The sequence below is a fragment of the Lysobacter sp. N42 genome (genome assembly GCF_004344885.1).
The window spans coordinates 802,161-859,831 of record NZ_SKFB01000001.1; the positions used below are offsets into that span (position 1 = coordinate 802,161).

The 57,671-nt window shown below is 45.4% G+C and carries 51 protein-coding genes (1 of these 51 only partly in view); 20 read left to right on the forward strand and 31 right to left on the reverse strand.

The features are described 5' to 3' along the window. The first annotated feature begins 68 nt into the window (after positions 1-68). On the forward strand, positions 69-2,192 hold the full coding sequence (locus EYQ95_RS03975) for a methyl-accepting chemotaxis protein (protein ID WP_165924689.1): 2,124 nt from the start codon (positions 69-71) through the stop codon (positions 2,190-2,192). On the opposite strand, the gene EYQ95_RS03980 is transcribed toward EYQ95_RS03975, so the two are convergent. The 7 genes from EYQ95_RS03980 to EYQ95_RS04005 all read right to left on the reverse strand — a co-directional run bounded on the left by EYQ95_RS03980 (position 2,179) and on the right by EYQ95_RS04005 (position 12,910). Further along, positions 2,179-3,852, reverse strand: coding sequence for an acyl-CoA dehydrogenase family protein (locus EYQ95_RS03980; protein WP_111913999.1), 1,674 nt, complete (start codon positions 3,850-3,852; stop codon positions 2,179-2,181). The two genes, EYQ95_RS03975 and EYQ95_RS03980, sit on opposite strands and share 14 nt — an antisense overlap. A gap of 49 nt (positions 3,853-3,901) precedes the next feature. After that, a complete protein-coding gene (locus tag EYQ95_RS03985) occupies positions 3,902-5,257 on the reverse strand; it encodes an MBL fold metallo-hydrolase RNA specificity domain-containing protein (RefSeq protein ID WP_111913998.1) in 1,356 nt (451 codons plus the stop codon). A gap of 15 nt (positions 5,258-5,272) precedes the next feature. Then, positions 5,273-6,214, reverse strand: a complete 942-nt coding sequence (locus EYQ95_RS03990; protein WP_111913997.1) for a DUF3667 domain-containing protein — start codon at positions 6,212-6,214, stop codon at positions 5,273-5,275. A 13-nt stretch (positions 6,215-6,227) separates the two neighbouring features. Next, on the reverse strand, positions 6,228-6,365 hold the full coding sequence (locus EYQ95_RS26335) for a hypothetical protein (RefSeq protein ID WP_165831911.1): 138 nt from the start codon (positions 6,363-6,365) through the stop codon (positions 6,228-6,230). 47 nt (positions 6,366-6,412) lie between these two features. Further along, the gene (locus tag EYQ95_RS03995) at positions 6,413-8,191 is read right to left on the reverse strand and encodes a bifunctional diguanylate cyclase/phosphodiesterase (RefSeq protein ID WP_111913996.1); all 1,779 of its coding nucleotides are present in this window, start codon (positions 8,189-8,191) and stop codon (positions 6,413-6,415) included. A gap of 117 nt (positions 8,192-8,308) precedes the next feature. After that, complete coding sequence (locus EYQ95_RS04000; protein ID WP_111913995.1) at positions 8,309-11,224, reverse strand: ligand-binding sensor domain-containing diguanylate cyclase; 2,916 nt, start codon at positions 11,222-11,224, stop codon at positions 8,309-8,311. A 111-nt stretch (positions 11,225-11,335) separates the two neighbouring features. Beyond that, positions 11,336-12,910, reverse strand: coding sequence for a PAS domain-containing methyl-accepting chemotaxis protein (locus EYQ95_RS04005; protein WP_111913994.1), 1,575 nt, complete (start codon positions 12,908-12,910; stop codon positions 11,336-11,338). Between the two features lie 188 nt (positions 12,911-13,098). Here EYQ95_RS04005 and EYQ95_RS04010 point away from each other — a divergent pair, with 188 nt between their 5' ends. Further along, positions 13,099-13,923, forward strand: coding sequence for a TlpA disulfide reductase family protein (locus EYQ95_RS04010; protein WP_111913993.1), 825 nt, complete (start codon positions 13,099-13,101; stop codon positions 13,921-13,923). Here EYQ95_RS04010 and EYQ95_RS04015 read toward each other — a convergent pair. From EYQ95_RS04015 to EYQ95_RS04030, 4 genes are all read right to left on the reverse strand, one after another. Beyond that, positions 13,904-15,073: a VWA domain-containing protein gene (locus tag EYQ95_RS04015; RefSeq protein ID WP_111913992.1), complete on the reverse strand. Its 1,170-nt coding sequence runs from the start codon at positions 15,071-15,073 to the stop codon at positions 13,904-13,906. The two genes, EYQ95_RS04010 and EYQ95_RS04015, sit on opposite strands and share 20 nt — an antisense overlap. Next, the gene (locus EYQ95_RS04020) at positions 15,074-15,958 is read right to left on the reverse strand and encodes a MoxR family ATPase (protein WP_111913991.1); all 885 of its coding nucleotides are present in this window, start codon (positions 15,956-15,958) and stop codon (positions 15,074-15,076) included. 102 nt (positions 15,959-16,060) lie between these two features. Then, complete coding sequence (locus EYQ95_RS04025) at positions 16,061-16,258, reverse strand: DUF3185 family protein (protein WP_111913990.1); 198 nt, start codon at positions 16,256-16,258, stop codon at positions 16,061-16,063. A gap of 72 nt (positions 16,259-16,330) precedes the next feature. Further along, positions 16,331-18,229, reverse strand: coding sequence for a PAS domain-containing protein (locus EYQ95_RS04030; RefSeq protein ID WP_111913989.1), 1,899 nt, complete (start codon positions 18,227-18,229; stop codon positions 16,331-16,333). A 108-nt stretch (positions 18,230-18,337) separates the two neighbouring features. On the opposite strand from EYQ95_RS04030, the gene EYQ95_RS04035 reads away from it, so the two are divergent. After that, positions 18,338-18,727 (forward strand): sel1 repeat family protein, encoded by a 390-nt coding sequence (locus EYQ95_RS04035; RefSeq protein ID WP_111913988.1) that lies wholly within the window; start codon positions 18,338-18,340, stop codon positions 18,725-18,727. On the opposite strand, the gene EYQ95_RS04040 is transcribed toward EYQ95_RS04035, so the two are convergent. Together EYQ95_RS04040 and EYQ95_RS04045 are read right to left on the reverse strand one after the other, a co-directional pair. After that, on the reverse strand, positions 18,703-19,767 hold the full coding sequence (locus EYQ95_RS04040) for an alpha/beta hydrolase (RefSeq protein ID WP_111913987.1): 1,065 nt from the start codon (positions 19,765-19,767) through the stop codon (positions 18,703-18,705). The two genes, EYQ95_RS04035 and EYQ95_RS04040, sit on opposite strands and share 25 nt — an antisense overlap. A gap of 30 nt (positions 19,768-19,797) precedes the next feature. Next, positions 19,798-20,124: a DUF3392 family protein gene (locus EYQ95_RS04045; protein ID WP_111913986.1), complete on the reverse strand. Its 327-nt coding sequence runs from the start codon at positions 20,122-20,124 to the stop codon at positions 19,798-19,800. Between the two features lie 128 nt (positions 20,125-20,252). On the opposite strand from EYQ95_RS04045, the gene xthA reads away from it, so the two are divergent. Then, on the forward strand, positions 20,253-21,062 hold the full coding sequence (gene xthA / locus EYQ95_RS04050; protein WP_111913985.1) for an exodeoxyribonuclease III: 810 nt from the start codon (positions 20,253-20,255) through the stop codon (positions 21,060-21,062). 50 nt (positions 21,063-21,112) lie between these two features. Here the strand turns inward: xthA and yfbV are convergent, their stop codons facing one another. Then, positions 21,113-21,538 (reverse strand): terminus macrodomain insulation protein YfbV, encoded by a 426-nt coding sequence (gene yfbV, locus EYQ95_RS04055; RefSeq protein ID WP_111913984.1) that lies wholly within the window; start codon positions 21,536-21,538, stop codon positions 21,113-21,115. Positions 21,539-21,778: 240 nt separating this feature from the next. Between yfbV and EYQ95_RS04060 the strand changes: the two genes are divergently transcribed. The 5 genes from EYQ95_RS04060 to EYQ95_RS27145 are packed head-to-tail and all read left to right on the forward strand — an operon-like array spanning position 21,779 to position 24,647. Next, positions 21,779-22,318: a hypothetical protein gene (locus EYQ95_RS04060; protein ID WP_111913983.1), complete on the forward strand. Its 540-nt coding sequence runs from the start codon at positions 21,779-21,781 to the stop codon at positions 22,316-22,318. Then, positions 22,305-22,673, forward strand: coding sequence for an ArsC family reductase (locus EYQ95_RS04065; RefSeq protein ID WP_207916212.1), 369 nt, complete (start codon positions 22,305-22,307; stop codon positions 22,671-22,673). The genes EYQ95_RS04060 and EYQ95_RS04065 overlap by 14 nt, the downstream gene beginning before the upstream one ends. Continuing rightward, positions 22,670-23,812, forward strand: a complete 1,143-nt coding sequence (gene dapE / locus EYQ95_RS04070) for a succinyl-diaminopimelate desuccinylase (RefSeq protein WP_111913982.1) — start codon at positions 22,670-22,672, stop codon at positions 23,810-23,812. Before EYQ95_RS04065 ends, dapE begins: the two co-directional genes overlap by 4 nt. Then, positions 23,813-24,457: a M15 family metallopeptidase gene (locus tag EYQ95_RS04075; protein WP_111913981.1), complete on the forward strand. Its 645-nt coding sequence runs from the start codon at positions 23,813-23,815 to the stop codon at positions 24,455-24,457. A 7-nt stretch (positions 24,458-24,464) separates the two neighbouring features. Beyond that, the gene (locus EYQ95_RS27145) at positions 24,465-24,647 is read left to right on the forward strand and encodes a DUF2897 family protein (protein ID WP_111913980.1); all 183 of its coding nucleotides are present in this window, start codon (positions 24,465-24,467) and stop codon (positions 24,645-24,647) included. Here the strand turns inward: EYQ95_RS27145 and purC are convergent. The 3 genes from purC to dapA are packed head-to-tail and all read right to left on the reverse strand — an operon-like array spanning position 24,644 to position 27,368. Continuing rightward, complete coding sequence (gene purC / locus EYQ95_RS04085) at positions 24,644-25,363, reverse strand: phosphoribosylaminoimidazolesuccinocarboxamide synthase (protein ID WP_111913979.1); 720 nt, start codon at positions 25,361-25,363, stop codon at positions 24,644-24,646. The two genes, EYQ95_RS27145 and purC, sit on opposite strands and share 4 nt — an antisense overlap. A gap of 21 nt (positions 25,364-25,384) precedes the next feature. After that, the gene (bamC, locus tag EYQ95_RS04090; protein ID WP_111913978.1) at positions 25,385-26,479 is read right to left on the reverse strand and encodes an outer membrane protein assembly factor BamC; all 1,095 of its coding nucleotides are present in this window, start codon (positions 26,477-26,479) and stop codon (positions 25,385-25,387) included. A gap of 13 nt (positions 26,480-26,492) precedes the next feature. Then, a complete protein-coding gene (gene dapA / locus EYQ95_RS04095) occupies positions 26,493-27,368 on the reverse strand; it encodes a 4-hydroxy-tetrahydrodipicolinate synthase (protein ID WP_111913977.1) in 876 nt (291 codons plus the stop codon). A 143-nt stretch (positions 27,369-27,511) separates the two neighbouring features. Between dapA and bcp the strand changes: the two genes are divergently transcribed. Beyond that, complete coding sequence (bcp, locus tag EYQ95_RS04100) at positions 27,512-27,973, forward strand: thioredoxin-dependent thiol peroxidase (protein WP_111913976.1); 462 nt, start codon at positions 27,512-27,514, stop codon at positions 27,971-27,973. A 27-nt stretch (positions 27,974-28,000) separates the two neighbouring features. On the opposite strand, the gene EYQ95_RS04105 is transcribed toward bcp, so the two are convergent. Then, positions 28,001-29,080, reverse strand: a complete 1,080-nt coding sequence (locus EYQ95_RS04105) for an AI-2E family transporter (protein WP_111913975.1) — start codon at positions 29,078-29,080, stop codon at positions 28,001-28,003. A 159-nt stretch (positions 29,081-29,239) separates the two neighbouring features. On the opposite strand from EYQ95_RS04105, the gene EYQ95_RS04110 reads away from it, so the two are divergent. Genes EYQ95_RS04110 through EYQ95_RS04120 form a run of 3 tightly spaced genes read left to right on the forward strand, consistent with a single transcriptional unit; the run spans position 29,240 to position 31,558 of the window. Then, positions 29,240-30,784 carry a M48 family metalloprotease gene (locus tag EYQ95_RS04110; RefSeq protein WP_243618890.1) on the forward strand — a complete coding sequence of 515 codons (1,545 nt, stop codon included), beginning with the start codon at positions 29,240-29,242 and terminating at the stop codon, positions 30,782-30,784. 12 nt (positions 30,785-30,796) lie between these two features. Next, positions 30,797-31,147, forward strand: a complete 351-nt coding sequence (gene arsC, locus EYQ95_RS04115; RefSeq protein WP_111913974.1) for an arsenate reductase (glutaredoxin) — start codon at positions 30,797-30,799, stop codon at positions 31,145-31,147. Between the two features lie 6 nt (positions 31,148-31,153). Next, positions 31,154-31,558 carry a DUF2069 domain-containing protein gene (locus EYQ95_RS04120; protein WP_207801068.1) on the forward strand — a complete coding sequence of 135 codons (405 nt, stop codon included), beginning with the start codon at positions 31,154-31,156 and terminating at the stop codon, positions 31,556-31,558. Positions 31,559-31,564: 6 nt separating this feature from the next. On the opposite strand, the gene hda is transcribed toward EYQ95_RS04120, so the two are convergent. Next, entirely contained in the window at positions 31,565-32,290 is a 726-nt protein-coding gene (hda, locus tag EYQ95_RS04125; RefSeq protein ID WP_111913973.1) for a DnaA regulatory inactivator Hda, read from the reverse strand. Then, positions 32,278-33,384 (reverse strand): DUF2066 domain-containing protein, encoded by a 1,107-nt coding sequence (locus tag EYQ95_RS04130; RefSeq protein WP_111913972.1) that lies wholly within the window; start codon positions 33,382-33,384, stop codon positions 32,278-32,280. The genes hda and EYQ95_RS04130 overlap by 13 nt, the downstream gene beginning before the upstream one ends. Before the next feature lie 108 nt (positions 33,385-33,492). Between EYQ95_RS04130 and EYQ95_RS04135 the strand changes: the two genes are divergently transcribed. Beyond that, positions 33,493-34,809: an MFS transporter gene (locus tag EYQ95_RS04135; protein WP_111913971.1), complete on the forward strand. Its 1,317-nt coding sequence runs from the start codon at positions 33,493-33,495 to the stop codon at positions 34,807-34,809. A gap of 4 nt (positions 34,810-34,813) precedes the next feature. Here EYQ95_RS04135 and pgm read toward each other — a convergent pair whose 3' ends face one another. Further along, positions 34,814-36,457, reverse strand: coding sequence for a phosphoglucomutase (alpha-D-glucose-1,6-bisphosphate-dependent) (gene pgm, locus EYQ95_RS04140; protein WP_111913970.1), 1,644 nt, complete (start codon positions 36,455-36,457; stop codon positions 34,814-34,816). Then, entirely contained in the window at positions 36,454-37,002 is a 549-nt protein-coding gene (gene seqA / locus EYQ95_RS04145; protein WP_111913969.1) for a replication initiation negative regulator SeqA, read from the reverse strand. The genes pgm and seqA overlap by 4 nt, the downstream gene beginning before the upstream one ends. Before the next feature lie 85 nt (positions 37,003-37,087). On the opposite strand from seqA, the gene EYQ95_RS04150 reads away from it, so the two are divergent. The 5 genes from EYQ95_RS04150 to EYQ95_RS04170 all read left to right on the forward strand — a co-directional run bounded on the left by EYQ95_RS04150 (position 37,088) and on the right by EYQ95_RS04170 (position 40,278). After that, positions 37,088-37,879, forward strand: a complete 792-nt coding sequence (locus EYQ95_RS04150) for an alpha/beta fold hydrolase (protein ID WP_111913968.1) — start codon at positions 37,088-37,090, stop codon at positions 37,877-37,879. A gap of 76 nt (positions 37,880-37,955) precedes the next feature. Then, entirely contained in the window at positions 37,956-38,174 is a 219-nt protein-coding gene (locus tag EYQ95_RS04155; protein WP_111913967.1) for a DUF2788 domain-containing protein, read from the forward strand. 14 nt (positions 38,175-38,188) lie between these two features. Further along, positions 38,189-38,713: a flavodoxin FldA gene (fldA, locus tag EYQ95_RS04160; RefSeq protein ID WP_111913966.1), complete on the forward strand. Its 525-nt coding sequence runs from the start codon at positions 38,189-38,191 to the stop codon at positions 38,711-38,713. A gap of 68 nt (positions 38,714-38,781) precedes the next feature. Continuing rightward, positions 38,782-39,243, forward strand: a complete 462-nt coding sequence (gene fur / locus EYQ95_RS04165) for a ferric iron uptake transcriptional regulator (RefSeq protein ID WP_111913965.1) — start codon at positions 38,782-38,784, stop codon at positions 39,241-39,243. 3 nt (positions 39,244-39,246) lie between these two features. After that, positions 39,247-40,278, forward strand: a complete 1,032-nt coding sequence (locus EYQ95_RS04170; RefSeq protein WP_111913964.1) for a trans-acting enoyl reductase family protein — start codon at positions 39,247-39,249, stop codon at positions 40,276-40,278. Positions 40,279-40,340: 62 nt separating this feature from the next. Here the strand turns inward: EYQ95_RS04170 and EYQ95_RS04175 are convergent, their stop codons facing one another. The 7 genes from EYQ95_RS04175 to EYQ95_RS04205 form a co-directional block, all read right to left on the reverse strand. Continuing rightward, positions 40,341-40,931 carry an outer membrane beta-barrel protein gene (locus tag EYQ95_RS04175; RefSeq protein WP_111913963.1) on the reverse strand — a complete coding sequence of 197 codons (591 nt, stop codon included), beginning with the start codon at positions 40,929-40,931 and terminating at the stop codon, positions 40,341-40,343. Next, positions 40,928-50,131 (reverse strand): tandem-95 repeat protein, encoded by a 9,204-nt coding sequence (locus EYQ95_RS04180; protein WP_111913962.1) that lies wholly within the window; start codon positions 50,129-50,131, stop codon positions 40,928-40,930. Before EYQ95_RS04180 ends, EYQ95_RS04175 begins: the two co-directional genes overlap by 4 nt. Before the next feature lie 276 nt (positions 50,132-50,407). After that, positions 50,408-52,078, reverse strand: a complete 1,671-nt coding sequence (glnS, locus tag EYQ95_RS04185) for a glutamine--tRNA ligase (RefSeq protein WP_111913961.1) — start codon at positions 52,076-52,078, stop codon at positions 50,408-50,410. Positions 52,079-52,148: 70 nt separating this feature from the next. Then, on the reverse strand, positions 52,149-53,078 hold the full coding sequence (locus EYQ95_RS04190; RefSeq protein WP_111913960.1) for a biotin-dependent carboxyltransferase family protein: 930 nt from the start codon (positions 53,076-53,078) through the stop codon (positions 52,149-52,151). After that, complete coding sequence (gene pxpB, locus EYQ95_RS04195; protein WP_165831909.1) at positions 53,075-53,776, reverse strand: 5-oxoprolinase subunit PxpB; 702 nt, start codon at positions 53,774-53,776, stop codon at positions 53,075-53,077. Before pxpB ends, EYQ95_RS04190 begins: the two co-directional genes overlap by 4 nt. A gap of 8 nt (positions 53,777-53,784) precedes the next feature. After that, positions 53,785-54,549, reverse strand: a complete 765-nt coding sequence (locus EYQ95_RS04200; protein WP_111913958.1) for a 5-oxoprolinase subunit PxpA — start codon at positions 54,547-54,549, stop codon at positions 53,785-53,787. Positions 54,550-54,553: 4 nt separating this feature from the next. Then, positions 54,554-54,943, reverse strand: coding sequence for a hypothetical protein (locus EYQ95_RS04205; protein WP_111913957.1), 390 nt, complete (start codon positions 54,941-54,943; stop codon positions 54,554-54,556). A gap of 98 nt (positions 54,944-55,041) precedes the next feature. Between EYQ95_RS04205 and EYQ95_RS04210 the strand changes: the two genes are divergently transcribed. Beyond that, positions 55,042-55,977, forward strand: a complete 936-nt coding sequence (locus EYQ95_RS04210) for a pirin family protein (RefSeq protein ID WP_111913956.1) — start codon at positions 55,042-55,044, stop codon at positions 55,975-55,977. Here the strand turns inward: EYQ95_RS04210 and lysS are convergent, their stop codons facing one another. Next, positions 55,978-57,489 (reverse strand): lysine--tRNA ligase, encoded by a 1,512-nt coding sequence (lysS, locus tag EYQ95_RS04215; RefSeq protein ID WP_111913955.1) that lies wholly within the window; start codon positions 57,487-57,489, stop codon positions 55,978-55,980. Between the two features lie 48 nt (positions 57,490-57,537). After that, positions 57,538-57,671 (reverse strand): peptide chain release factor 2 gene (gene prfB / locus EYQ95_RS04220; protein ID WP_111913954.1); it runs 965 nt beyond the window's last position. Within the gene, positions 57,538-57,671 belong to an annotated coding region that runs on past the window's edge; the region does not span the whole gene.

Sequence of the window (57,671 nt, forward strand, 5' to 3'; positions counted from 1 at the left end):
TTTTTCAGCCGTAGCGTTTACAAATAGTATTTTGCGAGTCCTTTATGTGGCTTGATTCAGGAGTTGATATGCAAACAAACACTCTCCGTTTTAAACTCACCCTCGGGGCAGCTTTAATACTCCTATTCAGCATGGGTTCGCTTACTTTATACAGCTGGTGGGCTATGTCTAAAAGTGGACAAGCAGCCGTAGAACAAGTTACTCCCCCTCTTGAAGAGATGGTTTCCTCCTCACTCTCGGACACTGCAGCTAATTTCGCGTTAGACACTGCGACGCTTATTAATCATGGATTCGCTGTAACTGCTACTTTGGCATCGATAGCCAAGGAAAGCGCAGTAGGAAATAGTTCTGGTCGAGATCCCTTTGAACGTGAAGAGCTTCAGTTCATCGCGCGAGATATTCTTTACGCAAATCCGCAACTCAGTTCGATTTATACTCAATATGAAAGGAACGGTTACGACGGCAATGATCAAAATTTCGGTCTGCAATTCGAGCATAGCTCAGATGAGGGTACACTAGATATATACTGGGTTGCCGACGGCGACCGCGAAGCCTATTTTGTGCAAACTGAAGACAATAGCGAAAAGTATTTAACAGGATTAACAGAGCAAGGCTTTCGTGAGGCAGAGTGGTACCTTTGTAGCTTAGAAAGTAAGCAACCATGTCTAATTGAGCCCTACCTATATGAAATTACACCAGGCGAAGAAGTTTTATTAACCTCAATCGTAACCCCCGTTGTCATTAACAATCAGTTTCGAGGAATTGCCGGTGCCGATATCAACTTACCTGTTTTACAACAGCGTTTGGTAAACCAATCACAAGACTTTTATCGGGGTCGTGGTGACTTGTATTTAGTCTCTGAAAATGGATTCTTACTGGCTTCAAATCAACACCCAGACTCATTGGGTCAATCGTTAGACAGCGTAAACGGGGATTATAGCCGCATGCTCAACGCGGACGTTGGTTTACAGAGAATTAATGGCAATTTCGTAGTAAGTCAGTCTATCAATATTGAGGCGTCTGGAACTTCTTGGTGGATAGTGGTTGCCATACCTGAATCTGTTGCTCTCGCACCTTTAGCAGAGTTAGCGGAAACCTTGGAAAGCGAAAGTAACGCAACAGCAGCAACGTTATTAGCCATTGCTGTAGTACTAATGGCTGCCTTTGTTGCTTTAGTGTTTTTCTGGGTTCGAGCGTCTACTAATCCATTGGTTCGCCTCGCAGAAATAATGACTGAACTGTCGGGATCAGAGGGAGACCTTACACGCCAGCTCGATCATTCTACTCATCAAGAATTAAACGATGTAGCTAGTGGTTTTAACGCCTTCACTAGCAAATTGAAAGAGATGGTCAATACACTTAAAGACGTCTCTGGCAAATTACGACATGAAAGCCAACAAATGATTGCCGCTTCCCATGACGCCTCCCGAGCCACAGAAAATCAAAGTCACCAAGTACAACAAGTTGCTACCGCAATGACAGAAATGAGCTCGACAGCAGATCAAGTTGCGTCACTGGCGAGCGACACGGCAGCAGGTGCGGAGCAAAGTACAGGCTCATTGAAGGAAGCAAATGATCTTGTAAATCACACCGTGAGTGAATTTAGAGGAGTAGCCGAGGACTTTGAACGCGCACATCAAGAATTTGCTGAAGTAGCCCAACGCACTGACCAAATTACCTCTATTACACAAACCATAGACGCGATTTCAGAACAAACGAACCTATTGGCATTGAATGCTGCAATAGAAGCTGCGAGAGCTGGAGAACAAGGTCGCGGCTTTGCCGTTGTAGCTGATGAAGTGCGGTCCTTAGCACAACGTACCCGCACATCAACTGAAGAAATCAATACATTAATTGAGTCTTTGCAGGGACAAGTAGGTTCCACGCTAAAACTCATTACCGCTAGTGGAGAACGTGTTGCCGTTACCCTGAGTGAAGCAGAAAAGGCTTCGGACAGGCTCAATTCAGCCACCGTACAGGTTCAAGGAATCAACGATAACGCCTTCCAAGTGGCGTCTGCGGCAGAGCAGCAAAATCAAGTCAGTGAAGAGATCACCAAAAATATCAGTGCCATTAACGATGCGACTCAAGAGCTAGACAAGCTTGCTCAGCATATTATGACAATCAGCACCGCATTAGACACGGCAACTGATCGCATGGACGTTCAACTCAATGCTCTCAAGAGTGAGTAAAGGAACGTTCTAAAATAGCTTGGAACTGAACATCAGAAGGCAGGCAGCCATAATTATGACCTGCCCTTTGACCCAATCTTGAAGCGCAATATCCATAAGATATCTCCGCACTGGAGTACCGCAGCAGCAGGCTAGCTTGTAACGCCACGGCCATATCATCAGCTAATCTTCTAGCTTGTAATTGCACTTCCACCGGATTCGCACTCATAAGCTGCTTTAATTGGGCATGTAGCGCCTTTAGGTGAGCGTCGAATAGATGATTTTCACCTCGCGCTAGCGCCACTTCCTCTAAGAAGATCTGAACCGCATCTGGAGATTTTTGCATCACCCTCAGAATGTCCAAGCACTGTACATTGCCACTCCCCTCCCAAATCGCATTAATTGGGGCTTCTCGGTACAACCGCGAGGTAATATGAGTGTCCATAACGCCCATACCGCCGATAACTTCCATAGCTTCATAGGCATGGTTAGGGGTACGTTTACATATCCAATACTTGCCCACTGGTGTTGCGACCCTTGCTAAAAGCTTCTCGCGCTCATTGTCAGCTTGGTCAAAAGCACGGGACATTCTCATAGTCAGTTGCAACGCAGCTTCACTTTCAATGGCTAAATCGGCGAGCAGGTTTTGCATCAATGGCTGTTGCGAGAGTTTATCCCCGAAGGCACTTCTATACCGGCAATGGTGAACTGCTTGCACCACAGCTTGGCGCATACCTGCCGAAGAACCTATCATGCAGTCGTAACGGGTTGTCGCCACCATCTCAATAATTGTGCGAACTCCTCGGCCCTCTTCACCGACCATCCAACCTAACGCACCACGCAATTCTGCTTCGGATGATGCGTTAGCGACGTTGCCAGACTTAGCCTTCAGTTGCTGTATCTGTAACGGGTTCTTTTCACCCTCAGGAGTCCAACGTGGCACTAAGAAACATGAAACACCAGATTCAGTTTGCGCGAGCACGAGGAACAAGTCACACATTGGCGCTGAAACAAACCATTTATGACCCACCAACTCATAAGCCTGACCCGGGCCACTTTGGCCTAGGGGATAAGCTCGTGTTGTATTAGCACGAACATCTGAACCACCTTGCTTCTCGGTCATAGCCATACCAACCGTTAAGCCTTTTTTCTGATTATCCGGCTTGTTGCTTGGATCGTACTCGCTCGCCATTATTTTCTTACCGAAACGGTCGAGCAGTTCCGGTTGGTGGCGTAATGCCGGAATTGCGGCAAATGTCATGGTAATGGGGCAACCATGTGCGGCTTCCACTTGCGTGTGCAAGTAATACTTGGCAGCACGCGCTACATGAGCACCCTGTTTAGGTTCGCGCCAGGGGCTGGCATGCAGCCCTTCAGATATCGCGATTTCCATAAGCTCATGATACGCAGGATGAAAATCAATATGATCGATACGATGGCCATAGCGATCGTGGGTTCTCAATTCCGGCTTGTAATGATTAGCATCAAAACCCAATGCAATGCGCTCGGCACTCGCAGACTCTAAGCCGAAACGAGCAATGTCGTCGAATGCCCAATTGGCGTCACCAAGGTTAATACTCTCTTGTAGCGCCGTATCGGCAAGAAATGAATTGTAATGTTCTAAATAAGGAGGCTGATTAACCACTTCATGCGTCGACGCATGGGAATACTGCTTTTTCATACTAAATGTCTTTAATTTGGAAAATGTTTATCCGAGTAATAACGAATCGTTACAAATGCAAAATACTCATATATCCCGGAATATCCACGTCATATTGAGTTTCTTGGCTTAAAAAGTCGCGAAATGTTTCTAACGTATCCGCCTCCCCATGAACTAACTGAATTTTACAGCTCTTCGGAAACTGCGACTGTTTTAAAAAGCGCAATAACTCTTGATAATCTGCATGCCCAGACAATCCGCCAAGCTCTCTAACTTCCGCCTTCATGGGTACCCATTCGCCATGAACTTTAATACTGTCCATGCCCTGTAGCATTTTTGCGCCTCGAGTACCGCCAGCTTGGTGCCCAGAAAACAATACGGTACACCGGTGGTCCGCTAACCAATGTTTGAAGTGATGGAGAATTCGCCCTCCGGTCGCCATACCACTGCCAGCAATAATAATATGCGGTCCTTGTTGCTCCGCAATGCTCTGAGACTCTTTCACTGAGTGCGTGTATTGCACAAACTGACTCGCCCGTGAACAATCAGAAGATGACAGCTTGTGGTGTTGATGGAATTGGTGATAAATACCCGAAACATCAATAGCCATTGGACTGTCTAGATACACCGGAACCCGGGGTATGCGGCCCTCTTCCATCAGTGACACTAACATATGCTGCAATACTTGTGCCCTGCCTACTGCAAAGCTAGGGATAAGCAGCACACCACCACGTTGCATTGTGCTTTTTACAACTTCCTCAAGTACTTCAAAAGGGTCATTCTTATCATGCAAACGGTCACCGTACGTCGACTCTAATAACAAAGTGTCTAATTCAGGAAGTGGTTCTGGGGGGTACATCATAATGTCATCAAATCGACCCACGTCGCCAGAGAAACCAATTTTCTTTCCACCATGCTCTGCCACAATGCTCGCAGCACCTAAAATATGTCCTACCGGCGATAAGGTGAAATGGATATCCCCTACTTGAAATTGCTCTTTAAAATCGACGGGCTCAAGGAGTTTAAGCGCCTGCTTTGCTGTCGCGGCGTCATAGAGCGGTTCCGGATTCTCGTGCTTACTTAAGCGATGCTTTTTATAAAACTTGGCGTCTTCTTCTTGGATTTTCCCTGAGTCGGGCCACAGCACTCCGCACAACGCGGCTGTTGCAGGGTGCGTAAATACACGTCCACGAAAGCCATGTTTGTAGAGTACAGGTATAAACCCTGAATGGTCTAAGTGTGCGTGGGTAAGCACAATCGCATCAACGTTTTCGATACCTAAAGGTAAAGGTTGCCAATTACGTTTTCTTAGCCACTTATATCCTTGAAACATGCCACAATCAACGAGTACCCGCGTAGATTCTGTTTCAAGTAAATATTTAGAACCTGTTACCGTTTCCGCACCGCCTAGAAATACAATTCGCATAACTAAACCTTATGTTTAATCAAACAGCACACTTCTTAATATAGCAACAAGCACCAAGGTCGACATAATGCACCACCACACTAGGCTGCTGATAAAAAATTTGGTTATTGTTTTCACCCAACCCTGTCGATAAAACGTTTTTTGCGCCATCAGCACATAAATAGGTATCCAAAGCCATACAAGGCCAATCATCCAACTCAGCGGATATAGCCATACACCTTCACCCCAACTGGCTTCCATACTGCTTTGCATCATCGAAAACACAATGATTAAGCTGATTAAAAGCAACACTATGGCGTGTGTATGCAGCGCAAGAACTAAGTGCTCCATAAAATAACGGTTACTTCGCCAATACATCAATTTAAATACGGCGGCAAATAGGGGTAATGCAATAAACATGAGCTGCGGTGCAACCGACAGAAACTTATGGACTAGCAGTCTTGGGTCGTCCGCGTAACGAGCCATTCTGGCTTCAAATGCTTGCTGGTCAACCTCTTTTAAAAAGGGAAGCTCAAGGTTGTTAATGAGTTCTGGAAGCGATTGCATGTTCTCTTGTTGTTCATCAAGCTCATCTAACTGTTGCAACACCTCTTCGTCTGACACACCTTGCTGCTCAAGCTCAGCACGAATATCTTGAGGATTTCCATTCACTTCGAAATTTACGCGCTCAACGAAAGCATTAAATACGATAAACGCAAAAATCGAGATAAAAATGTAGAGTCGGAGTGGTGGAACATAGGGAGCCCGACGGTCAACTACGTACTCATTGCTAAGAAAGCCTGGGCGAATAAATAACGGAATCATGGTTCGCCAGAAGCGACCGTCGAAATTTCCTGTTTCGCCTAAATATTCCCCGACAATACCAAATACGTTGCGAATAGGAGAGCCTGTGTCTTGCCCACACTGGTAACAAAATTGTCCTTTAAGTTCCGCATTACAGTTTTTGCATTGAGGCATGGCGAATTAAGCCTCAACTGTCTTTCTTGGAATTATGCTCGGCATTACGCTTAGCTTCTGCTTTACGAATACCATGAATCAACCAAAATGCGAGAAGTGCAATAAAGGCAACAGGAAGTGCCACGAGAAAAATAACCGGACCTAAGCTCATAATAATCTCTCTTTAATCTTTTATTTATCGAGACAACCAAACCGGCGTTAGCTTTTTAACCAAAGTTTGAAAAAGCTATCAGCATCTACAGGCTTACCAAAATAATACCCTTGAACGTAATCACAGCCTAGCTTTTTCAGAGTGTCAGCTTCTTCATTGGTTTCAACGCCTTCAGCGACAGTCCATAGCCCAAGGCCTTTCGCCATCGCAATAATAGCGACCACAATAGAATGATTCTGCTCATTGCTATCAATGTCGCGCACAAACGAACGGTCGATTTTCACTTCATGCAGTTGTAACTTTTGTAAGTAGGCTAACGAAGAGTACCCGGTACCAAAGTCATCGATAGCCATTGCCAAACCTGCATCGTGTAGCTTTTTAGAAGTTTGTACCGCTTGCTCAGGGTCGCGCATCATGACTGACTCGGTTAACTCGAGCATAATTTTTCCGTGCCCTGCGCACTGAGTTAAATCTTTCATTTCTTCAACAATGCGATAATCGTTAAATTGCTGAGCAGAAAGATTGATAGAAAGCATCCAAGAAATATCGCCAACTTCCTGCTGCCAACGCATCATTTGCTCTGAAGCTTCTCGCGCAACCCAAGCACCCAATTCTCGAATAAGGCCTCTTTCTTCCGCTAAAGGAATAAACTCTACTGGGCTTACGTGCCCTAATTCATCGTCGAACCAGCGACAAAGCGCTTCCGCCCCTTTTACCTTTCCTGTTTTTAAACAAAATTGCGGTTGGAAATAGAGCTCTAGTTTGTTTGTACGAATAGCTTCGGAGAGTTTATTTAAAAGATTTTGTTTTCTTTTAATTTTCTCCGCCATTTCAACGTTGTATATACAGTGTTCTATGCTCAGCAATTTAGCTTCATCTAACGCAATACTAGCATGTTGAAGCAACTCACTTGCGCCAAAGCTATCGTTTGGAAATAATGCCGCGCCTATATTAGTTTCCACAGAAAAGCGTCTTGCCCCTACCGCAAAAGGGTCAGAGAAACTTGTTTTAACGCGTTTAATCGCATCCTCAACTTCGTCTATTGAACTTTGCGTTAAAACAATCGCAAACTCATCACTCGCCAGTCGTGAAAGAAAAACTTTTTCTCCCATGAGGCTTTGCAGTCGCATTGAAACCGCTGATAGAAGCTTGTCCCCTGCTCTATGTCCATGGGTATCGTTTATTTCTTTAAACCTACGTATATCGGTAACGAGCAAGCCTACTTGTTCGTCTTTACTTCTCGCCTTAAACAAAGTGTCATTTAAGAATTCATGAAATGCGGTTCGATTCGGTAACTTAGTTAAAGGGTCTACATAAGCCAACTGCTGAATTCTTTGCTCGTTGCGGTAGCGAACCATTTCTGCGCTAATCTGCGCCACAGCAATGCGAAGCACTTCTCGGCCTAGGTCGGGCCAGGTCATTTCCGAGTTTTGCAGTAACGACAACACGCCCAAACGATTTCCTTCATTGTCCAGAATCGCCATACCTAGAAAACTCTCAGCATTCAGTGCCATTAACATTTCGTCATGGGGGTACTTCTGCCGAACACCGCCATTACATAACGCCGGCTCGTCGGAGCGCAATTCAAAGCATGGAGTGCCTTGCAGAGGAAAAGTGAAGTTGTTGATTATTCTACCGTGAGAGGTTACCGCCATAGTGCTTGCTTCTGTTCCGTCTGACGAAACAGAAGCAAGCAATACATGGTCAACCTGAAGCAATTGCTCAAGTTTCTGAACAAGCTTTTGATAAAAGTTTTTAGAGCCACTGCTTGCCATTACATCTGCGAGTTCTCTAAAAACCTCTTTTGAGTCAATTGGCGATGTCATGATGTATGTTATGCCAATTCTTTAGGCTCATCTTATATTTCCTTAGTTACGCATTCCGATATCTAATAGAACACATAAATAATTGAATTAGAATTGAATTTTCTAGCCTAAATTGGATTACTTACGAAAGCAAACCTTGTTTCTACCTGTTTGTTTTGCTTCATAAAGTGCCGCGTCCGCAAGCGACAGTAGCTTTTCACCACTATCCGCTTTATTCGACGCAGCTAATCCGATACTGACCGTCATTTTTATTTGCGGGGCGATTTCACTACAATCTGTATTTTGAATTGTCTTACGCAATCGTTCACATACCGCAATCGCATCGTCGATAGGAGTGTCTGGGAATAGAATAACAAACTCCTCCCCGCCCCAACGCGATACCACATCGATTTCGCGCCCAAAGTCACGTAGAACCCTGGCCAACAGCACCAACGCCTTGTCACCAATTTCGTGGGAATGTTGATCATTAATGTTTTTAAAGTGATCGACATCCAGTATCGCCAAACTTAAACAGCGATCATAACGTTGAGCACGATTAAATTCGGTCTTTAACATTCTATCTAACGCCCTACGATTGGGTAGTCCCGTTAGAATGTCTTCCATAGCCAAGCGTTCGAGTTCTTGAGTTTTTTCTTTCACCTGCTCTTTGAGTTGCATTTCAGAACGGCTTAATTCGCTCAAGCGCCAGCGATAGACGAGTAACATTAATACAATGACGGCGGCCCCTAATCCCGCCCAGAATACGCGCATCTCCCAAATAGACGGTTGCAGCGTAAAGTGCACTGAAGTTTCACTCCAATCCTGTTCACTGTTCGGGTAATTCGCCTGCACTTTAAACTCGTAGTCGCCAGGCGCTAGGTTGGTGTATTCTGACGAGACTTGTGTTCCCCGCTCAACCCAATCGTCGTCAAAGCCGACAAGCTTAGTGCGATACTGAATCCGCTGGGGCATAATGTAACCTAACCCGGCAAATTCAAATGCAATCCGCTGTGTGGAAGGCGAAAATACAAGCTCTTCGAACCAGTTGACCGATGCACCGTCTACGATTACGTTCTCAATAACAACTGGCGGTTTAATTTCATCAAAAACACCTATGTCTGATGGATAAACCGATGCCACCCCTTTTGAGGTCGCGAAAAGCAGACGGCCACTGCGCTCCACTATTGCTGAAGGCCCTGAACCACCATTAGCTTGGGCGCTAGACATACCGTCGCTTTCACCGAATATTTCGATGGTAAGAACAATTGAGTCTCCGTCAGCAACGGCGCTAGCCTCTTCATAAGGAAAGCGAACAATACCCCGGTTTGAGCTCAACCAAAGGTGTTGTTCCTGATCTTCTATAACTTCGAAATATTTGTCGAATGGTAAACCATCGTCTTTTGTTACGTCAGACACTGACATGTCCGAGAGATTAACGCGAACTAGCCCCCGATCGGTGGTTAACCACATTTCATTGGAAGCTTCTCGTTCATATATACCAAATACATACTCTGCATCACTCCCATCGGGGAAATCCAGATACGACAACTCATAGCTTCCATCTACTTGCCGCGTTAATAGAGTTACACCATGCCCAGTGCCAACCCATATTGTCCCGTCTCGAGCTTCATGCACAGACATTATGAAATTATCGGTTAAGCCTTCATACTCGGTGAAGCTATGCGAAACTCCATCCTCAATTTGCACTAAACCTAACGCAGTACCAAACCAAACACCTTGATTTTCGGTAGTTTCGATGCTGCGAATATCCATATCCGGCAAACCTTGCTCTTGAGTGTATTGGGTAAGCTCGCCGTTATAGTAGTGAAACACTCCATTGCTCACCGTCCCCATCCAGACACCACCATTAGCATCTTCAGCAACGCTCAAGAAAGATTCGTTAGCAAGCTCTGGTGCATCAAAACAAGGCTGAACCTCATCACCATATAAACAGCTCATGCCTCTACTGGTTGCAATGTATACACGACCATCTTTACTTTCTGCTAATCCCCGAACGAAATCGTCACTTAACCCATCGACGCTCTCAAAACTTCTAAAGGGGGCTGAACGCAAGCGCACTAAACCACCATTGGTGCCCACCCAGATACTATTTTCCCGGTCTTCAAATAAAGACACTATGCTGTTGTTAGGTAGACCGCTTTCAATAGTGTAGTGTCTGAACTCGCCATCTAATACTCTAAAAACACCCCGATCTTGACTACCAAGCCAAAGGGCACCATTTTCTGCCACTAAAATTTTAGATATGGTAACGCCTTGTGTACCCGCTAAAGGGCCAGACAAACTGCCGCGAGTCCATGTATACAGTCCCTGCTCTGTTCCGATTAACAGCCGGTCATCTTCCGTATAGGTAAAGTCGCGAATATCTAACTCCGCAAGAGCTTCAGTGCCATGTAAAGTCCCCCAACTCGTAGTCTCGTCGGGAACTTCCATTCTAGAAGGACTCAGCACCCATAGTCCTTCTGCGGTTCCAGCCACAATACCTAAGTTTGGAATGTCTTTAACTTGAAAAGCTGTCGCATAAGGACCGGAGAATTGATTAAACGAAATAATTTCTTGGTTCTCAACGCGATAAACGCCATTGCCTTGGGTTGCAACCCAGAGAACACCGTGCCGATCTTCTTCTATAGAGGTGACTAGTGCTTCAGGTTGAGGTAAGTCAGACCATTTATTTTGGAAGTATTGGTGTAAGGCGCCCCTTGCGCCACCAACCACCAAATGACCATCGTCTCTTACGGCTAATGCATGAATTCCAGCGTCTGCAAATCCAGTTTCCTCGTTTCGCTCAAAAACTTGGAAACTGCGACCATTATATCGAGAAACACCTTCCCACGTTGCAAGCCAAATATAGCCGTCTTCAGTTTGCGCAATCGAGTTTATAGTATTGTGAGGCAAGCCATCGCGCGTCGTCCAAGTTTCAGTGAAGTATTCGTTAGTGTGAGATCTAGGAATGTCTTCATGCGCGTGAACACTAATACTGAACAAGTATAATGACGCCCATGCAACACACTTAAACTTACTTAGGGAATACTTCATTCAACAACTCCCATTCCTCTCGCTTCACACACTATCAAACCGTTTTCACATCAGAACAAACTCTGAATTCAGAACCATAGCGAAATTGAGCCCTTGCGCATAGTGTTTCGATTATTTTTTGTCTAGCGCAAACCTATTAATTAACGCGTAGAGGTATTCCGTTGTGTCTTCTAAATTCACACTTACTTCATAAGTCTCGTTTGAGTTTTGTTGTGCCCTACCGGCTCCATCAGCAATATCTGTAATCTGCTGGTTAATGTGCTCCGCAACATTACTTTGCTCTTCAACCGCAGAGGACATCTGAATCGTAGAGTCCGTAATGGCACTTACTGCAGCCTTAATTTCTTGTAACGCCCGTTCAGTCGCTTGTACTTTTGCTACGCCTGCTTCGGCTGCCTTTTCACCTTCCGAAGACACGCGAACTGCGTTCTGGGCGCGCTCTCGAAGTTGGTCGATAATGCCATGAATGCGATCTGTAGACTCTTGTGTTTTTGCCGCCAGAGAGCGAACCTCATCAGCCACAACACTGAAACCACGGCCATGTTCACCCGCTCTAGCCGCTTCTATCGCGGCATTCAGCGCCAACAAGTTGGTTTGATCAGCAATACTCGCAATAATATCGGCAGCTTCCCCGATGGAATTTGTCGACTGAGCAAGTTCGTCTACGGTCGTCACGATAGAGCGAACCGAGTCGCTCAATGTGTTTATGGCAACCATGGCTTCGCCAGCCAGTTCAGAGCTTTGATCAACATTAGTTGAAGCTTCTTCGGCCTGCTTCGCATTGCCTTCTACGCTGTCTGCCACTTCTTGTATGGACGTGGTCATTTCATTAATTGCAGACGCTGTTTGCTGTGTCGCTTGGTTCTGTTGATCCACTAGTTGGCTGCTCAGTTCAGCTTGTTTACGTGTAGCAGCAACAACGTCGTGTAACCCTGCCGCCGCGTCCTGAATTCGAGTAAACCCTGTTCTTGCTCGGGCTTCTTCACTACGAAGTACCATTTCTAATTCAGCACGAGCGCCAGAGTGATTTGAATAGGTTTCTGCAATTACCGAATTAGCAAACGCATGTGGGCGAATCGCTCGAATATCTTTCATAGCTTTGTTGTGCATCGCCAATTGCATAAACATACCTATAATACTCGCTACTGCCGAGAGGCTTCCCCACAGCCACTGCTGAGCAAGTAACAATCCTAAGGTAATTAGAATCGGAGCAGTCCATACCGGAGCAAGCGTTCTTACTCCCTCTGTTAACCTTTGTAACCACGTATGCGGCGACTTACCCTCATTCAAACGACGATAGAGGCCCATTGCCCGCTCTTTTTGAGCATTTTCAGGCGCTACACGTACCGACTCGTAACCTACCAACTGCCCACGTTCATACATAGGTGTTACATACGCACTCACCCAGTAGTGATCACCGTTTTTGCGGCGGTTTTTAACTAACCCCATCCAAGGTTTGCCCGCACGAATAGTGTCCCACATGTCAGCAAATGCAGCTTTTGGCATGTCCGGGTGGCGTATAAGGTTATGCGGTGCTCCCATCAATTCATCTGCATCATAACCACTTACCTCTCTAAAACGCTCATTAAAGTAGGTGATTTTGCCGCGAGTATCCGTCGACGATATGAGTCTGTCATCCGGCGATAACTTATATTCTTTTTGGGTAATGGGGTTATTAATACGCACAACGAGTCCTTCTTGCTTATGCTTATCTACATAGTTTTTTGTACAATATAAACTAAATTCAGCTTACTCTCATCATAGGTTTATCGACCGATATTGATTGGAATCAAGAAAAGTTTAGAAATATGTGGTTTTATCCAACTTCATGGTAACGTTATAAGCTGATGTTTTAGGTTGTTAGGACGAGAATTGTGTCAGTTTCAATAGGGCCATTTGGCTTTTCCATTTCCCATCTTATTTTCTTTATTTCAGTCGCCTGCACGTTTTTGGTGGGTTATCTTCTAACGAGAAAAAACAAAAAGCCGCTTAGCGACTACATTTTCAGAGTTATAGCAGTAACCTTAATAGCCGCCCGCGTCGGTTACGTCATTCAGTATTGGCAGCAATACCAAAACGAATGGTGGCAAATTCTAAACGTCCGAGACGGAGGCTTTAATCTCATAGCGGGCTTTTCCTTCGGCATACTTATGCTTGCTTGGGAAAGCTGGAAGCATAAAGAACGGAGTAAACAATTATTAGTCTCTTGCGTATTGGGCGCAACATGCTTTTTCACCTCTCATTTTGTATATCAGAGTTGGTATTTTAATCCGCCCGATATGCCAGCAATGACGCTGCAAAGCTATGCTGGCGATTCGGTATTACTTACTGAACAATATCTAGGAAACCCAACAGTGTTTAATTTATGGGCTTCTTGGTGTGGACCATGTGTGAAGGAAATGCCGATACTAGAAGATGCTCAAAACCGGCAGCAAGACGTTGCTATTGTTATCGTGAATCAGGGTGAAAATCGAGAAGCCATTCAACAATTCTTAAATGAACAAAATCTCCAGTTCACCCACAACCTACTCGACGTCAGAAGTCAGTTTTCAACCCAATTGGACACTTATGTCCTACCCACCACGCTATTTTTTAATTCTGAGGGAGCATTGGTGGACAGTCACATTGGAGAACTATCCCCAGCAAGGTTGGAGCAGGGAATGCGACGGGCGCGTGAAGTTAACTCAGCGCCCGAATAGCGTCTTGTAAACCATGAACGGTCATTGGAAACATACGTTTGTCTACTAATTGCGACATCATTTGAATCGACGGGTACCACTGCCAGTGCTCTATTGGTTGTGGATTAAGCCAAGCGACCTTTTGAAAGTGTTGGCATAACCGCTCCATCCACAATGCACCAGGCTCTTCATTCCAATGTTCAACAGAACCTCCAGGGTAAGATATTTCATAAGGGCCCATAGTGGCGTCACCGACAAAAATAAGCTTATAGTCTGAGCCAAACTTTTGTAGCAGCTCTGCCGTAGGTATTTGACCTTGATAGCGCCGCTTATTTTCTTTCCATACGCCCTCATATACGCAATTATGGAAGTAATAAAATTCTAGGTGCTTAAACTCTGTTCGTGCTGCGCTAAATAATTGTTCGCATTCGTATATGTAGTCGTCCATTGACCCACCTACGTCAAACAAAATAAGTACTTTTACCGCATTATGTCGCTCTGCCTGCCATTTAAGATCAAGTAGCCCAGCCTTTTGCGACGTTGCCTTTACGGTTCCGTCTAAGTCTAACTCGTTTGCAGCTCCTGTTCTGGCAAAGCGCCTAAGCGCTCGAAGGGCAATCTGAATACTTCTGTTGTTCAGTACCTGATCATCATCGAGGTCTTGGAATTCTCTTTTGTCCCAAACTTTCACCGCTCGGCGCGCATTACTGCCTTCTTGGCCGATGCGTATACCCTCTGGGTTATAACCATAAGCCCCAAACGGAGAGGTGCCGCCTGTACCTATCCATTTATTACCGCCAGCATGTCGTTCTTGTTGTTCCTGAAGTCGTTCTTTAAATTTATCGATTAATGACTGTAAATCGCCTAAACCTTTCAGTGCCTTCTTGTCTTCTTCCGATAACTGCCTCTGTAAACTAGGTATTAACCATTCATCAGGAATAGCTGAAGCAATATCTATTTGTTCCACGCCATCAAAGTACTCTGCAAAAGCACGATCAAAGCGGTCATATTTCGACTCGTCCTTAACCAACAATGTGCGCGCTAAAGAGTAGAATTGCTCTATATTCGCAAAAACAATTTTTTGCTCTAAAGCACCAAGCAAGTCCAGTAACTCGGTTATTGAAACTGGCACACCATGCTTTCTAAGCGTAAAGAAAAACTGAATGAGCATTTAATAATCTCTGCGTTTTGCCATAAACGCGAGCTTCTCGACCATCTCCACGTCTTGCTCGTTTTTTAGCAATGCACCAAACAGTGGCATTAACCCACCCTTTTCTCTGTGTTTTTGCAGTTGCTCAGGAGATATTTCCTCTGCTAGCAACAATCTAATCCAATCTAATAGCTCAGACGTCGATGGCTTTTTCTTTAATGAAGACATTTCGCGCACTGCAAAGAATGTTTGTAACGCTTCAGAAACTAGGCGCTTTTGAATGTCGGGGTAATGCACCTCTACAATACTTCGCAGGGTTTCCTCGTCAGGAAAACGAATGTAATGAAAGAAACAGCGGCGTAAAAAGGCGTCGGGAAGCTCCTTCTCATTGTTTGATGTGATTAAAACAATCGGTCTTTGGTTTGCTGTAATCCGTTCACCCGTCTCGTAAACGTCGAAAGCCATCTTGTCCAACTCATGTAACAAGTCATTAGGGAACTCGATATCTGCTTTGTCTATCTCATCGATTAATAAAATAGGACGTTTTTGCGCGGTAAACGCCTGCCAGAGCTTCCCCGGACGAATGTAATTTTTAATATCGTGAACTTTGTCGTTGCCGAGCTGACTGTCTCTTAGTCGCGACACGGCGTCGTATTCATACAGTCCCTGCTGAGCTTTAGTGGTCGACTTAATATTCCAGCTTAATAGTTCAGCATCTAAGGAAGCTGCTAAAGCTTCTGCAAGCTGTGTTTTCCCCGTTCCAGGTTCACCTTTTAGCAATAAAGGCTTCTCTAACACCACAGCCGCATTTACTGCCAACGCAAGCTCCTCTGAGACAATATAATCTTGCGTGCTTGAAAACGAATGCCTTTGGTTTACACTTCTTGTATCGTTAAATTCAGCCATAAAAAAACGTCTCTCAACACATATTGAAAGACGTCATTCTAACTGATTTCCAAACCAATTTTTGTATAGTTTTCGCGCAGTTTTTCGGCGCATTGTGCGGATTTATTTTTTAAATAAAAGCCCGCCAATACCAATAATCGTTGCAACTGCCCCTGCAATGAGGAACCACATAGCATTGTCGGTAGGCTGGTTTGTCACTAATTCAGACGCTTGTGAAGCTACCGACTGCTTTTCCTGCCAGCCGAACCACAACAGAATTACACCAGCGACTAATATGGCCAAAGATACAATTTTGTTCATGCTTTACCCCTAATCGTTTTGAATTTGATCATTATTATTTTCTCCCTAAGCATAGGAGAAAGTTATCATTTCTCAAGTTTTATCAAAGGTTTCAACCACATTTCTAATTTCATTTAAGGTGAAAGGCTTCGTTAACAAATCATTCATACCGGCAGATAAAGCTTGCTCCTTCACACTATCTAACGTATTCGCAGTCAACCCGATAATGAAAGGTTTATCACCGTACTTTTCCCGAATTTTACGCGTGGTTTCTAGTCCATTCAGGCTATGCATATGCCAGTCCATGAATACAATGTGTACATCAATGTGAGACATCACTTCTAAAGCATCGTTTCCGTTTGAAGCGCTGATAAATTCCAACCCTAAACTCTCGAGCATTTCGCCAAGAACGAGCTGGTTCACGTCACTGTCGTCCACAATCAAAGCACGCACGGAAGCTTTTCTCAGCTCACCTGCGCGCTCCACCACTGCTTCTAGTGCGTCTAACTTTGAGGCTTGTGCCGGTATATAGATATGAAACTCTGAGCCTTGTTCCTCAGAGCTCATAAGCTCAACGTGCCCACCAAGAAGCTGAATAAGTTGTTGCACAATTGAAAGTCCAACGCCTGAGCCTCTCGTACCTCCTTCGCTTTCTTTTTCGAAAAGGTGCCAAGCTCGCTCAGTGTCGCGAATGCCAACACCTGTGTCTTTCACTTTTATCTCAAGGTCACCGTCTTCTTGAGTTCTAGGCTTCCACGAAAACGTAACGGTAATCGAACCTTGCGGGGTGTATTTGATACTGTTGTCCACGAGGTTAATGAGAATTTGCAGTAAACGAACTCTGTCTATTTCTAAGTTTTGGGGAACGTTATCGTCAATTTCGCATTTAAACGTTAACGCTTTCTCTTTTAAACTTTCCGAAAATAAGTCTTTAAGGTGTTGGCCAATCTCACGTACATCCTCAGCCGACCGATTAATCTGTAAAAACCCTTTCTCGGCGCGCGTTAGATCGAGTACGTCATTCAATGACTGAAGCAAATAATCGCCACTTTTTCTTATTGTAGAGAGCAATTGCTTCTGCCGAGGATTCCGCACTTCTGTTTCTAACACAGAAGCTAAACCCAAAATACCGTGTAATGGTGTTCGTATTTCATGAGAAACATTGGCCAAAATGTTTCCGCGCATTTCTGCGTGCTCTTGAGCTGCCAATTCAGCTTTCTTGTGAAGGGAAATATCAGTAAGTATTCCGCTCATTTGCGCAGGTTGATTGCTATTGTCTACACGAACAACTTGCCCACGGTCTTCGACATATAAAAGCGTACCGTCTTCTCTCACAATTCTATACACAGCGTTGTAATAAGGAGAGTTACCTAATAAATGTTCCTGCACCAGGGTTTCAACATTTTTTATGTCATGGGGGTGTACCCACTCACGCCACTTTTGGTCTGAAAACTGTTCCTCTTTTACACCCAGTAAAGCTTGGCAATTTTCGTTAAATTTCACAGTCCCCGCTTTGATGTCCCAATCCCAACTAGCTAAGCGAGCACTGGTAATAACACGGGATAAATAGTTACGTTCCGCAGATAAGGATAACTCGAGTTGTTTACGCTCTGTAATATCAATGATGTGACCGGTGAGATATTCAACTTCACCGTTTTCACTTCTTTCCAGAATAGTGGTATCGGCAACCCAAACCACTTCTCCATTGCGTTTAAAAAGGCGGTAATCTTCATGCGTAAATGAACGTATGGACTGGTTCTCAATCGCGGATTCCACTTCACCTATTACGCGCTTTAAGTCCTCGGGGTGAACTAAGTCTTCGAATTTAATCTCTCCTCGTTCAAGCTCCGCTTTGCTATAACCCAACAGTTTGACTGCATTATCACTACAATAGTTGATTGGCCAATGTTCGGTGTTCTCCCAAATAAACAATGTAATTAGGTCACTGGCCGCAAATAACGCCTCTATATCTTTATCGAGCAACCGAGCCATAAGTAAATTTCCTCAAAAAGCGCAAAGATTGTGTACACTTTTAAATATAAAATACGATACAGTGGGTATAGTTACACAGATAATGATTAAAAACACAGGGATAACTAAGTGAGATCTTGGTCACCTGCAGAACGAGACCGTCTTGCTCAAGCACACTTTGTGCAAGCAAGTCGTGACGCAAAGAATAATAAAATGTTAAGCGCTGCTCGCCATTTTCGGCGCGCTGCACTATTGGGTCACAAACGTGCAATGTATTATCTGGGAATGCAATTTCTGCAAGGCAAAGGCGTACCCAAAAGTGCGTATCATGCGTACTGCTGGCTCACGCTCGCAGATGTTTTTGGCGACACTTCAGCCGCAAAAAGTTTGAATAAGGCTAGTTTACAACTCACCTCTCGCGAAGAAATACTGGCCAGCCGACTAGCCGCTGACCGTTTTGAGCAAATCTGTGACTTAGAAATTGGCGAAGATTTTCAAGACCAAAGCTTCACACGCTGAGGCATAGCCCCCAGCTCCAACCAATCTGCAAGTTGTTCTGCCATTCTATAGCCAGCGTCTGTTGCGGTTTGCCAATATTTTTGTCGACTCGCGACATCTAAGTCTGCAAAGTCATTCCGGTCTGGAATTTTGCCGTAAGGTAGCGCGTCAATAAAGGCTTGCGTGGGCATTATCGTAATCACGTTAGGCCAATGTTCGCCGGTTGTTCTTCGTTTACTCTTCTTGTCGAACCAGCCTGGAATAATCTCCCGCTGAAAGTGTGGATATAGCGCTAAGCCCTCTTGTTCGGATAAGTCCAAATCGAAGTGATAGTCGGTAACGCCTCCATCCCTATAAACCCCTTTAGGCGCACCCGGAATATTCTTTACACCCGCAAGAACCATCGGAATGGAACCTGTCGCTAGTAATGCTTCTCGGAAGTTTTCCTGTGACAGAGGCACATGACGAGTCGGCAAATCATTCCACTTCGTACCGAGCGGTTTTTTCAATTTAGGGTGGTGAAACACTACGCGCTCAAAATGGTGGCCCAAATACTTGCGCCGAACCGCATTTGCAGCCATGGCTTGCACCAAACCAATCCCCTGCCCAACGCGCGACTCCAATTGATTCAAGCCTTTAGCTCGCGCCACAATCATATGGTGCAAAAATCGTTCTTGCGAGAGAATTTCGCTAACCGCGCTGTCTGGAACATACTCATGCAATAGGTCAATACTCTTGCCTGTAATTTCGGCAATGTCAGGTTTTTCGCTGTATACCGTACCTCGGTATAGCTCACTAAACTTTGCACTTGCCTCTGCTGCGTTCTCGCGACCTAAACTCGCAAAACGCCAAGCGCCTGCAGAAGTTCCCATAAGATTCATGGACGATTTACGTTTATTTAACCAGTCTCCAAAAAGGAAGTTATCTAGTCCTTGTAAAATAAACCATTTTGGACCGCCAGACGCGCCAATCAATAATTTGATGTCCTCTACGTCTAATCCATTATCCTGAATATGTTGATACGCTGTAGGGCCAGCTTTAACGTCAATCCAATCCGTCATCTATCTTTTCCTATAACTATGTTTTACGTGCTACAAAACACGCTTACGCTCGGCAAGTAAACCCAGCGCAATCAATATTCCTAACGTAACCACGCCCAAATAGAGTCCTGAAATGCTTGCTAGTAGGTTTGCAATAACAGGCACCAACCATGTCAGCAATAACCCATAACCAAATGCACAAACTAAGATGAAAATAAGCGTGCGAATAAGAAAATGATAATGAGATATTTGCCGTTTTAGCGCTCGGTTAATGTTGTCACCATATAGCACCAATAGTGTGGCGATAATCATGGTGCTAATTTGAAAAATATAGGGTCTCACAAAACCACTCATGGACAATAATACGTCTTGCCACATGCTTTAAACCTTCACGTTAACAATGCAAAGCAGCAGTATACCTAGATTGGAATCAAATAACAGAAGCTGCACTGTTTTTACCACAGTGGTATGATATTCGTAATCATTCAGCGAAAAACAATAAACCTATGAAATTTATAAGTTTTAATATTAATGGCATCCGCGCTCGACTTCATCAATTACAAGCGCTTATCGACAAACACCAACCCGACGTAATTGGCTTGCAAGAAACTAAAGTACATGACGAACAGTTTCCATTAGCAGACGTTGAAGCCATGGGTTACCACGTTTACTTCCATGGCCAAAAAGGTCACTACGGCGTAGCTTTATTAACCAAGCAAGAAGCTTCAGACGTTACCTATGGGTATCCGACCGACGAAGAAGACGCTCAGCGCCGTATGATTATGGCAACTGTTAAGTCGCCAGACGGTCATTTGATTCGTGTTTTAAACGGTTATTTCCCACAAGGTGAAAGTCGCGACCACCCTACCAAGTTTCCGGCAAAGGAAAAGTTTTATAGTGACTTAATGGGATACCTCAATGCCCATGAAAATGCGGATAGTCATCTCATTGTGATGGGTGATGTGAATATCTCAACTACAGACCAAGACATTGGTATTGGCGAGCCTAACCGCAAGCGCTGGCTTAAAACAGGAAAATGCAGTTTCCTACCGGAAGAAAGAGAATGGATGCAAACACTTCTGGATTGGGGTTTACGAGACACGTGGCGGGAGCAGCACCCTGAAGTAATCGACCAATTTAGCTGGTTCGACTACCGTTCGCGAGGCTTTGACGACAATAGAGGTCTGCGCATTGACGTTGTGTTAGCAACTTCTGTTCTTGCAGATAAGTGCGAAAGCGCAGGCATCGATTATGAACTTCGCGGTATTGAAAAGCCGTCCGATCATGCTCCAATTTGGAGTCAGTTTAGCTTTTAACGGCTCTTTTAACGACTGGTACCACCCTGCATCAAATGCGGGGTGGTTAGTTAAAAGTCGTGCGGGGAAAGCTCCGCCAACGCTTTCCTCAGTACCCACGCCAAATCAATATAACAAGGCCCTTGCCGGTGACTTGGCAAGCGAATGTCTTGCCCACTTTTATTGAGCTTATCTTTTAGTTCGAAGTACCAGGCACGCAGCGGCACTGAAAGCTGTGATTCCGAACGCTTACCTAACCAATAAAAACCATGGCACGGTATCCAAAGTAACAACAAGCTACTCGCTATAATTTGAGGCAAAAATTCCATGCCTAGGTACTGGTATTGAACAAAAGCGTTCACTCCCGCCGCCGCAGGTAACCATCGCCACGCTAACTTTGTCGCTGGTGCTATTCGTGACTCCGGTAAATTACCAACTACCGCATGCCTTGGCCAAAGCTCCATGTAGCGATAGCCACTGCGTAATGTTTTCCACATGAACAACTTTACCTCTTGTTTGTCTACTTATCATTCTCTCAGAAGTAAATAAAAGATCAATCTTTAACCGATAGGACAAATCTCAACCAACACTGATAATCTTTTAAAATCATTAATTTATGACATTTACAGCAACAAACACACAGGGTTATCCACAGAATCAGTGGAAAGCTTTTCACGACTGACAATTCATCTAATATCTGCCAAAATACAAGTTCAATAGAGTGGCGATTTAAGCAAATGGAACAACTCTCGAAACACCCTGATAAATGGCAAAAGAAGATTACACTGTACTCTCCGATTACAGGTAAAAGCTCGCCTGTAACTAATATTAAAAGTTCAGCCTTGAACTTAGGGGCATTTGGCGTGGGAGTTGCCTTACAACCAGGAAATCAGAAAGTCATGCTATTGCCTGGGTGGAGCTGCCACCACCACTCTGCTGACTTACGCGACTGGTTCCTTACCATAAAAGTAGACGGTGCAGTGCTTCGAAGTCATCTTAGGCTTTGGCCTCATGAATTAATCATGCCTTTCGCATCAACGGTTTCCACAAGCCCAAAAATAAACGACAAGCCCCTCTTTACTATTGCGCCCTTGCATTTTCAACCATCACAAAAGTGTATGGTGTCATTTACAATTCCGCAGCATGACAAGCTGAGTTTCCTTCCTCATTTTGGTAATGTAACCGCAGGTGACTCACCCCTTATCGATTTATTCCTTGGCGCCGAGTTTGACGAAGACGTAGGTTATAGCCAAGAAATGCAAAATGAGAACAACTAAGAGCATGAATATGACAACTTTATTTGGAATACCTAACTGCGACACAGTGAAGAAGGCGAAAAAGTGGCTCGAAAGCAACGAAGTTGAATTCACTTTCCATGATTACAGAAAAGAACCTTTGCCAGCGAATACCTTAGAAATGTGGATCGCGGAAGTGGGTCAGGACAAGTTACTCAATACCCGAAGCACTACATGGCGCAACCTTCCCGATGAAGACAAAGCCGATTTGACAGACGTCCGCGTAGTGAAGCTATTACGTGACAACCCAACACTAATTAAGCGCCCTGTACTTGTTCACACCAATGGAATTGAAGTAGGTTTCAAAGACAACCAATACGAAGCGTTATTCGCATGACCGATATCAACCCAACCCTCGAGCTTTGTCGAGAACTTATTCGCCGACCATCGGTTACCCCCGAAGACGAGGGGTGCCAAATACTGATTGGCGAAAGGCTAGCTGCCCTTGGTTTTGAACTTGAAACCATGGTGTTTGAAGACACGACCAATCTTTGGGCGCGCCGTGGTCATTCAGGCCCAGTACTTTGTTTCGCAGGGCACACTGACGTTGTTCCAGCAGGTCCTGAACATGCTTGGAACACACCACCTTTCGAACCTACCGACATAGACGGTTATATATACGGCCGCGGTGCAGCAGACATGAAAGGTAGCCTTGCGGCCATGGTTGTTGCCGTAGAACGCTTTGTGCACAACAATCCAAATCATACCGGTAGTATTGCATTTCTTATTACGAGTGACGAGGAAGGCCCTTTTATCAACGGAACAACCCGAGTCATTGATACTCTAGAGGCCCGCAATGAAAAGATAGACTGGTGTATTGTGGGAGAACCCTCGAGCACTAACTTTTGTGGCGACGTCATAAAGTACGGACGTCGCGGCAGCTTAAGTGGAGCGCTAACAGTGTATGGCGTTCAAGGGCATGTTGCATATCCTCATTTGGCTGAGAATCCTATCCATAGAGTTGCCCCTGCACTTTCCCATCTAGTGAATGAAATTTGGGACAATGGTAATCATGCTTTCCCACCCACAAGTTTTCAAATTTCCGATATTCGCGGAGGAACGGGCGCAACCAATGTCATTCCAGGTGAAGTACATGTGCAATTCAACTTGCGCTTTAGCACCGAAAGCACAGCTGAAACCCTTATGGAGCGAATCGATGCGATTCTTACCCAGCACGAACTTAAGTACTCAATAGACTGGAAGCTAAATGGCCAACCTTTCTTAACGGATCATGGTCAGTTACTAAACGCTTGTAGCTCTGCCATTGAAGAAATTAAAAATACCAAACCGGAACTGAGCACTTCTGGCGGTACTTCTGATGGACGCTTCATCGCCCCCACCGGCGCACAAGTTGTGGAGTTAGGGCCAGTGAATGCCACAATACACAAGGCAAATGAGCGAGTTAGCCATCAAGACCTGATCGATTTAACAAGCTATTACGAACTAATTCTGAATAAACTAATGGGTGAGCAATAAATGACCAACGGTTTGTTGTATGGCTTGATTGAAAACGGGCTCGTTCCAGTAAACGCTACGCAGCGCCTTCAAGAAGAAGCGGCCACTGCATTTACATGCATGCAAAAAGCGGCTGCTGACGACGGTATACAACTAGAAATTGCCAGTGGCTTTCGTGACTTCAACCGCCAACTTATGATTTGGAATCGTAAATTCGAATCCGAATCACTTCATCATTTGACGCCTGACCAGCGCGTAAGAGAAATCATGCGTTGGTCGGCACTCCCAGGCACCAGTCGCCATCATTGGGGTACCGACTGTGACCTATATGATCCAATAGCATTGGGGTCAAACAAGCTCCAATTAGAACCGTGGGAGTATGAAAGTGATGGGCCATTTAATAAGCTTACGAACTGGCTAAACCAACACGCTCGTAGGTTTGGTTTTTATCGCCCCTACCGCAATGACAATGGAGGAGTTGCTCCTGAGCCGTGGCATTGGAGTTATGCACCTCTCGCTAAACAGTTTCTGAAGCAATATAGCGCGGATGAGTTACGTGAAATCATAACTGCGAGTAATCTCCAAGGCAAAGCTGTCGTTCTCCCCCAAATTGAGCGCATTGTGTCGCAGTATGTTCACAGTGTTGACCCAATGGAAAAGGATTAATTAACTGATGTCTCTTTGGTGGACTGCACTCATTATTGCACTTGTTCTAGGGATTATTGTTAGCAATATTCTGCTAGTGAAATACACCGCGAACATGAAGATGCCTAAAATAAAAGACCCCGATGCAAACGCAAAGGGGTCTTCTAAAGACGCTTCTAAATGGAAGAAGTGGGACGACGAGGAGGATTAACCTTTAGGTAACTCTAAACCTAGTCTCGAGGCCACTTCCTCATACGCTTCAACAACTCCACCAAGTCCTTGACGGAATCTATCTTTGTCGAGCTTCTCTTTGGTTTCTTTATCCCATAAACGGCAACCGTCTGGACTAAATTCGTCACCCAAAACGATCTCACCGTTAAACACGCCAAACTCAAGTTTGTAGTCCACAAGAAGCATACCTGCCTCTTCAAACCATGGTTTTAAAACATCATTTACAGCAAACGTAAGGCGTTTCATTTCAGCAAGTTGCTCTGGAGTTGCCCAACCAAAAGCTTCAGCATGCGTCTCATTAACCATGGGGTCATGAAGCGCGTCATTTTTCAAAAAAAGCTCAAACGTAGGAGGCGTTAACTGCAACCCTTCTTCCACACCTAAACGGCGAACTAAAGATCCGGCTGCAAAGTTACGTACGACGCACTCTACAGGAATCATGTCGAGCTTTTTAACTAAGCAAGAGTTGTCCGAAAGGAGCTTTTCCATTTGTGTAGGAATACCTGCACTAGCCAGTTTTTCCATTACAAAATGGTTGAAGCGGTTGTTCACCATTCCTTTACGAGCTAACTGCTCGATACGCTCGCCGTCAAACGCCGAAGTGTCGTCTCTAAATTCCAGAATCAAATAATCTGGGTTATCCGTCAGAAAAACAGTTTTTGCCTTACCACGATAAAGTTCGCTTTGCTTGTTCATACCATTCTCTTTTATGAGTTCTTACTCGTTGCGAAATGCCGCAACAACTAACGGATGCCATGCTTGAAGCTGCGCTTCGGTAATTGCTACATCGTCAAGCTTCGGCGTAATGTAAACACGGTCGTTTCGGTCGTCTACAACGAAAGTTACTTCAGTTCCTTCGCTTAGTCCTAATGGCCCTTCTTCGTTTCGTTTCCAGAACGCGAAAATATGATACCAAGCGCGGTCTTCGAAAGGCTCGTAAGTAGTGTAGTAAACACCTTCAGACTGGTTTAAGTCGTCGACTACAAAACCTAGGTTATTTAATGCGTCTGGCATCAACACCCAGGCACTATTGAAATCAGTTTCAATAACGTAAGCCGGTTCACCGTCAACCGAACTTCCCATGGTTACGTTAATTTGTTCTTGCGCAAACACCTCGCGGTTAGAACGATAGCTCTGCTCCATCGCAATGCTCACGTCGTTTAAAACATTACGCTCTAGTGTTCTACTTGCATGCATAGGTAACGGTGTTACTTCCCCGTCGATCAACCACTGCGGCTCTATAACGTTCACATAAAGTGCGCCACTTCGACCATGGCTGGCAACGCGGAAAATCATTTCGAAAGCTTGCTCAGATTCGGTAATAATTTTTTCGCGGCTAATCATGTTCGCTAAACCAGGCTTCGAGCGCTCGTGTTGCAACATGCGGAAACGGTCGGTAACAATGCGGTTTTGTTCCGGGTGTAACTCAAAAGAAACGTCAAACCCCTCAACCACCTGAACCATATGACGCCATACGGCAGCGCGCAAATCAGAAACACCCTCAGTGGTATCGATGTAAAGAATCGATTCGTCTGAACCTGCCTCAACTCGACTACCTGGAGCCACGGCTAACAATTGACGAGGTGGACGAATACTTACATTTTTACCTATGTAAGCATTTTCAGAACCTTCGACAGCTGGAATCGTGTAACGATTGTTTTGTTCTTGAACTTCAAGTTCACCGGGAGTGACTAACTCGCCATGCTCTTCAATTTCAGTGTAATTATATGAACCTTCAGGACGATCGTACTGAGAAGAACATGCAGTTATTAATAATCCTGCAAATAGTGGCAGGAATCGACTAGCTCTCATGGATACTCCGCTTTTATACTAATCCGGCTTGTTTTAATGCTTCTTCGATAACCTTTTGGCTCTCAAGTTCCGGAGAAACTAAAGGTAATCTGTAATTTCCTTCAACCCAACCTAATCGAGCCATTGCCCACTTTACTGGAATTGGGTTCGCTTCTATAAAGAGAGCGTCATGTAAAGCGCGCATTTTAGCATCGATAGCGTGTGCAGCTTCGCTCTCACCACGGCGCGCAGTGTCTACCAATTCTTTCATGAGTTTCGGGGTGATATTTGCAGTAACACTGATAACACCATGCCCACCCGCTAACAAAAACTCAGCTGCTGTTGGGTCGTCACCACTCAATTGAATAAAGTCGGGGCCGCATAAGTCACGAATTTTCGCAACGCGGTCAACTTCACCTGTCGCTTCTTTAATGCCAACTACATTTTGTATCTGAGCTAGCTCAGCAACAACTTCAGGTTGAATGTCACAACAGGTGCGACCTGGTACATTGTATAAAATTTGCGGCACGTCACTGGCTTCAGCACAAGCGCTGAAATGGCCAATAAGTCCTTGCTTTGGAGGCTTGTTGTAATAAGGCGTAACATTAAGGAATCCGTCCACGCCTAAAGGAGCAATACGCTCTGTAAGTTGCACAGCTTCTGATGTTGAGTTAGAACCATTGCCCGCTACGACTTTAATCCGTTTATCTGCCACTTCTACGGTAGCTTTCACTACATCAACGTGTTCATCATGACTTAACGTAGTAGATTCACCTGTAGTACCCACTGAAACAATTGCGTCAGTACCTTCCTGGATGTGAAACTCTACAAGTTTGGCTAACAATGAATAGTCAACATTACCTTGACTCGTAAACGGGGTGACTAACGCCACCATACTGCCAGTCAACATGCGTTTATCCTCCTAATTTAAGCGCACAATGTTACGTGGGCAGAGCGCGAATGACAAGGGTTCTGCGTTGATGATCGTGCAAGTGTTGTGTTAAATATTGCGGGGTCGACGAATTTAATTACGAATATACTCGAGGAGAAAAGATGAACACACTTAAAGCGGGTGACAAAGCCCCTAATTTTAGTCTTCTGGATCAAAACGAGAATGAAGTTAATTTACAGGAATTACTGAAAGAAAATCGTGTTCTGTTGTACTTCTACCCGAAAGCTATGACACCTGGTTGCACCGTACAAGCTCAGAACCTACGTGACGAAAAAGATGCACTAGCGGCTAAAAACACAGTGGCTGTTGGTGTAAGCATCGACGCGCCTAAACGTCTTGCGAAGTTTACGGAGCGTGATGAACTTAACTTCACTCTGCTAAGCGATGAAGATCATAAAATCGCAGATGCATTTGGTGTCTGGGGCCCGAAAAAATTTATGGGTAAAGAATATGACGGACTTCACCGCATTAGCTTTTTGATCGAACAAGACGGAACCATATCAAAGGTATTCGACAAATTTAAAACGAAAAACCACCATGAGGTTGTGTTAGAGGAACTCTAATACACCAGTCATTCAAGGCGGTGCCTCTTAGCTACCGCCTTCTTCAGCTTGTTGCTCTTGTCGAGCTTGTGAAAACGCAGTCAATACAGCCTTAACAAGGCTTGCTAAAGGGATAGCAAAGAACACTCCCCAGAAGCCCCACATCGCGCCAAAAATCAAAACAGAAGCAATTATATAAACAGGATGTAAGCTCACCGCTTCAGAAAACAATAAGGGCACGAGAACATTGCCGTCTAACGCCTGAATAACTAAATAAGCAAACAACAACCACACTAAAGTAATTGAGGGACCAAATTGAAATAACCCTACCAGCGCCACAGGAATAGTGACTACCGCGGCTCCGATGTAAGGAACCAGTACCGAGAAACCGACCAAGGTTGCCAGCAATGCTGCGTATTGCAGTTCAAACAACGAAAACACCACGAAAGTCACAATACCGACAATAATAATTTCTAACGACTTGCCGCGAATGTAATTCATTATTTGTGTGTTCATTTCATAACCCACTTGCTGAATTTTCCGGCGCTGCTCGGGAAGAACACGTTCGAAATGGCTTAATAAAATGTCTTTGTCTTTCAACATAAAGAACACCATTAACGGTACGATAATTAAGTACACTAAAAGCGACGCAAAAACATAAATAGTGCCTAGCGAGCGGTCAAGCAACGACTGACCAATTTCTAACAACCGATTGTTAATGCGTTGCGTAAATAGCTCTATTTGTCGAGGCTCTATGAAAGAAGGTGCAATTTCTTCGGCTCGTTCTACAAGGTCCTGCCATGCTTCCGCAATAAGTGGGAGTTCTTGCAGTAAATTAACACTTTGCTGCCAAATAACAGGCACGAGGAATACAATAAGAAGAATAAAAATAGTCATGAACACAGCAAACACAATCAGAGCTGCGGGAAGCCGCCGTAATCCCAATTGCTCGCATTTACTCACGGGCCATTCAAGTAAGTATGCCAATGCAATTGCCGCTATTACAGGCGCCAAAATGCTTCCCATGGTCAGTAAAATAACAAAACCGACAACTAACATGAGCGTTAATGCGACTAAATTCGGGTCAGAGAAGCGCTTTTGAAACCAGTGCTTTAAATAATCCAACATACTTACATTCCTTCGGCGTTCAGCATGAAGCTAGGTTCAAAAAAGAACCTCATTCTACGTATTATATTAACACGCTAGTGTTAAAAACATTCGACTGAAGTCGACTCTTTACGTTCAATCACGTAAATTAAATAGCTTCAAGGAACTCTGTTGTTTTCTGTGCGTCTTAACAACATTGTAGTTGATTCAAAGTTGTTGGAGAACTTAACGTTCATGTTTGCGCCAAGTCGTATTTACTCAAAATTCGCGCCCAAACTAGCATCGCTAGTCATGGCGGGGTCATTAAGCCTAGGTACTGCGGTGTCGGCTTATGCGCAAGACGCAATCGATGTTCCTGAAATAGGTATCGCAGGCGCATCCTCGATCTCTATCGCTCAAGAACAACGGCTTGGCGACTTTTACATGCGTCAACTCAGAGCCATGGCCCCTATAGCCGACGACCCAGTTTTAAGAGAATACCTAAGTGGCATCGGTAATCGCTTGATTATGCACACCGACAACATCCGCTATCCCTTCACTTTCTTTTGGGTAAACGACTCCGCGTTAAATGCTTTCGCATTTTTAGGAGGATACATAGGAATCCATACTGGCATTATCATGCAAGCAGAGACTGAATCTGAACTAGCATCCGTCGTTAGCCATGAAATTGCGCATGTATCTCAACGTCACATCGCAAGAAATATGGAACGAATGACACAAGCAGGTCCTACTACCATGACCCATGTACTGGGAAGCATTATTGTAGGTTTGGTTAATCCCGCCGCTGGTATGGCAGGTCTTGCCGCGAGTGTCGCAGGCGCCCAACAACGCCAGATAAACTACACCCGACAATTTGAGCTTGAAGCAGACCGAATTGGAATCAATGCATTATTTCGGGCGGGCTTTGATCCCGAAGGCGCTCCGAGCTTTTTTGGGCGCTTAGCTGAACAGTATCGCTACACTCAAACGCCCCCTGAAATGTTGATCACGCACCCCTTACCCGACTCGAGGGTTGCCGATACTCGAAATAGAGCCATGCAATACGAGCCGCGCAGAGTAGAAACATCATTACAGTTTGAACTCGCGAAAGCACGTATTCGAGTGCGTTATGCCGACCGCCGAGCAGCAGACGTACTGAAAGACTTAGAGTATGAAGCCCAACACTTGGTAGACCACGCCAAGATCGCAGGCAACCGATATGGTCGCGCCCTAGCCCATCTCGCGCTTGAAGAGCACGAAAGAGCGTATCAATTGCTAATGCCTTTGCGCCAAGAAGACCCGATGAATCTTTTCTACTTAGACACAGAAACCGACATACTCATGGCGCAACAACGCTCGGAAGAAGCCGTTGAAATGCTGCAGCGAGAGTATATTCGCCGCCCTAACAATCAAGTGATTACGCTTAACCTTGCCTACGCTGCAAATGCAGCACGAAATTTGGATTTAAGCCGGCGCGTACTCAATAACTTTATTATCTATAACAAAAAAGATGTTTTAGCGTGGGACTTACTTCACACAGCATACGAGCTAGATGGTAAAATTAGCGAAATGCACGAAGCGAGAGCAGAGATATTTGCGCTTCGTGGCGACTTTCGCGGTGCTATAGAGCAACTGCACACTGCGATTAGTAAAACCGAAGAAGATGCAACTTTAACGCGTCAACGTATGCAGGCTCGAATTGAACAATTCAGGGCGTTAGAGCAAGAACGCGTACTCATGAACTAACAGGAGTTTTCAGTGAGTCAAATTAAGATACTACACAACCCTCGCTGCTCGAAAAGCAGACAAACCCTATCGCTTTTGGAAGAACAAGGTATCCAACCACAGGTTGTCGAATATTTAAAAGACACACCCAGCGCAGAAGAATTGAAGTCTATTCTTGCGAGCTTAAATGCCAAGCCTATGGACATCGTTCGTAAAAAGGAAGACATCTTTAAAGAGCTCAATTTAAAAGCGTTCACAGGAAGCGATGACGAACTCATTGAGATTATGCTAGAAAACCCAAAACTTATTGAGCGCCCTATCGTGGTCAATGGGAACCGAGCGGCAATAGGAAGACCTCCTGAAGCTGTATTAGACATTATTTGAGGTTTTATGTTGCCAACATCATCAGAGTTCTACCGCAAGCTCACACTAATTTCGTACCCGCTGTTAATCGTATATATGGCGGTAATCGTTACAGTGCTTATGCCCAGTGAGTTTTTGCCTATCCCGCTGGCTCTAACAATGTGGATTCTACCCTTACTTTTTCCATTAAAAGGTATTATTCAAGGTAATCCATATACCCATGCTTGGGCTAACTTCGTTTTAATCTTGTACTTCTTACATGGGTTTACCACGCTCTACACCCACTGGAGCACTTGGTACATCCCCGCCATTGAATTGATGCTGGTTACGGCTGCTTTCATTGGCGCAACATTTTACGCTAGGTACAAAGGGCGTGAGCTGGGGCTTGGGCTGAAAAAAGCCAATGTCTCTAATGCAGGGAAAAGTGATTAGAACTCGTTAGAGCGTAACTTCCTTCAGCGCATTGCGAACGAACGGAAGTGTTATTGGACGTTGCTCTCTAATGGATAATTGGTCTAGTGCTTTCAAAACCTTCATTAAGGTTCTCATGTCACGGCTAAGCCGTTGGAGCAAATACTCTGCCACTTCACGCGACAGCTTCATTCCACGGGCTTTCGCGTGAAGTTTCAAAGCAGTAACTTTCTTTTCATCAGACAGCTTTTGCAGACGGAAACGTATCGCCAGTTCTAACCGAGACGTTAAGTCAGGTACGACAATACCCTGCGCCGACGGATCGTTCTCCGCTGCCCACACCAACAAGCCAGATTGCTGGTCAGTAAAGCGATTAATTAACGTAAACAACGCAACACACCACTCTTCATCACCAACAACAGCGTCTATACCATCGAGTATGAGAATTGGGTATTGGTGTAACCCGTCCAGAATTGACGGTGGAAATTGCGCCTGTATTTCTTTGCAATCGATATACATAGCCTGCACACCAGACTGTTGCATACGGTCAACAAAGGCAAAAAGCAGATGGCTTTTGCCGCTTCCAGGGGTTCCTACCAGCGCAAGCTGCTGAAATGACTGATTTGAAAATTCGAACTCACGCAGATAGTTGACTAACTGCTCGTTTTCACCGGTCACAAATGTTTCAAACTGCGCAGTTTCAGGTAGCTCAACAGGCAAAGTAAGTTGCCGGTGTCGCTTCATCGCAGCCATCGATACTCCAAAAACATTGACTCGACTTGGTTCCACGGATCATCTATCACTTCCACTGCGCGCTCTAATGCAAGTGCACTTTCAACTCGACTAGCATCCCCTACTACCGCCAATTCAAACTCTGCAGTTCCAGAATAAAAGCGCGTCATGGTGACATGTACGATAGGACCCAAACTTCTCAATAATGCTTCTGCTTCAGCAATTTGTTGTATCGAGTTCAAGCCAGTCATTCTTAAGTAGGTATAACCGGTATCTGCTGCTGAGTAATTCACTGCGTATTGACGCGCAACAGCTTCCGTTAACTGATTGGCTAATGCAGCCCCTAGAGACTGCTGATTAACTGCATCTACTTGTCCTGAGCGCTCGAAGTCTTGAATAACGATGGTCCATTCAGCACGCCAAACACCTACGCCTTCGCTAAGTCGCACCATAACCACGCCATTGGTCGGATATCGAGAGGATGCCTCCAATACCGGCTCCTTAAAACGTCCCCAAACATCGTTGGGGGTAATCGCCATTCTGTCGTTTAAGTCGAGTAGCGGCATATTGACCGGCAAACCACGATGAGCGCTTTGTTCAAGCAAGCTGTCTAAAAGCCAGTGGCTTTCGTCACGTGCGAGTAGCTGTAAACCTGCAGGCTGAGTTTCTACAATCCAGAGCATCAATTCAGGTCTTCTTGCCCGCCAAACTGGTGCGCCTGCTTGCCGAAGTAACCCTACAATACGCTCTTCCGAGTAAGTAATTTGCAGGTACAACTGCCCTTCTTCGCGCTCGTAACCATAAGTCACCATATAATCTACAGCACTTGAAAACGCGCGAGACACTGCAGGGTTATTCAACGTTGAAGACTGACCAGAGGCTCGCACAATCACGGTCTTCATACCTTCTTCGTAAGCAACAAACCGCTGAGCCCGTGTTTGATCTTCAACCGGAACAGAAACTTGCATAAGCTGACTCAATTCACGATCTTGAGCTTGCGTTGGCAAAACCACGCAAAAACTCATGGCGAACATCAGACAAGCAATGAATAAAGTGTTCCGTTGATTAGTCACAAACACGTTTCCTTTTATAAGCAATAGCAAGATGATAAACATCCCCTAACGTGGGAGCAAGCTTAAACACTGAAAAGGCTCGGTAATTTCTAGCCGAACAATATCAACGCTGTTACACTTTCCCCCACAATCAACGAGATAGGAATAGAGATGCTTCGACAACAAGTTCGCGCCGTCAGTTCTTTATTAACCACCATGACCCTTATTGGCCTTTGTGTGGGTATGACCAGCACGCTACTCAGCTTGCGCGCAACTCTAGAAGGCTTCTCTACGCTAACCACCGGTATTATCATGTCGGCCTATTTCTTAGGTTTCCTATTTGGTTCTACGCGCGCACCAAAAGACATTCGTCGTGTGGGTTATATTCGTGCGTTTGGTGGCCTTGCAGCGCTGGCATCGGTATCAATACTGGTACAGTCCATTTGGATCGACCCGATTATTTGGTTTTTATTCCGCTTCCTTAGCGGTTTTGCCTTGTCTGCGATGTTTGTCATTGCAGAAAGTTGGCTTAACACCATGGCGGACAATAAAAACCGCGGCGCCATGCTCTCTATCTACATGGTACTTATCTATGGTGGCCTTATCGTCGGGCAATTGATTCTAGGTATAGCAGACCCAGGAACATTTGTTCCTTTTGCTATCGTAGCCATGCTCATTAATTTGTCACTCGTGCCCATTTTAGCCAGTGTAACGGTAGAGCCAACAACACACAGCCCGAAGAAAGTTTCCCTCAGAGTACTTCTGGAACAAGCACCACTGGGCATTATTACCGCTTTTGTTATTCAAGCGTGCTATGCCATGTTTTATGGTGTCGGGCCTGTTTATGCTATTTATTTAGGCCTGAGCGTTCCTCAAGTCACGTTATTTATGGCAGCGTATATCTTCGGTGGGTTAGTTGCACAAACACCTGTTGGCCTACTCTCTGACAAATTCGACAGACGAGCAGTTCTAGCTGGCTGCGCAGCGGCAAGTGCCTTTTTTGCTTTTGTACTTTCTCAACTACCGGCAACTTACCCATGGGTTATTTATCTGCTCATGGCTTTGCTCGGCGCAAGTATTTTGCCGCTTTATAGTTTATCGATGGCGCATACCAACGACTTCCTTGAACGTGACCAAATGATCGGCGCAACTGGCGCTATTATTAAAGTTGGCGGTATTGGAGCAGTGATCGGTGCGCCGTCGGTAGCGGCAATGATGCAGTTCGGACAAATTAATTTATTCTTCATTCTTATTGGTATTTTATCCGGCGGTGTCGCGCTGTATGCGCTTTACCGCATAGGTAAAAGAGAGCGCGCAACAGACCAAGCACACACAGCTTTTGCGGCATTGGCTCCGGCACAAACATCAGAAGAGTTGGTATATACCTTAGTCGATGAAACTCATGGCCAGGAAGAAGACGAAGAGCAAGAAGAAAGCCCAGCCATCACTGTTACTGGGCCTCCTGTAAAAGAAGATTCTGAAAGCTAAACGATTAAGCTTGTCGTGCTAGCCACTCGATTACGGTTTGCGAAGCTTCACTAAGAATTTGTTCAAGGTGAGCTTCGCTTTTCAAACTTTCCGCATAAATCTTGTACACCGGCTCCGTACCCGACGGGCGAACAGCAAACCAACCATTAGCCGTCACTACTTTAACGCCACCAAATGTAGCGCCGTTACCTGGTGCAGTGGTTAGGACATTCTCTACCGGTTCATCGGCCAAATTCGTCAATTTAAAAGGCTTATGGGCGAGTTCCTTAAAGCTTTCCATATCTTCATGGCTAGCTTTAACATCAAGTCGTTTATAAAAAGCTGTACCATGCTGTTGTTCAAGCTCTTGATAATACTGACTCGGACTTTTGCCTGTAACCGCAAGAATTTCAGCAGCAAGCAAACCAAGAATAATACCGTCTTTGTCGGTACTGAAAGGTTGCCCAGAAAAGTCCAAGAAACTCGCACCCGCGCTTTCTTCTCCGGCAAAGCCGATTTCACCAGCAAACATGCCCTCAGCGAACCATTTAAAACCAACAGGCGTTTCAAATAACTGGCTTTCACGAGCTGCCACAACGCGGTCGATGATCGCGCTACTAACAATCGTTTTACCAACTTTTGCTTTTTGGCCCCAGTTACGATGACTCAGTAAATAATCTATTGAAACCGCCAGATAATGATTCGGGTTCATCAATCCATCTTGAGTGACAATGCCGTGACGATCGTAATCAGGGTCGTTGCCAATAGCTAGATCAAAGCTGTCTTTTAATGCCACCATGCTAGACATAGCAAATGGGCTCGAGCAATCCATTCTAATCTGACCGTCTTTATCGAGGCTCATAAAGCTAAACGTAGGGTCTACATGATCATTGATCAGCGAGATATCTAGCTCGTAATGTTCGGCGATAGCGCGCCAATATTCGATGCCAGCTCCGCCCATCGCGTTCACGCCAATACGAACTTTCGCTTTTCTAATGGCTTCTATATCAACAACATCAGCAAGCGCATTTACGTAACTTGCAACCCAGTCACAGCGCTTCAATTTTTTAGCATGTAAGGCTTCGTCGTAATCGACTGCATTCACACCCGACAAACCGCTGCTCATAATCGCGTTTGCGTATTTCTCTATAACTCTAGTTTCTTTGCTATCTGCTGGCCCACCATGCGAAGGGTTATATTTAATCCCTCCGTCTGCTGGAGGGTTGTGGGATGGAGTGATAACCACACCGTCAGCAAGTTGATTAGGATGTTCTTTATTCCACTTTAAAATCTGGTGGCTAATCACGGGAGTTGGCGTATAACCCAGGTCTTGTTGCACATGAACGGTAATACCATTGGCGATAAATACTTCAAGAGCGGTGATAAACGCGGCTTCTGACAACGCGTGAGTATCTTTACCCAAGAGTAAAGGGCCTTTAATTCCCTGCTCTTCTCGATAACCACAAATAGCTTGGCAAACCGCTAATATATGCGCTTCATTGAACGATTTTTTTAGAGAAGAACCACGGTGTCCGGAGGTGCCAAAACTCACTTTTTGCTGTGGGTCACGCGGGTCAGGCTCGTTAACGTAGTACGCAGCCATCAAAGCTGGAATATGCACTAAGTCTTGCTGGGTAGCTTGTTGCCCTGCACGTTCATGGATAGTCATGACAATAAGTCCCTAATTTGTTCTTGTTGTTTAGTGTCGTACCCTAACTTTTCAGCAACTCGGGTCAGCATAGACTTCTTTTTCGTAGTATTTGAATTGGTAATCACCCAAAAACCACTACCTGGAATCTGTTTAGGGTTCGTACTCTTGCCACTCGCATTAAGTTCCGATTCGTTGGTCGCAAAATACAGACGGTCGCGACCGCGGATAGTGAGCACCTGTACAAATTGCTCTGGGTGGCATGCGTAAAGCATAGAAAGCACGTATAAAAACTGCCCTACTTTGCCTTTTTGCGCGGCAATATCAGCTTCGGTAACACGATCAAAAATAGTCGCATCAGAGTTTGCAATGGTTGACTGCGTAACCTTAGCCGAAGTTGAAGCTTCAATCTCCGGCGCTGGAGCTTTTTCGTCTGACACAATCGGTTGCATCGAAGAAGAAAGGTTAAGTAAACGTCTAAGAATGTCTGAAGCACTTTCACCAATATGTTGTGTATGGGAAGCAATATATGCGTAAAGTTCATCGTCAATATTGAGTTGTTTCATGCCGTTATGCTTTCTCTTTTGTTATGATTGCATCAATTTCTTCGCATTATAACCAAGGCTGGCTGCCTTTGCATGGGGAGCATATATGCGCGAATCAAAAAACATTTCTTTAAATTATGAAACTCTAGGCGACAAGCAGCACTCTGCGGTGTTGCTTATTCACGGTTTGTTCGGCGACTTAGACAACCTAAAGTCTATAAGCAGAGCGCTTTCAGACCATTATTTCGTGATTAATATTGATGTGCGTAACCACGGTCAATCGCCATGGGTAGAAACCATGAGTTTCCCTGAAATGAGTGACGACATTCTGGGTTTGCTGGAATCTTTAGATATCGAACGTACATTTATTCTAGGCCACTCGATGGGCGGGAAAATTGCTATGGATTTTGCCCTAGAGCATAGCGATAAAGTCCATGGTTTAGTCATTGCCGACATAGCTCCAGTCGCTTATGAAGCGAGGCACACAACCATTATTGACGCGCTTAAAGCTGTCGACTTCAACCGAGTCTCAAACCGTAGCGACGTAGACCACCAGCTTGAAAAAGACATCAAAGAAAAAGGTGTGCGTCAATTTTTAATGAAAAATCTAAAAAAAGAAGACAACTCTTGGTCTTGGCGCATGAACTTATCCGCCATCGAAGAAAACTACCCCTCATTAATTGGTGCACCGGCCAGTAAAGGTACTTTTGAAGGACCTGTACTCTTTATCAGAGGGGGTGACTCCGACTATGTACAAGCAAGTCATAGAGAAGAAATCCTCTCACGATTTCCAAAAGCAGAGTCCAAAACTATTGAAGGCGTAGGTCATTGGCTTCATGCCGAAAAGCCAACGGTATTTAATAAAATTGTCGTGCGTTTTCTAGATGAGAATAGATAGCATTTGTGGTAGAATCTGCGCCATGAAATATGGCTAACGTATACAGGCTTAAAACGTATACGAATTTGGAGTTCTGATGTTTAGCGAAAATTTAGAGCAAATCGAGTCTCTAATGACCAATGTGGGTATAGCAGTTTTATTTTTACTCATTGGTTTAGCCATTCAAGACGTACTTAAAAAAGGCGACGTGCCCAAATACGGCCGTTTCTTTGTCTGGCTCGTACTATTTTTAGGTATGGCTGGTTTTCTTGCGAAAGGCGTCATTCAATTTTTCGTACAATCTAATTTGAATTGATAGGAATAAAGTTCATGGCCACAGTTGGACTGTTTTTTGGAAGCGACACAGGTAACACCGAAGCTGTTGCTCAAATGATCCAAAAAGAATTAGGCAAACAACTTATTGATGTTCAAGACATCGCGAAATCCACAAAGGAAGAAATAGCTGAATACGACCTTCTGCTATTTGGTATTCCAACGTGGTATTACGGTGAAGCACAATGTGACTGGGACGATTTCTTTCCAGAACTAGAACAAATTGATTTTACCGACAAGTTAATTGCTATTTTTGGCTGCGGCGACCAAGAAGACTATGCGGAGTATTTCTTGGACGCCATGGGCATGATTCGTGACATCGTAGAGGCTCGCGGCGGCATTATTATCGGTCACTGGCCTACCGACAGCTACCACTTTGAAGCGTCTAAAGGCATGGCGGACGATAACCATTTTGTAGGCTTAGGAATCGACGAAGACCGACAACCAGAACTTACCAAAGAACGAGTGGTTCAGTGGTGTGCCCAGTTGCGCGAAGAAATGATGTTAGACGAACTCGTTTGATAAGCATTTAATTTTGGCGGTATCTGTGGCTATAATCAGCTATCGCATTTAAGTGAAAGAGAGAATTCATGTCGAGCACCGATATTCAACTGAAAAAAGCAGGTTTGAAAGTTACGTCTCCACGCCTAAAAGTGCTGGAGGTACTTAAAGAGCCTGAAAACCAGCACATCAGTGCGGAAGAAGTTTTCAAGATTCTCCTCGAGAAAGGTGATGAAGTTGGCTTAGCAACGGTTTATCGTGTTCTCAACCAATTCGACGACGCCGGCATTGTTACACGCCACCATTTCGAAGGCGGTCGTTCTGTATTTGAACTGAGCAATAAAAATCATCACGACCACTTAGTATGCCTTACCTGTGGTCGCGTTATTGAGTTTGAAGACGACATTATTGAGAAACGCCAAGTTGAAGTAGCCGACAAAAACAACATTAAACTCACCAACCACAGCTTGTATCTCTATGGCGAATGCCAGAATGCAGACACCTGTGAGCATAATTCAGAAGATGCAGAGCATCACAGGGTCGAGGTGTAACTGATGCGTTGGATGATTTACGGTGCATACGGCTATACCGGTGAACTTATTACTCATCACGCCAAGAAAATGGGTTACCAACCTATTCTTGCAGGCCGCAATGAGGGTAAAACTCAAGAACTTGCTGAGCGTACTCAGCTTGAATACCGTGTTTTCGACCTCAACGCAGACGAGATTAAAGAGAACCTAAAAGATGTTGATTTAGTTGTCCATTGCGCAGGACCGTTCGAAATTACTGCCGAACCAATGATGAAAGCTTGTATTGAAGCTTCAACTCACTACCTCGACATTACCGGCGAAATTAGCGTTTTCGAGCTTGCGCATAGCCTTCGAAATGAAGCAGAAGCAGCAAACATTGTGCTTTGCCCAGGTGTTGGTTTCGACGTTATTCCCACCGACTGCTTAGCTGCTCGCTTAAAGTCGCAAATGCCTGACGCTACCCAATTGAAGCTCGGTTTCGACTCTCGTTCTAGAATGAGCCGAGGGACCAGCAAAACGAGTGTGAGAAGATTAGGCGAAGGCGGTGCCGTTCGAAAAGATGGAAAAATCATCAACGTGCCGTTGGCTTACAAAACCGAAGAAATTAATTTTGGCGACGGTAAAAAGCTAGCCATGACCATTCCTTGGGGTGACGTTTCTACGGCCTACTACACAACCGGCGTACCGAACATAGAAGTTTATATACCTGCAAGCCCAAAACTTGTGAAAAGTTTAAAGCGTTTAAACTACGTACTTTGGTTCCTAAAGCTCGGATTTGTGCAGAACTGGTTAAGTAAAAAGGTCGACAAACAACCTGCGGGACCAGACAGCAAAGAGCGTGAAAAGCTTGCCACTTGGGTGTGGGGCGAAATCTCAAATGAGAGAGGTGAAACCATAACGCTTCGGGAAAAAGTGCTTAACGGTTACACGCTAACTGCACGAGGCGCTACCGAGCTCGCCATTTATGTCTTGAGAAATCAGCTTAAACCTGGGTTTTACACCCCTTCTCGCCTATACGGCGCCAAGCTAATCGACCGCTTTCTTGCGGAAAAATAGCTAGAACTCAGCCATCAAAGAACGATCTAGGGGACAAGTTTCAACTTGTCCCCTTTTTTATATCAGTTCCCAAAATAACGAGTTATACCCAAGCTAATGCTATTCACATGGGTTTGCATTTGATAATGACGCACACCCACATGAATATCCCAATGTTCACTAATCGCATAGCGCGCTTTAAAACCACCATAAAGATCAAAGTCATTTAAGGTTGTGCGCTGAGTTGTTTGACCTATCATCTGGCTTTCAATATCTGCGTGCCAACGGAATAGTCCAAACTCTGTAGTAAATTGCCAAGTTTCGTCAGTAAGCAAGGCATATTCAGCGCCAACCGTATAACCTTCAGCCAACACAGGCGCGACCGAAGCGACCTGCTGGTGATAGGCACTAGGATTCAGCGTATCTGTCCATAAAACCGCATAACCCTCACCTTGGTTAACATAACCCAAAGTTAAAGTTGCTCGGTCGTCAATGGCATAACCCATCTGTATGTTAAAACCGGTATCGCGGTCTTGAACACGCAGCGTGTCGACTGAGTACTGCTGCATTGCTGTGTTGTATTGTCCAATATTAGCTTCAACATGAACTTGTGCATGACCACTGTAACTTAACCCTAAGCTCGCAAGCGCAAGCGACGTTATCCATGTTTTCATCGTACACTCCTTTGCTTCATCCCCTTTGAACGGTTTGCTTGATAGAGCCGGCTATATATGCGCCAGCTCACCACGAACAATAACCACACAGACATTAGCCAAGCCGCACCGCCGCTTCGATTTGTCACCGTAACGGTTTCATACGCACTTACTGATACAGCAAGCTCGGCTTCAGCTGTTGCACCGAACGTGTCTTCCACGCTGTAGGTAACTCGGTCTGTGCCGTCAAAGCCCGCTTGTGGAGTATAAGCTATCTGATTATTCATGATACGCACTGTACCGTACTGCGCGCTTACGGCGTTCAACGTTAAGCTGTCATCGTCCGCATCAGTATCGTTAGCCACCACATCTACGGTTAAGCTTGTACGATCATCGGTTTGTGCCGTATCGTCCACCGCTACCGGCGCGCGGTTTGGCAACACGTTAATAATTAACACTCCAATGTCTGTGCCTTGATATCCGTCTTCGATAGCATATTGCACACGCGCTTGCCCTGAGAAGTAAGTCGGTGGCGTATACCTTACTGTGCTATCGTCAACAATACTGACCTGCCCCATATTCGCCGACACACTTGTTAATACCAAGGTATCTGAATCAGCATCCGTGTCATTGGCAACCACGTTTACTTCAATCGGCTGTTGCCACAATGTCTCGGCTGCGTCATCAACAGCAACAGGTAATGCATTGTCTTGGATGGAAACAGCAACACCACCAGGATCGGTAATCGCAGCATTTACACTACCATCCCCATCATTAGGGCCACCGTCCTCTAACTTAAGCTGAACACAATGATGTCCTGCATTTAACCCCGTTTGCCACTCTGGCGCCCCAGGTGCTGGACATACTCCTGGTTGTCCTTGCGCGCTATATAGGGCATTGCGACTATCTTCCGCAAAATCTATCCATTGGCCATTCACAAACTTCCGGTAACGCGCATCGGTTGGAATAGGTCTGAACTGCGGCAACACCACCAGCACAGACTGCCCTGGCGTTGCTAAACCACGCAACACAAAGTCATACATTCCACCTATGTTACGAGCATCGAGATCTTCACCGACCATGCTCAACACCTCATTGGCGGTCATCATCGTGCCGCCTGACACGCTTAACATGGACATACCACCTCGACTAATACATACATCTGCCGAGGTTTGAACAAAGAAACGTCCGTTATCAAGACCCTGTTGCGCAGGAATAAAGGAACATTGAGGCACATTATCCAAGTAGTCCGGAATACCATTGCCATTAGTATCGCCATGACCCTCATCAATGTCGCTAATAAGGTCGCCGTCACTATCGCCATCACCGAGATTCGGCAGCGTTGGTTTTACTTCAATGTGCAATTCAGCTTCGTTTGAGAGCATAGGAACACCATCATCAGAGACGGTAGCGCTAACCGTATACACTCCCGGCTCAACATTTGCGGGATTAAACACAAACTCATTCGCCTGTCCCGGCTCTTGCTGTAAATTCGATGCCCACTGCAGTGATAGCACGTCATAAGGATTGGTATCGCTGTACTGAGCGCGTATGGTCACATTGCCATCGGTTTGGCTCACTACCCTACGAGACTCGCCTTGTTGTTCAGCAGTCAGGCTAACCGTAGGCGCAACATTAACTTCACTCAAGGTTACGGTGTGCGAAGCGTTTGCACCTAAGTTTAAGCTCTCATCAAGCGTAACCACTACTGTTTCATCTCCTTCAGCCACGTAATCTTGGTAGCTAGTGAAGGTAATCAGTCCCTCAGTACCATTGGCTAGGGTTAACGTTCCGCTCTCTAGATCATGGTCTTCGCCAAATGTTGCCGTACCACTTACTTTATAAGGAACAGAAAGCGCATATTGAGGAGCTCGACCACTCAACATTACGCGTATCGTTACTTGATTACCTTCAGCTACCACTTGGTTTTGAGCTAATGAAACCTGTGGATGAATACGCACCGTCTGGCTTGCCGTCACCGTATTACCTTGATAGTCGGTTGCTTGCCACAACACAGAGTGTGAACCTGAAGGCAACTCGCTAGGCTGATTCGGGTCAGCTAACGAGACTGCTAGTGGATTACCCGCAGCGTCTTCAGCCGAGAATGCACCGAAGTCTACTGGCGTTAACATGCCTGTGGCATTTATATCGATATCATCAGGTGGTGTTAGACTAGGCATTGCCCCACCACCGCTACTACTTTCTAACGTCAATACAGCGGTTGCATTGTCTGACAATCCACCGCCGTCTTGAACTGTGTATTGCATCGAAACTACATTGTGCCCGCCTACGCTTGGTGCTTGATACACCAGCATATTATTCTCAACAGTCACCGAGCCCACACTACCACTGCGCATTTTAGCTTGCTCGATATTCAGTGAATCGTTGTCGGGGTCCGTATCATTAAACAGCACATCGAGTACATAACGCCCACTGCTCTCAACCTCTCGAAGGAAGTTATCGTCAACAGCAACTGGAGCGTCATTCACATTTGTCACGGTAATCGAGAAAGCAGGTAAAGCCGTGCTCGCCTCTCCATCTGACACTTGAATGACTATCGACTCAGTGACCGTACCCACAAACTCTGACGAAGGCGTACCACTAAGAAGTCCCGTCTGCGCATCAAACATTGCCCACGGCGGCATGTTTTCGATACTGAACGTCAAAGTATCACCGTCTAAGTCTGATGCTGTGGGTATAAACTGATATGTATTACGCTCTGCAACACTCGTAGCCGGTTGCCCACTAATCTGCGGCGCATCATTCGTGTTGCTCACCGTTAAGGTAAAGCTTTGCGTGTCACGCGCATTTACAATGTCGCTCGCAGTCAGTTCAACCGTATGCGTACCCACATCATCTTGGCTTGGCGTGCCACTCAGTACACCAGAACTTGCGTCAAAGCTTAACCACGCAGGTAGGCTTGTTGCTGCAAGCGTAACGCTGTCGTTCGCATCAATATCTGTAGCAACTAAGGTATAGCTATATAGGCTACCCTCTGCTGCGCTCGTCAATGGTGTCGAAGTGATCACTGGCGCATCGTTAACATTGACGACCTGTATCGTAAACTCAGGAAGAGATACATTTTCAGTACCATCGGACACGGTCAACGTTATCGGCCCGTGCATTCCTACATGATCATTATTCGGCGTACCTGAAAGTTCACCGCTTTGGGTATCTAGTGACAACCATACCGGCGCACCTAGCACCGAGAAGCTCAACATGTCTCCGTCGGCATCTGTCGCACTTGGAGTAAATTGATAAAGGATATCTTCACTCACCTGCGTTGGAGGTAAACCCGCTATGCTCGGTGCGTCGTTCACTGCTTCTACAGTTAAGGTAAGTGTTGCAGTATTCGACACACCACCTTCGTCGTCTGCCACTTGATAAGTTAGCGTATCAACACCATGGAAACTGGCGTTCGGGTTATAAACAATACGCCCATTCAATACTGCAGCGTTGCCTTGCAGCGGTGCGGTTAGAATAGTTAACGTTGTGCTATCAAGCTGACCGTCCACATCGTAGTCGTTTCCTAAAACGTTCACGGTATGACTATGGTCTTCTAGAAGCTGCGCCACATCATCCACCGCTACAGGTGCATCGTTCACGCTATTTACCGTTACACTGACTAACGCAGGTACAGATGTTGACCCTTCGTTGTCTTGCACTTGATAGGTGAAGCTGTCACTGCCATTAAAGTCAGCATTCGGCGTGTAAGTAATGCGTCCATCAGGTTCTACAAGTGCACCACCCGACTGCGGTAAGTCAACAAGGCTAACGGAAGTTACAACAAGTGAGCCGTCAATGTCGCTATCATTTGCAAGCACCTCGATAGACACAGCATTGTCTTCGTCGGTACTCACCGCATCGTTGTTCGCTACCGGAGCATCATTTGCACCCGTTACGTTAACTGTTACGGTACCGGTGTTCGACACTGCACCGCCTGCATCACTAATGGTGTAGGTAAAGCTATCCGTTCCAACAAAGTCGGCACTTGGTGTGTATTCAATTTGCGCTCCCGTGACCTGGGTAGAACCGTTGCTAGGAGCAGAAACAACGGTTAATGAATCCACATCTAAGCTGTCTCCAACATCCACATCGGTATCGTTGGCAAGTACAGAAATCAGTACCATAGTGTCTTCTGGCGTTACCACTGCATCATTTACTGCCACTGGCGCATCATTCACTGCATTCACAGTAATAGACACTACAGCCTCGTTCGACATCTCACCTTCAATATCCTCTACGGTATAACTGAAGGTATCTACACCATTAAAATTAGCATTCGGAGTGTAGGTAATAGCACCACTTGCCGTACTTACACTCACTTGGCCATCGGTTGATGCAGACTGAATAGTTACTGAGGCGGGGTTAATGGCACTGTCCACATCACCATCATTGTCAAGCACACGGACAACTGCTGCATTATCTTCATTTGTGCTAACAGCGTCAGCTACCGCTACAGGTGCATCATTAATAGGAGACACAGTTACATTGACAGTAATGGTGTCCGTGTCGGTACCATCCGAAACTTGCACCACAAAACTATCGTTTCCTGCAAAATCGGCGTTTGGCGTGTACTGCACATCTTTACTATTACCAGCACCCGATACAGTAGCAACACCATCATTCGCAGGGCTCGCAAGTGACCAAGTTAAGCTGTCATTGTTAGCATCTGTGGCATTTAGGGTTAAGGCAAACGCCGTTGGCTCTCCGTCCTCACTCATGGTGACTGAAGTGGAGTCACCCTCGGTAATCACAGGAGGCTCTTGATAAAGCTTCTCAATAGTAGCTTGCTGCGTTGCACTTTGGTTGTTCGCACTGTCAGTTAAATATACCGAAAGCGTTAATGTACCCTCATTTAAGCCACTCAAGTCATTTAAGGTTACAAGCTCTGATGTGCTGGTAACATTACCGGTACCGTTAACATCAGTCGTACCATCACTCACCGAATATGTGTAGGTAGAGCCAGTCTCCGCGCCAGTAAATGCAAAACTTGAACTGCCTTCATTGTCGGCATTAATTACACTTTGCTGCCAAGCAACGGTAAACCCAGCAGGAGCAACCGTATCCACGGTATGGGTAGCGCCTGACGTAAACCCACCAACTATGGCGTTTCCGCTTACGTCCTCTAGGTTATGGCTAGCCGACAAATCAAGTCGTAGCGTCCCTTCTCCACTAATATTCTCAACAGTCACTGTTTTACTACTTGCGGCAGCCGAGGTAACGCTTATTGTTGCTGTCACCCCTCCAGTTGCGCTCAACGAAAAGTCGCTAGCACTGAAGCTGCCTACACTTTCACTAAAGTTTACATTGAATTGCACGGAGTCCTCGTTAGCTGCTGGGGAGCCAACAAGGCTAACGGAGTTCACCGTTGGAATTGCATCGGAATTTAGCGAAATTGAATCTACAGCTGGTAAGTCTGGTGTACTGCCACTTGGGTCGTCGGCAGTTAACGTAAAGCTCTCCTGATCAGAAGTACCGGTATAAATTAAATTATTAAAAACTGCCACACCCGAAATTGCAGTCGCTACATTGTTGGTCAAAGTTCCAGCACTGCTCTCGGTTAGGGTAATCACATGGCCATAGTTAATATCTGTATTACCAAACGCGTCTTGCGCGGTTATCACAGGCTGTGTAGTTAAAGGAGAGCCCGACACAGAGCCTCCAGGCTGCGTGGTAAAGACCAGTTCTATTGCGAAAACCTCAGCAAAAAAGCCTGTGCCATCGTCTATCGCGGTGGTTGCTCCCATTCCCGTGCCGCTAGACAGTGTGGTGACATCGGTACTACCGTCAATCGACAAGGTAAACGTGCTTCGGTCGGAAATATTACTCGGGTTGTCTACCGTTGCATAAACGGTATAGGTTTCGCTCGTTCCATTTCCAATTGAAATCGTCAAGCCCGAGAACGTCACGGTATTCGTTCCTGCATCGTATGTGCCCAAAACATCCGTGGCATCAGGACCAGAAAGCTGCCACTTAATTTGTGAGCGCTCAGCGTCACTACTGGTTCCAGCAACGTGTACTGTAATATCACTCACCGCCATTGGAACACCGTCCGATGTTGCGCCATCACTCAATACAAAGTCGAAAACATCGAAAGCCAAACCAAGATTATCCACGAATAATGGCTTGGTCACTCCAGTTGGAATAGTACCTGCCACAAGGTTGCCGTCGGCATCTGTAAATGTTTGAAAAGAGGTGACACCACCATACGCAGTGCCCACAGAACTGATAGCATAGGCTTGATAATAATAACGAGTACCTGCTGTTAAACCAGTGACCCCCTCGCTAAAAATACCCGTACCCGTGCCATTCACAACTTGAGTAACATCTGCTTCACCAAGTTGTGGAGTATTGTCGACGCTAGAGTAAACAAAGCCACGCTCAGTAACGCTTGCGCCACCATCGTCGGTAATATTGCCGTTTAGCGTGGCGGAATTTACGGTAATATCTGAGCCGACTGAACTAAACAGAGATGGAGCATCTGCATTTGCCGGCGAGAGCATAATGTCGTCAATTTCAAAACGAAATATATTCATTGAGAAACTTATGCGAAAGCCGTAAATGTTCTTAGGGGGAGTGTCAAAGTCATTCGCATCTAAAGTGTAAAGTACTTGCCCCTGCGTAGTAAACGTAGCAGTAGCTGCAGTCTGTTGCGCGTTATCAAGTGCTTCTATCGTGACCGTTCCAGCATTTCCTTGGTAAGCAAACTGAAAAGAACTTAATTGAAATGAAGAGCCATCATGTGCCGAGAAATCAATCTCCCCTAGAGCAAGGAGTTCATAAATTACCAACCCACTATCTCCGGGCCCAGTAACACCGGCTGATGTGGAATTAGCATTTTCATAATCAATCCAAATATCTCTGAAACTTGTATCGTCGGTTACCGTAACATCCAAACCAGAACGGGTCACTTGCGCCGAGCCATCAGCGAATAGATTTTCCACATGAACTGGGCTTCTATCAATAACTATTTGCGAACTACCCGTACCAAAGGTAATCAATTGTTCGGTAAGTGGCGGTGTAAGCGCATCTAACAGCTCAATATCATCAACTTGAACAACATCTGCCGCGCTGGCAAAAGATATCTGAAAACCGTAAATATGGGTTGGCGAGTCGTCAAAGTCACTGCCGTTAACAGTATGAAGTGTGTGGGTTGCCGCGCTATCGATAATCGCCGTTTCCAACACGCTGTCGTCGCTGTCTAACGTAGTTATTGTTACGTCGGTAGCAACCCCGCTAAATGCGAATTGAAAGGAACTTAACTGGAATGGCGCTCCCGTGCTAGACCGGTAAGTAACAGAGTTCACCGCAGGAAAACAGCTGCTGGATAGCGTCATGGCACTGTCGCCCGTACCTGCAATACCCGAACCAACAGCGTCATTAACGCTGTTCAGTACGTTTACGTCGTTCGCCGAGCTATCGACACTCAGGTCAAGCCCAGAACGCACACTAGCACCGTCCGCAATAAAATTAACCACGCTAGGGTCTCCACCCGACGCTAGCTGTTGATTATACGTACCAAAATTAATGGTTTGACCTACCAACGGTGGGGTTAACGGTTCGTGTAGCAAAATATCGTCGATTTGAAAATAAGCTATAAAGTCAGAGAAAGATATTTGAAAACCATAAATATTCTCTGCATTGAAGATACTACCTTGTACTGTATGAATGGTTTCTACAGCAGCTAAACTTAAAGTAGTTGAGGCTATTGCGTTCCGGTTTTGATCCAGCGATGTAACAGTAATATCCTGCAAGGTACCACTATAAGCAAATTGAAAGGAATCAAGCTTAAATGGCGAGCCGTCGTTAGAGGCAAAAGCAATGCTGCTATCTACAAAACTCTGGATTCGTAGCTGCAGAGCAGCATCAGTGGCGTTAGCAATACCTGAGTTCGTAAAACTATTATTGTCTATAGAAACATCAACGAAAGCGGCGGCGCTAACTGCTAGATCTAATCCGGAGCGCACTGACTGAGTTGCTCCATCTGCAAAAAAATCCTGTACAGCAGGGTTTACTCCATTGGCGAGAGAACCCTGCTGCGCTTCACCAAAAGTCATAGGCTGCCCTTTCAGCGGTGTGGTCAACGGCTCAAGTAACTGTATATCGTCTATTTGGAAATGCACCACTATGCCAGAGATCGATATTTGAAAGCCATACAAATTGCCCGAATGAAAATTGCTGCCACTCACTGTGTAAAGTGTATCGCCAGCGGCTGAACTTATGGTGGTTGAGCCTATTGCGTTATGGTTCTGGTCAAGTGCGGTAATGGTAATGTCCTGCGCGCCCCCGTTAAACGCAAATTGAAACGAGTCAAGTCTAAAAGGAGAGCCATCGTTTGAAGTAAATACAATGCTTTCAGGAGTGCCAGAGAAAGAAAGTAGGCTCAGAGCTGCATCTGTAGCACTAGCAATGCCTGAATTAGTAGAATCCGAATTTTCATAGGATAAATTGAGAACGTTACCATCTACAGTCACTGCGACATCTAACCCAGAACGTACTGACTGCCCAGCACCATCCGCAAAAAAGTTTGTTACATTGATATTAGAACCAGCTTCAATCAAGAGCTGATCATCGCCAAAAGTAATAGGTTGCCCTGTCAGCGGTGGTGTTAGTACAGCGGTATAACCATTTGGCGCTGCTGCATTTAAAGCAGCAACTTCTTGGCTTGCGTGGGTATAAAACTCTAAGTCCCAGTTTCCTCCTAAAGCACTCGCTCCTGTTAAGTCGGTGGACGCTGCTACGTTAGCTGAGGTTGCATTTCGTAGTTGTGAAACAAACGATTCACCCGCTTCGCCCTCTGCTAAGTCGCAGGCATAAAGTAGTAAGTCACCGTTGTCGTTTAAGCTATTTTCAATACTTGTTGTTAAATGTTGGTGTTGCGCTAAGTTGCCAACATTAAGCTGTGATCCGGCTAAATTTAATTGACCTGAAGCACCGTGAGAAAATATGTGAACGGCATCAACATGCTGATATTGGCTTATTTTACGGGCTAAAGATGTCGTAGTGTCTGACGGGGTTAAATATATAAAGGAAGTGTTCGAAGAAAAAGCAGCAGCAAGTATTTCAGGGTCTTGCACGTCATGGTCAATAATAACCAGCTCAGTAGGTGAACGCTCCACGCTTTGAGAAGCCGTTACTTGTTCCGTTCCAAAAGCCATTCCAACTACAACCCAAAACCCTACTACTAAGGCTCTAGCACCTAATCCTTTGATGTCCATGTTTTCTTCCCAACGTATTGCGTTATATTTTTGTGTTCGTTTTTTATTAACATCCCGAGTTACAACAGGCAGAACTTTAGCATAATTTTTAACCACTGAAGGTTAAATAATTGTTGCGTTAATAATGGATGAGTATATTTATATGCACTCTTAGAGTGAATATTCGTGGGGTTGTTACATTCACTGCTAACTTAGAGAAGGGAATTCCGAGCCATAAAAAAAGCCAGAAAACACTGCTTTCTGGCTTTTCCTTGAACGATAGGAATATTATTTAAACTAGCTTTGGCCTTCTATTTTTGCCCAGCTGTCTCGCAAGCCCACGGTACGGTTAAACACAACGTGTTCATCAGTAGACGACTTGTCTTTGCAAAAATAACCAACACGCTCGAACTGATAGCCAATACCTGCTTGAGCTTCTTTCATTGAAGGTTCAACAAAACCATTTACCACCACCAACGACTCGGGATTTAAGCTCTCGTTAAAGTCGTCTTCCGCTGCCGGATCGGGTACCTGAAACAGTCTGTCATACAAACGAACCTCAGCAGGCACAGCGTGCTCTTGCGAAAGCCAATGAATAACGCCTTTCACCTTACGTCCGTCTGCCGGATCTTTACCCAATGTTTCCGGGTCGTACGTGCAGTAAATCGTGGTTACGTTGCCTTCGTCGTCTGTTTCAACACGCTCAGCCTTAATAACGTAAGCATTACGCAAGCGAACTTCTTTACCTAGCACGAGGCGCTTAAATTTCTTATTCGCCGACTCACGGAAGTCTTCCTGTTCAATATACAACGTACGCGAGAAAGGAACTTTGCGCGATCCCATAGACTCGTCATTAGGATGGTTAGGTGCGTCTAGCCACTCAGTTTCACCTTCATCGTAGTTTTCAATCACCACTTTAACTGGGTCTAGGACAGCCATAGCGCGAGCTGCATTCTGGTTCAAATCATCACGAATACACGACTCTAGAACACCCATCTCTACGCGGTTGTCCATTTTCGTAACACCAATTCGGTGCGCAAATTCGCGAATTGAAGCTGGCGTATAACCACGTCTTCTTAGGCCTGCAATGGTTGGCATTCTTGGGTCATCCCAACCTTCCACATGACCTTCTGTAACTAACGAGTTCAGCTTACGCTTACTCATTACCGTGTACTCAAGATTCAGTCGAGAAAACTCGATTTGCTGTGGATGGCAAGCAATTGAAATGTTGTCGAGAACCCAGTCATACAAACGGCGATTATCTTGGAATTCCAATGTACATAACGAGTGGGTAATACCTTCTAGCGCATCCGAAATACAGTGCGTGAAGTCGTACATGGGGTAAACACACCATTTGTCACCTGTTTGGTGATGGTGAACGTGGCGAATACGATAAATAATTGGGTCGCGCATCACCATAAAAGGTGAAGCCATATCTATTTTTGCACGTAAAGAACACTCGCCTTCTTTATATTCACCCGCTGTCATACGAGTGAACGCGGCTAAGTTCTCTTCTACTGAGGTGTCGCGATATGGGCTATTTGTGCCTGGAGTTTTCAACGTACCGCGCATTTCTCTAATTTCGTCTTGATTAGAGAAATCGACATACGCTAAACCTTTTTCAATAAGCTCCACGGCAAAACCGTGCAACGCATCAAAATAGTTTGAAGAATAACGCTCTTCGCCATTCCATTCGTACCCTAACCAACGAACATCGTCTTTAATCGCGCTTACATATTCTTGGCTTTCTTTTAGCGGATTGGTGTCGTCGAATCTTAGGTTACATGAACCTTTGTAATCTTCTGCGATACCAAAGTTGAGAACGATAGATTTTGCATGACCAATATGAAGATAGCCATTCGGCTCAGGCGGAAAGCGAGTATGAATTTCTCGGTGTTTGCCCGTTTCTAGGTCCTGGTCAATGATTTTTCTAATAAAATTAGTTGGACGTGTGGCGTTCTCGGCCATTCAAAGGTTCTCCACTTAAACTGCTGTACTTGCCAAAATAGCCCAATATGATCGCAATAAATGGCGCTGCTTACAAGCCGAAAAACCGTAAGTATCGCCGCATTTGTTGTTGCGCCTCAGTTAAACCAATAGGTCTAAACCGAATGACACTCCCCGGCGCTCTTTGCGCTAGCTCGAAGCCCGACAGCGGTAATATAGAACCTAGCTTAGGATACCCTCCAAGGGTTTGCCGTTGCTGCAGCAAAATAATAGGCTGTCCGTCACCCGGAACTTGAATAGCACCATAGCATACAGCTTCTGAAAGCAGGTTCATTTCTGGCGGTTTAACCGCTTTGCCCTTAAGGCGAGCTCCCATGCTGTCGCTATCCGGAGTTATTTCATATTCAGAGTCCCAAAAGGTTTGCCAAGACTCTTTAGCAAACAGCTGCTGCTGGTAACCCGGGATAACGTGCACGGTTAAGTCTTCATTAAAGTCTGGTAAATAGCGCTCGGGTATTTGCCTTGCAACACGTTCCTTTTGTAGGTGGATACAGGGCAAGAAATCATGATGCTGCAAACGTTCACCGTCGCCATGAATGCCTCCCATTCCGTCTCGAAGTACTGTGGCACAGCTTCCTAGCACTGTATTTACTTGAAAACCGCCAGAAACGGCTAAATAAGCCCTAAAACCATGGCGTGGATACCCAAACTTCAATCGATCACCCTGCCTTACCCAGAAGCTACGCCAAGGTATTTGGGGATGCCCGTTCAATGTAAGGTTCAAGTCACCACCGGTGACCGCCACCATGGTTTGTGTCTGTACTTCAAGCTCCAAACCACCAGCGGTAATTTCTAATACGGCGGCAGTAGGATCGTTCTCTAGTAGTCTGTTCGCCCAATTCGCGGATAATCCGTCGGCTGCACCACCCGGCGTTACACCTAAATGCTGGTAGCCATTTCTGCCCAAGTCTTGGGTGGTCGCGTGAATACCAGGTTTAATTACGAGCATTCCTGTATTCATGACTGCCCCCCTAGCTCAAGCGCTTTAAAGTCTTGCTCTGAAACCGCATAAAACTTTACGGTGTCACCAGCTTCAACGGGCGTCATTGGATCACTCTCAAGGTCAAACCAAGATTGGTGCGCTCTACCAATAATGTTCCAACCACCGGGTCCGGCGACCGGGTAAACAGCTGTTTGTATGCCCGCAATCCCCAAACTTCCAGCCACCACTTTTTTGCGCGGAGAAGCCAAGCGCGGTGTTTCTAGTTCTTTTGGCAACCCAGATAGATAAGCAAAACCGGGGGCGAACCCTAAAGCTGAAACGGTATAGTTACAGTCCGCGTGGCGGCTAATCACTTCTTCTGGAGTTAGCTTTGCCTGTTTTGCAACGCGCTCTAAGTCTGGTCCATATTGCCCGCCATAACACACAGGCACTTCTATGGTTTTGCCGTTATGCGCAGTATCTTTAAATGTTGTTGACGCAACAATTTGTTCTACCGCAAGCTCTAGGTCATATAAGCGAATAAGCCGAGGTTCGTAATACACCAACAGTGTGGTGTAGGCAGGAACAACCTCTTTCACCACACTTTCTAATTCATTCAAAATAGCGTGGCGCAATTGCACTAAGTGTTGAGTAAGCTCTAACGATTCTACCTCACCACAGCGCACGAGCACTGCGTCAACGCCGGCTACTTGAAATGTAAGCTTTAGGTTTTTCACAACGCTTCCTAACCGTCTAAATGGTGTTGATGAAGTAATGTTCGAATAGCTTCGGTAGTTTTCACCGCTTCTGGGTTATCGCCATGCACACATAGCGTTACCGCTGGAATTTCTATGCGCTCGCCACAAAGAGAACGCACGGCACCGTGTTCTGCAATCATTTCTGCTTGCGCAAGAATACACGCTCTTTCATGGAACACACTATCTGGCTCGGACCGCGACACTAGAAAGCCTTTCGCATCATAAGCTCTGTCTGCAAACGCTTCTGGCCATAAAGTAATACCATACTGAGTCGCTTTTTCTTGGTGTCTACTCAGGTCGCCAAGTGCCAACACCACCAAAGGCAAGTCAGTATTAAACTTAGCAACTGCTTCTAATACCGCCTCAAAAATTGTGTCGTTTTGCATCATGTCGTTATAAAGCGCGCCATGTGGCTTCACGTATGCCAGCTGCGCGCCTTCAGCTACGCATATAGCATGTAAGGCACCTATCTGATAAAGCACAGCTGCGGAAATTTCATGGCTAGACATCGCCAAAGAACGGCGTCCAAAACCTTCTTTATCTGGGTAAGCCGGATGCGCACCTATCTTTACTTGGTGGGTATGCGCCAGACGAACCGTTTCACGCATAGTTACAGGGTCGGAAGCATGAAAGCCTGTAGCAATATTGGCGCAATCGATAAAGGGCATAATATCTTTGTCCATGCCCATCTTCCACGCCCCGAAGCTTTCTCCTAAATCAGCATTTAACAACAGTGGTTGTTTTTGCGTCATGCTCCTATTTACCCTCTTTCGATTTCTGTGAAAATTTAAGCTGCATCACCATGAGTAAATATAGCCCCAGCCCGAAACTAAATAACCACATGGTTGGCCAAGCGAATACCCATTCCCGGTGTTCAAAATAAATAACAACACAGCCCACTGCGCCAAAGGTCATTAGTGCTGTCGAAATCCATGTCATCCATGTCGCAAACTTTTGCACCACATCTACTTTCATTAATCCCAGCACAGCACCTAGGATAATACCCCATGCAGCTGGCATAAAAGCCTTATGCCAGTTGAGCTCTGTGGAAACGATAAACCGCCACAAATCTTGCTGCTCAGACAATAAAAAAATCAGCCCTAAGGGAGCGGTAACTAATGCGATAGCGCGTTGTATTTGATTCATAATTCATTCCGAAGCTAAACTTAACTAGCAGCATGACAGAGATTAACATGAAACCAAACCCGACCTTGGTCTGATGACCGTTAAATAAAGGCGATTGCATGTCGAATTCCAATGTTCCAGCGAGTACACAATCATTGTCTTCTAAGTCACAACAACTTACTGATGAAATAGAAGTTTTTCGTATTATTCCACAAAAGCAGCGCAGAACTGTAGGCCCCTTTTGTTTTGTTGACCATTTCGGTCCTACTCCCCCTAGCACTCATTTAACGTTCGACGTAGCACCCCACCCCCATATCGGGTTACAGACTCTTAGCTATTTGTGGCAAGGACAAATTCTTCACTTGGACAGCTTAGGATCCAAGCAGTGGCTGAAGCCCGGACAATGCAATTTAATGACTGCAGGCAAAGGTATTAGCCACGCCGAGGTTATCCCCGAAGAAGATGCAAAAAAAATGGAATTGCATGGGGTTCAACTCTGGCTTGCACTGCCACCGGAGCAAATGAATACAGCACCTGATTTTGTTCATGTAAGCGAACTGCCAAAAGTAGAAGTAGGTTCGTACCAAGGACTTGTTATTTTAGGAGCATTAGAAAAGCTAGAAGTGCCCGTTGAAGTAAAGTCGCCCTGCGTAGCTTTTGACTTAAAAAGCGAAGAGCAGGACGCGAAAGGCACTATTCAACTTGAAACAGAGTTTGAGTACTTGGTGTATGTAGTTGCATCGAAAAACGACAACATTCTTATAAATGGCGTTGCTACAGCAGCCCATAACGGTGTTTATTTAGCTACAAATACAGATAAGTTAGAGATTGCAGGAGCTGGGCATGTGTTAGTGCTGGGAGGTACACCCTATCCTGAAAACTTGCGAATGTTCTGGAACTTCGTTGCCACTAGCAATGAAGATTTGTACGACGCAGCAAATCGCTGGAATGAAGGCGACAGCATTTTCGGTACAGTGAAAGACTATCCTAAATATGGAAAAGGCCCAGAACGTCTGATGAGTCCTGAGCCTCCATTAAGCTTCAAAAAGCCGTAATTACTCTGAGCGCGGGCGCATGTGAGGGAACAACAACACGTCACGAATAGACGGCGAGTCGGTAAACAACATAATTAAGCGGTCGATACCAATACCTTCACCGGCAGTTGGCGGCATACCATGCTCAAGCGCAGTCACGTAGTCTGCGTCATAGAACATGGCTTCTGAGTCGCCTGCTTCTTTCTGTGCAACCTGCTCTTGGAAACGTTCAGCCTGATCTTCGGCGTCGTTAAGCTCTGAGAAACCGTTAGCTATTTCACGGCCGCCCACGAAAAACTCGAAACGATCAGTAACGAATGGGTCTTCATCATTTCTGCGCGCTAGTGGCGAAACTTCTGCCGGGTACGCAGTAATAAATGTAGGCTCCATCAAGCGGTGCTCTGCAGTTTCTTCAAAAATCTCAATTTGAATTTTACCTAAGCCCCAAGACTTTTGTACTTGGATACCTAATTTTTCCGCCAAAGCTTTCGCTTGCTCAATATCGTTCAGCTGTTCAATCGTAACGTCGTCGTTATACTTCAGAATAGCTTCAAGCACTGTTAAACGCGCAAAAGGCTGACCAAAGTGGAATGTTTCACCCTGATATTCAACGTCTGTAGTACCTAGCAATTCATCTGCTAAACCACGGATCATGGCTTCAGTTAAATCCATAAGATCTTGGTAGTCTGCGTAACCCCAGTAGAACTCCAACATAGTGAATTCTGGGTTATGGCGTGTCGACAAGCCTTCATTACGGAAGTTACGGTTAATTTCGAAAACCTTCTCGAAGCCACCCACAACCAAACGCTTAAGGTATAACTCAGGCGCTATACGCAAGTATAAATCCATGTCTAAGGCATTGTGATGAGTTACAAACGGACGCGCACTCGCACCACCAGGAATTACTTGCATCATTGGCGTTTCAACTTCCAAGAATTCTTTTTCGATAAGGAAGCTGCGAATGTAATTAATTGCTTGGCTACGCATTTTAAACGTTTCACGCGACTTCTGGTTCACGATTAAGTCTAAGTAACGCTGGCGGTAACGGGTTTCTTGGTCAGATAGCCCGTGGAACTTATCAGGTAATGGACGCAATGCTTTCGTTAACAAGCGAATGTCGTCAACTTCAATAGTCAGTTCACCCGTACGAGTTTTAAATAGAGTTCCTGAAGCGCCTACAATGTCGCCCAAGTCCCATTTTTTAAAACCGTCGTTATAAATGCCTTCAGGCAAATTATCACGCGCCACATAAAGCTGAATTTGACCGCTCATGTCTTGAATAGTGGCAAAGCTAGCTTTACCCATAATACGACGAAGCATCATGCGACCAGCCACCTGAACGCGAATACCTTCAGCTTTCAAAGGTTCTCCTTCTTTTTCGTCATGCGCGGCATGTAAATCGGCGGCTAAGCTGTCACGGCGAAAGTCATTCGGGAATGCGACACCTTGTTTTCGCAACGCCTTCAGCTTGTCTTTGCGCTCACGCAATTGCTGATTTAAATCTACTTCTGGCTGCTGCGATTGTTCACTCATGTTGTTTCCTCATATTCAACATTAACTTCAAAGTGTCTTAACGTGGGCTTACAAACCCGACTTCAAACTTGCTTCAATAAATGGGTCTAAATCACCGTCTAGAACCGCTTGGGTATTTCTATTCTCTACGCCGGTGCGTAAGTCTTTAATACGCGCGTCGTCGAGCACATAAGAGCGAATTT

What these genes read in the sequence shown, in the direction of transcription:
- EYQ95_RS04210 (WP_111913956.1), top strand. Translation starts at nt 55,042, where the DNA reads ATGTCGAATTCCAATGTTCCAGCGAGTACACAATCATTGTCTTCTAAG.
- EYQ95_RS03980 (WP_111913999.1), bottom strand. Translation starts at nt 3,852, where the DNA reads ATGAAAAAGCAGTATTCCCATGCGTCGACGCATGAAGTGGTTAATCAG.
- EYQ95_RS04135 (WP_111913971.1), top strand. Translation starts at nt 33,493, where the DNA reads ATGCTTCGACAACAAGTTCGCGCCGTCAGTTCTTTATTAACCACCATG.
- EYQ95_RS04155 (WP_111913967.1), top strand. Translation starts at nt 37,956, where the DNA reads ATGTTTAGCGAAAATTTAGAGCAAATCGAGTCTCTAATGACCAATGTG.
- purC (WP_111913979.1), bottom strand. Translation starts at nt 25,363, where the DNA reads ATGAACAAGCAAAGCGAACTTTATCGTGGTAAGGCAAAAACTGTTTTT.
- bamC (WP_111913978.1), bottom strand. Translation starts at nt 26,479, where the DNA reads ATGAGAGCTAGTCGATTCCTGCCACTATTTGCAGGATTATTAATAACT.
- EYQ95_RS04105 (WP_111913975.1), bottom strand. Translation starts at nt 29,080, where the DNA reads ATGTTGGATTATTTAAAGCACTGGTTTCAAAAGCGCTTCTCTGACCCG.
- EYQ95_RS04045 (WP_111913986.1), bottom strand. Translation starts at nt 20,124, where the DNA reads ATGTGGCAAGACGTATTATTGTCCATGAGTGGTTTTGTGAGACCCTAT.
- EYQ95_RS04075 (WP_111913981.1), top strand. Translation starts at nt 23,813, where the DNA reads ATGACCAACGGTTTGTTGTATGGCTTGATTGAAAACGGGCTCGTTCCA.
- EYQ95_RS03985 (WP_111913998.1), bottom strand. Translation starts at nt 5,257, where the DNA reads ATGCGAATTGTATTTCTAGGCGGTGCGGAAACGGTAACAGGTTCTAAA.
- fldA (WP_111913966.1), top strand. Translation starts at nt 38,189, where the DNA reads ATGGCCACAGTTGGACTGTTTTTTGGAAGCGACACAGGTAACACCGAA.
- EYQ95_RS04060 (WP_111913983.1), top strand. Translation starts at nt 21,779, where the DNA reads ATGGAACAACTCTCGAAACACCCTGATAAATGGCAAAAGAAGATTACA.
- EYQ95_RS04150 (WP_111913968.1), top strand. Translation starts at nt 37,088, where the DNA reads ATGCGCGAATCAAAAAACATTTCTTTAAATTATGAAACTCTAGGCGAC.
- bcp (WP_111913976.1), top strand. Translation starts at nt 27,512, where the DNA reads ATGAACACACTTAAAGCGGGTGACAAAGCCCCTAATTTTAGTCTTCTG.
- lysS (WP_111913955.1), bottom strand. Translation starts at nt 57,489, where the DNA reads ATGAGTGAACAATCGCAGCAGCCAGAAGTAGATTTAAATCAGCAATTG.
- dapE (WP_111913982.1), top strand. Translation starts at nt 22,670, where the DNA reads ATGACCGATATCAACCCAACCCTCGAGCTTTGTCGAGAACTTATTCGC.
- glnS (WP_111913961.1), bottom strand. Translation starts at nt 52,078, where the DNA reads ATGGCCGAGAACGCCACACGTCCAACTAATTTTATTAGAAAAATCATT.
- EYQ95_RS04200 (WP_111913958.1), bottom strand. Translation starts at nt 54,549, where the DNA reads ATGACGCAAAAACAACCACTGTTGTTAAATGCTGATTTAGGAGAAAGC.
- fur (WP_111913965.1), top strand. Translation starts at nt 38,782, where the DNA reads ATGTCGAGCACCGATATTCAACTGAAAAAAGCAGGTTTGAAAGTTACG.
- EYQ95_RS04020 (WP_111913991.1), bottom strand. Translation starts at nt 15,958, where the DNA reads ATGGCTGAATTTAACGATACAAGAAGTGTAAACCAAAGGCATTCGTTT.
- EYQ95_RS04170 (WP_111913964.1), top strand. Translation starts at nt 39,247, where the DNA reads ATGCGTTGGATGATTTACGGTGCATACGGCTATACCGGTGAACTTATT.
- EYQ95_RS04015 (WP_111913992.1), bottom strand. Translation starts at nt 15,073, where the DNA reads ATGCTCATTCAGTTTTTCTTTACGCTTAGAAAGCATGGTGTGCCAGTT.
- EYQ95_RS27145 (WP_111913980.1), top strand. Translation starts at nt 24,465, where the DNA reads ATGTCTCTTTGGTGGACTGCACTCATTATTGCACTTGTTCTAGGGATT.
- EYQ95_RS04040 (WP_111913987.1), bottom strand. Translation starts at nt 19,767, where the DNA reads ATGACGGATTGGATTGACGTTAAAGCTGGCCCTACAGCGTATCAACAT.
- EYQ95_RS04065 (WP_207916212.1), top strand. Translation starts at nt 22,305, where the DNA reads ATGAGAACAACTAAGAGCATGAATATGACAACTTTATTTGGAATACCT.
- seqA (WP_111913969.1), bottom strand. Translation starts at nt 37,002, where the DNA reads ATGAAACAACTCAATATTGACGATGAACTTTACGCATATATTGCTTCC.
- EYQ95_RS04120 (WP_207801068.1), top strand. Translation starts at nt 31,154, where the DNA reads ATGTTGCCAACATCATCAGAGTTCTACCGCAAGCTCACACTAATTTCG.
- EYQ95_RS04180 (WP_111913962.1), bottom strand. Translation starts at nt 50,131, where the DNA reads ATGGACATCAAAGGATTAGGTGCTAGAGCCTTAGTAGTAGGGTTTTGG.
- EYQ95_RS04190 (WP_111913960.1), bottom strand. Translation starts at nt 53,078, where the DNA reads ATGAATACAGGAATGCTCGTAATTAAACCTGGTATTCACGCGACCACC.
- pgm (WP_111913970.1), bottom strand. Translation starts at nt 36,457, where the DNA reads ATGACTATCCATGAACGTGCAGGGCAACAAGCTACCCAGCAAGACTTA.
- EYQ95_RS03995 (WP_111913996.1), bottom strand. Translation starts at nt 8,191, where the DNA reads ATGACATCGCCAATTGACTCAAAAGAGGTTTTTAGAGAACTCGCAGAT.
- EYQ95_RS04205 (WP_111913957.1), bottom strand. Translation starts at nt 54,943, where the DNA reads ATGAATCAAATACAACGCGCTATCGCATTAGTTACCGCTCCCTTAGGG.
- EYQ95_RS04030 (WP_111913989.1), bottom strand. Translation starts at nt 18,229, where the DNA reads ATGGCTCGGTTGCTCGATAAAGATATAGAGGCGTTATTTGCGGCCAGT.
- EYQ95_RS03990 (WP_111913997.1), bottom strand. Translation starts at nt 6,214, where the DNA reads ATGCCTCAATGCAAAAACTGTAATGCGGAACTTAAAGGACAATTTTGT.
- xthA (WP_111913985.1), top strand. Translation starts at nt 20,253, where the DNA reads ATGAAATTTATAAGTTTTAATATTAATGGCATCCGCGCTCGACTTCAT.
- EYQ95_RS04025 (WP_111913990.1), bottom strand. Translation starts at nt 16,258, where the DNA reads ATGAACAAAATTGTATCTTTGGCCATATTAGTCGCTGGTGTAATTCTG.
- hda (WP_111913973.1), bottom strand. Translation starts at nt 32,290, where the DNA reads ATGGCTGCGATGAAGCGACACCGGCAACTTACTTTGCCTGTTGAGCTA.
- dapA (WP_111913977.1), bottom strand. Translation starts at nt 27,368, where the DNA reads ATGTTGACTGGCAGTATGGTGGCGTTAGTCACCCCGTTTACGAGTCAA.
- EYQ95_RS04130 (WP_111913972.1), bottom strand. Translation starts at nt 33,384, where the DNA reads ATGTTTATCATCTTGCTATTGCTTATAAAAGGAAACGTGTTTGTGACT.
- EYQ95_RS04000 (WP_111913995.1), bottom strand. Translation starts at nt 11,224, where the DNA reads ATGAAGTATTCCCTAAGTAAGTTTAAGTGTGTTGCATGGGCGTCATTA.
- EYQ95_RS03975 (WP_165924689.1), top strand. Translation starts at nt 69, where the DNA reads ATGCAAACAAACACTCTCCGTTTTAAACTCACCCTCGGGGCAGCTTTA.
- EYQ95_RS04175 (WP_111913963.1), bottom strand. Translation starts at nt 40,931, where the DNA reads ATGAAAACATGGATAACGTCGCTTGCGCTTGCGAGCTTAGGGTTAAGT.
- yfbV (WP_111913984.1), bottom strand. Translation starts at nt 21,538, where the DNA reads ATGTGGAAAACATTACGCAGTGGCTATCGCTACATGGAGCTTTGGCCA.
- EYQ95_RS26335 (WP_165831911.1), bottom strand. Translation starts at nt 6,365, where the DNA reads ATGAGCTTAGGTCCGGTTATTTTTCTCGTGGCACTTCCTGTTGCCTTT.